This is a genomic window from Nostoc cycadae WK-1 (genome assembly GCF_002897135.1).
Lineage (GTDB): Bacteria > Cyanobacteriota > Cyanobacteriia > Cyanobacteriales > Nostocaceae > Nostoc_B.
This window is the reverse complement of sequence record NZ_DF978432.1, coordinates 173015-230685: the sequence shown is the minus strand read 5'-3', so window position 1 is coordinate 230685 and position 57671 is coordinate 173015. Positions and strand designations below refer to the sequence as shown.

Here is a 57671-nt window from a genome sequence, read left to right as displayed (position 1 = left end):
ACTTTGGTTGTAACAGAGGTGGTATATACTTCACCTCTTTCAACACTGCCAATAGCAATAGTACCAATTGGTAGCCGGGCGTTACTTTGTTCAATATTTCCAAATGTTTCGTAATTACCCTCTTGATTCTGGATTTCAATTACACTTTTTCCATCTTCAGCTAGATTAAATTGAATACTCTGAGGTTGATTTTCCTTAAAAAAATCACTATTCCGGTCAAATCCAGTGATACTAAACTCGGTAAACTTGAGTGTATCTAACTGACTGATAATCTCTTGAGGAAAGGTAGCAAAAGCGAAATTAGAAACTTTATTTTGGCGATCGCTACTTTTATCATTACCAGTCTCACGAGTAGTTGATACCCCCCAAGTAGCAGCTGCCATTGCCAGCTTTTGGTCGTCTGGAATCGAATTATAAAAGTCCTCTGCTATCTGGTAAGCTTTTTGGTAAAGAAGTTTAATTTGACCTTCGCTTAGTTCAGGCTGGAATGATATTTTGTTAGATTTTATTTCTTGTCCAAGCGTAATTCCTATCTCTTCGAGTTTATTTTCTTGCTCCCTCGCCAGTGTTCCTAATTTTCTAAACTTGGGTTTACCATTCTCAGTTTCATCGTTAATTTGAGCATAAACTAAATATTTATGCGGACGGTTATTGTTGCGTTTATCTTCGGATATTTCTGATAGTTTTATCGTAATTGTATTAGCTTTCCAGATAAATTCATTATCATACTGTATAATATTAGTTATACTTAATTGATTACCATTAGCAAGAGTAATATTTGCGGACGACCCTTTTTCAGTTTCTTTTTGTTTAGATAGCTCACTCGCTCGGTTGAATGATTTGTCGAATTCTTTTTTGATGAGCGTAGCTCTTAATCGCTGTTCGTGAGAAAATTCAACCCCTTTAAATAAAGCTTGAAATTGAACGATCTCACGCGATTCGAGACGAGCTTTTTCAAAATACTGATTGGTTTGAGCAATTAGTAACTCAACAGGTGAATATCCCGTCGGTTGAATTATATTGTCAATATAGACATCTTTCTTCTTATCCTTAATATAGTTGACTTCACGGTGAAGAATCTGACTGTTGTTACGAATAGTTTCAATTTCAGGTTTTTTGGCACTCTTGAAAAGGTCAACTGCAATTTGATTTTGAAATGCTGCCTCGGCAATCATTTCACGATACATTTGGGTATTAATGTTCATCGCCACTAGTGTATTGGTGGGTTCTTGTCGAACAGTTTTGATGAACTCTTCCATGTAACTGCGATACTTGCTTGGAATCTCCTTCCCTTCAATACCCTTGGATTTTGCCCAGGCTTCTGTTTTGAATAAATCTTCGTAGTGTTTGGCTACCTGCTGTACGTACTCAATTGAGTCTTTTTCACTACCAAAGTTTTTTAGAATCGTAATTTCTGACTCTAACGCCTCAATTGAGGTAAGGTGATTGTTGATAACACCCACACTAATGCCATCGCTCATGTGGATGGCGATTTCCTCAAATTCTGGCTGACTGCCATCTTCTTGGTAAAAAGATTGTTTTTTAAGTTTGACAGTTGGAGCGTAGGCGTTTTCAGGCAGGTTACGCTCCTTTGCTTCGGCGGTGAGGTTGGGATATTTGGTTGCCCGCTCGAAGCCGATACAATCACCATCGTAGTCGCGTGCTTGACGCTCTTGTTCGGACTCTTGAGGAAGAATCTCTAATTCATAACCAGTTAATTTTAGTTCTAAAATATACTGGTTAAATTTGTTAGTAAACTCTATTTTATCTCTAGTTTCGAGCTTACTAATATTCTGGTCTAAGTAATTTTCAATACCTGCTAGTTGAATATTTTTTCCTTGAGCTTCTGGTAGGATAGATTTAATTTGCTCATTGAGGCGGTTGTAAATGCGATCGCTTGTTTCGTCCGAGACAGCGATCGCACCAGCGAGAGGTTGACCATCAGGCCCAAGGATATCTTCTACAATTTTGTTAGTTGAGACGCACAGACCATTTGAGTTGAGGAAAGGGGAGCGGAAGTTGAGAACTTCTTCCCCGTCTTGATAATGCGGTATGGAAATTTCCCCATTTTGCAGGTCTTTGGAGGGGATTACCATTGCTCGCTCAAACGTTAACGTCTTGCCGATGGCGATTTCTTTCCACTCGTTTTGGACGAACCGGGCGAGTTCGCGCTGTATTTTCTCAGTTTCAAGAAGTTGGCCATCTCCTTGCAGGTCAGTTTTGATGAGTTTGTAAATAAACGAGTCAGTAGCAATGCGATCGCGCAAAGTTTCTAACTCTTCTGCTACTGTTGGATCTTCTGCTGCTTGTTCTTCTAGTGTGGTTGCTTGTTCTTCGAGAAAGGCTTTCCGCTTCTCGTATTTTTCGCAGTAAAGTTGTGCAAGTTGCCGAGGATCATCCTGTGCTTCTTTAAGCTTTTTGGCTTCAAGTTCTAGCTGTTCAGTAAAGTCTTTCAGTCCGTTAGGGAATGAAGCGAGTAACTGCGATATAGCTGTCTTGCCGAGTTCAGATTGTGATTTTTCACCTAGCCAGATATTTTGTCGGTACAATCCAGGTTGAATTTGAGGCTTAGTCGGGCCATTAGGATTATCTTTATCAGTTCCCTTGAACGCAGATAAGGGAAGAATGAGGTCAATTTTAGTTGAGTTATTGGAGTCTTGATAATTGAGGATTTGCTCAAGGTTAGCAGGGCGTAGTGTACCTTTACCAAAACGGTATTTCTGATCATCTCTGTCTCGATCAGTCCAACCGAAGCGGTGCTGAATTACTCGATATTTATCACCTTTTTGATGCTTGGTTAATTCGTGATACAGTTCTTTTGATATTTGTCCGTAACAGTCTCCTGTTAGCCGATATGCTTGGTCATTACTGATAATGCCGCCATTTTCACCATTATTATCATCAACTATTAGGATGTTTAACTCTTTATTGACAGCATTTCTACATGAACCAAGAAAGATAGACCCGTAAGCACCTCTATCTTTGTTATCAGGGCATAATTGCCTAATTGTATCTAGACATTCTTCGGGGCCATATAACAACCGAGTTTTTGACGATAGTAATAATTTATGACCTTCAGGATGATTAATTAATTGTTCTACAGTAGACTTTTCGTCCATATGCCCGAACGAAAAGTTTACCCCAGGAAAGAAATATTCTAATAGGGTATTATTAAGTCCTTCCTTTAACAGCGAATCTGGATTATTTGTATTACCATCTGTATGAATCCATTGATTTAATCTAGTGTCAAAATGTTTAGCTTGAATTGTCATATATGAACAATTAAACTTATAAAATTAAATATAAATTTTCACTTTTTGGCACTAAAATACCCGTAAAATTAAATTTTACTTTCTTTTTGTCGGTAATCTATTCAACAAATTTCTAATTTATACTAACAATTTTTTAGTATTTAAAAATACTTGCTCATAGAAACTTTACTTAGTTGATTCCTAATAAAGCCTTATTGAACCTAATGCCATAATTTAAGTATGCCAAAAAATATACTGAATTATTGATTACTTCTTGCTTAACCCTGAATCAGTAGTAACATTCTTCATGTTTGCCATTGTGGTTATGTTTGCAGTTTGAGACGGAAAGCTAAATTCGTGTGGTAGCACCTTGATAATTTTATGCCTCCCAAATTTTTTACTCTCTGTATATTTAAAATAAACTCTTAAAGTTTCATCAGGTGAAAGGCTTGAAGTACCGTACTTATGGTTGGGTGTAGGAAATAATAAAGTCGTGAAGTTTGAGAGGTGGACTCTCCAAGCGATCGCAGATGGAAATAATAAAGTCTTAAACTGTCACACAGGCGAAAACCCCTATACACCGACCATTTGTGGGCTTTACCCTATTAGAGGGTAAGGTGTGAATGTGCCAGTTACTTTAGGACTTTATTTTAAATTTCAGGCGTTTATTTTAAATGTACACTCTCCTGTCGTTATTCAATTTTGAGTGTGTCCTTTGTTCTAGCTATTATTTTTATTTAAAGTAACTAGAACAAAAATAAAACTGCCTAAAAGCTTGACTTCTCAGTATATTGAGCAAAATTCAAGTAGGATTGTTATATAACATACATAATCTTGTATAGTGCTGTAGACGTTCTGCGTAATATTTAGCTTTAAATTGGTTCTCTAATTCTTCCAATTTAGATGTTTCTATAGGTTCTAAACCCAAATAATTATGATATGCCTCATTAGCTTCATTAAGAACACCATAAGATTGATATGATGCTTAATTTTTAACCATAAACTCTATCAAGCTTTCTATAGTGCTACCCTGCCAAGAGTCTGAAATATTATCTTGAAATCTTCCTCTTTTAGTCGATGTGGCATCACTCCATAAATCACCAAAAGGTATATCTTGATTTTTAAATTGTTTGAGCCATTCTCTAAAACTTATAGTCATTTTTCACTTCTCCCTAGTCAGTTTTTAGCCTGTTGGCATACCTATCAGAGCGATTTGATTGTAATCGTCACGTCGCACTGGTAGATAAAGCAGCTTTACACATAATGCTGTATTTCAGGATTTATATTTTGTGGCAGTAATGAAGTAAATTTTCCCATTTTGCTGGTTTTATTAGTCGATGGATATAATTTCATCGATGTTGAAAACTTCAACTGTAGCATTTGGACTGTTCATATCTGTGGTTTGTTCGAGTAGACGTGTTGCTTCCTCAAGCAATGCACTTGCGTTCTGGAGCAGTGTTCGCACCTGGGTTAACTTGTTTCGCCGTTCGATACCAAGTTGTGCTTCTATATACCGCGCATCATTATGATGGCTGAGGTGAATTACCCGTACTTGTTGTTCTTTCTCTGAAGGTGCAAATATTGCGTTTTCGGCAGTTAGTTTATAGTATGAGTACGTACCACTGGGGCGTTTAACATTGTAGATGTGGAGTTCGCAACTAGGTGGTGCAATGTACTGTCCGTCGAAGTTAGTAAGTCTAGTACGAATATTATCTAATGTGGTGGCGATCGCCTCGACGGCAGAGACAATACCTAATGATTCTGGTGATTGTGGGCAACCGCGCCTCATCAGCATCATAATGGCAGCAGAACGACGAGTCAGGCGAATTTGTTCTTGATACTGGCGCATTTGTTCTTCCCGGATACGAACAAGTTCGAGTTCTTCATCAGGGGTTAGTTCAACCGTACTCCCACAAGTTTTGTAATTTAAGCAGTCGCCAGGATCTATGCCTGGGTACTGCATCATACTGGCACAGTCAAATCCAAGTCCACATTTTTTCTTGGGCATGGGTTATCGTTTTTGTTCTAGTTACTTTTATAATTTTATATAGCTAGAACAAAGAGGCTTATGGGCGAGATAAACGATGTTAGAATTTTTGCGCCTGAGCAAGATATTGCGTCGTGGCAGTCGTTGTTTGAGAAGATGGAAGCGCAGGGACTGGTTGAAATTGTCCAAAAACCAGATAAATTTTATGAAGTCAGGGGAAGTGAGAAACTTAAACGAGGGTATTTCAAGATTAAGCTGTTGCGCTGTAATTTGTAAAAACATTTGAGTGTCTTAGCTAATAAATATGGTTAAACTAAAAACCCAAGAATATATAGCCAAGTACAGTGCTGAGTTTCCTGACGGAAGAATTAATCGTGAGCTTCCCTTCCCCACAGATACAATATCTGTAGTTTCTGATCCCAAAAATTGGCATTGTTATCCAGAAAACGTAGTCAGGATTTACTTGTCTAATTATGGGCAAGAGGTTTGGGTGGTGGGAGTAGGAGATTATCATCACCCAACTATTTGTAACAGAGTGTTTGAAGAATTGGACGACGCTTGCAGCTTTATTGCTAATCGTCCTGATGTTATTTCTAAACAGTGGCTTGTTGAAAGCGGATTCGATTTTTTAGAACCTCCTGTATCAAAAGCTGAACGAATTGGTTGAAGTTGGCAATCGAGCGAATAAGATGAGTAAAATTGCTCCTCTCTAAAAATAAGATTAGAAATTATGTCAGAATATATTCGTCTGAATAGTTAGAAAAAATAGGTGTATATTGAGAAATAAAACTATTAATTATACTGAGATAATTCTGTATTCTGGCTCTTGGCTCATGAGTACTGAATTCTTACCATATTAAGAGAAAATTATTGCTGGTTTGTCACCAATTTTACAACTGTATTTTTTTAGTTTAGGATTATTCTTATAAGTTTAGATTTTTCTCACCAATAGGCTCAAATAGCTATCATACAAACTTCTTGATGTCCGGCAACTGCTTGTTCCCAAGTTGAATATCTCCAGAATTTACCACTATATTCACCTCCAAAAACCATAGTTTCAAAAAGCTGTGGTTCTTGATTAGGGAAATTAGAATAATCCTTCCCTAAAAAGATGGTAGATACTCTTCCCCACGAAAAAGTATCTAAAGCTACTTGTACATTGTTCTCATTTTTCCGCCAATCAGACCATTGCTCAAGACTTTCGGGCTTAATAGGCTGTTTATTTTCATCAAGTATATAAAGCTCATCGAGTATATCCATATAATTTCTAAAATTTTGTGTCATAAGATAATTGTCGGACAAACTTATGTGTATTGTGTAGGTTTGTCACCTCAGTTTTCATGCACGACGTAAGGGTAATGTATCGCCTGGGCAACTGTCTTTATTGTGAGAGTTATGTTGTCAAAATTATATTTTAGCAGACATTATAGAACTGCAAAAATGCAAAACAATGTAAAATTGTTATATTACTTTCAACATTTATGACAAAACAAGAGTTATGTCACAAGAAAGTAAAATTCTAGAATTAGCTAACTAATTTTGAAACAAAATCTAACTTTTGATTATGTGCATAGATGAAACAATAGCATCTGATATTAAAGAAGCTGTAGCTAGGGTTTCTTGCTATTTAGATGATTTTGGCAGTCATATTAGCCACTTAGATTTTTCAATTGAAAATTTAGAAGATTTAAAAGAAGAATTTGCAGAAGGAACTGATAAAGATTCAATCGATACTTATTTGTACATTGCCCTATCCCGAATAAAATCTACTAAAAATCGACTAGAGGAAGATATTAAAATTGTTAAAAGTTACTTGAATTATTTTATTGAATCCTCTAGTAAAATACCTGAATTTACTTACGATTATGAAAAAAATAAAATCGAAAATAGACAAGAAAAATAAAATTTATGCCTAAAAAAGATGTCTGGGTAGTATTTGGTCACTTTCTTGATTTAAATTACTATTACGTATCAAATACTGAATGGGCTTTTGAAATAGAAGAAGCTTGCTTATTTAAAACCAAGGAATTAGCCGAAAGCACAGTAGGTAGGCTAAAAACTTATGAGAAAAAGAATCTAGACTTTCACGGAATCAAACCAGATAGCTTGTCTGTTGAACGCACCCGCCTTGAAGTTAGCGAATTTCTACATTTTACGGCTTAATTTACCTCTGATAAATATAAACGCAAAAACTTGTACTGTTGATGCTTAGACACCAATAGACAAAACAATTTTTTATGCCCGACAAATCCACAAATAGCCGCCCCCAAATTCACATCCAGCTAGACAAAGAACCTGGATTGCTAGACGAAATTTTTAAAACCTAAACTGTTTAGTTTGCACTTTGTGACAACTTCGCCAACAGTGTCTTCGCCAGTCCTACCCCTAATTTTGAGTAGATTAAATTCTCTCTAACAACAGATTTACTATTGCTCAATACCTGTTTGCGATCGCTGTTGATTGATTAATGCTTGTTGGGTAAAGAAACGTAAACTTTCAATCTGCTCAATTTCGTTTGTGGTTAGTCGAGTTGGTATCTCTTCGTACCAGGTTCTTTGACTGTAGCAAGTTTGCATCACAGGAGTATTATCCCCATGACGGTAAACACTCAGAGTATTGCTATCTAAGCTGGCACTCAACTCCCGTCCTTTGATACGGAAGTTATTGGTAACAAGCATATAGTCAGTGATTATAGAAGGCAAATGTTTGAGATTAGAAGGAAGAAGGTTAAGAGAAGGAGGAATAGGGGAAGATTGCTCTTCCAGGAATTGTTTAGCAGTGAGACCATTTTCTTCTGAAATATCCTGTTGTGGGTACTGTTTTTGGGGATGCGGCTGAACTTTTTTCTTAGTGTTATTTGCTTTCAATGTGGGGTTGTCTTCCAATTTGGATTGTATTACTGGAATCTCACTTGGATAATTACTGTTTAGTGTATATGTACTAACAAGTGTTTTGGAGTTACTGTCAGTGTCACCATTACTATCACTTGTACTGCTGCTAGTAGGTTTATCATTATTTAAGTAATCATTATTACTTAATACTCTGCTATTTATGCGAGCAATTGCTTTGGCTTTAGCTTTTTGAATTACTTCTTTATCTTTATCTGGGTCGTACATGATTCCATACTCAGACCGCAGTTTGTTCCAACTATAGGATTTGTATACTTGATAACCAGCAATTTTTACATCATTATGAATGTAGGTAAAGCCTAGTAGTTCTTCCCCCTGCATCTTAGACAATACTCCAATGTTATTTTCCTCCAGGCGTTGAATGAACGTAGAGACGGTGGGACTATCCTTAATGGCTTCTCCTATTGCTTGGCGAATAATTTCCTTACTTGTTGGGGTTTTGTGCTTACTGTTGACTGCTCTAATACTTTTTGATCGGTTGGGACTGATGAGTGTAATTATTCCGTACTCTTGCTCTAACCTAGAGGCGACGGCTTCATTTGTTGTCAGTGTTACCTCCAATCCTAGTTCCGCCGCGATGCGTCTAGTTGAGACTTGGGAGTTGAAATAATCATAGGAATCATTAACTAAGCTGCCATCTAACCGAATCCGGGAGGCGATTATATGCAGGTGTTCGTGGTTGCGATCGTGGTGGCGTACTGCAACGAATTGACTGGTAGCTCCTACAGATGATTTTTCCTTGGGCAAGTATCCCATATCCTTGAGATATTCTCTTGCTACATAACTGTACTGACTGTCCGATAAATGCTCGTGGTAGTCGGGGCGGTGTGCAATTGAGATGATGAGGTGAGCGCACTGCCGTTTAACTGCTTTGTTGGTGTACTTGATGGTGAGAAACTGCTGGTTAAATTCATCTGGCTTTGTTCCCATCATATTAGTATTGACAATCGCAGCATCATCTTTCCCCAAGACATACTTGAGCGTGTCGAGAAAATTGGGTTTTTTGTAGATGACGGGAATCAAATTGAGACAGTTGAAAGTGGGGGCTATAGAACTTGTAATGCCTTATTTATCTTGGCTTGAGGGTGATTTATCGGGAACGTCTAGGTTAAATGCAGCTGCGATGGTCTGATCTACAAGTGCGATCGCCTTATTAACAGTATCCAAAATTTGCTGGTTGTTTGTTTCTTTCGCTAAGTGAGATAACATCATCAGTTCGCTTTTAAGGTTTCCAGCAGTAGCGCGGATAGTTATCAAGTCGGCAGACGGTTTTGCCGTTAGTACCCGCCTTAATCCACAGGAACGTAAATACTCAGATGCAGTTACCCCTGTGGCGATCGCTTTTTCCTCAATGGTAGTTTTCTCTTCCTTAAAGAGGTATACCTTGATAGATTTAGTTCGCTTTACGGGGTCATTTACCATACATTAGTCATCAAAAAGTAAATATAAAACAGAAGTAGTATTTATTAGAACTACATGATAAACGATTGTATTAAATATATTGTCAATTAATCTAATTTATTGCAAATAATAAAAGGATAAAATGACCCCATTGAACATACCTTGTTTTAGTTCTGGATTGTGCGACAACAGCAATGGTTTATTGTGGAACGGGACTGATGTAAATTCATATGCAGTGAGGGTTGTAGAGTTTTGTTCCAAGACGATTGATGTTTGAAGTCATGCTGAAATAGTTGGGTCAATTTGCCCTCAGAATAACTCAATCATGGGAATTGTAAGAGTTTATTTATCAGTTAACAACATATTTTTATTTAAAAAATTAGACCTAATTTTCAATTGATTGGGGTAATTAGTGTGTGAATTGGGGTAGTTAGGAGTAAATACGGGGGTAAGTTCTTCTACAGTGTGGTTAAAGTAAGAGTATTGACAAATAGCTTACTGAAAAGCTTGGGTTGCAGATTATATAGAAGTAAAGGTATGGCAAGAGCGAGTAAGCCTGCTGATTCCGTTGAGTTGGCGCGAATCATGCGGAATAAGGATACTGAGGATGGGATAGTGATTAGCTATCTCCAGTCGAAGAAGCGAGGGCAAACTGAGTTAGTATGTGAGGCCCTGCGGGCTTATTACCTGCCGTTTGCACTATCGGCTGCGGGAGTATCTGGTATAGAATTGCAGTCGGCCCTCCATGATGCGATCGCGCAACTTGAAGCCCAGATAATTAAGATGAAACGGACATTTGGGATGGAGGGGTTGCCCCAGGTAGTTCTTGTTAATCCTCATAGTGGAATTTTCTCGCAAGGTGTGATTGGCTTACAACCAACAATTGGAACTAATGGTGTGGGAGTAACTCCTGTTTCAACTAATTTAGTTACCCCTTCGGTTTCTTTTTTTGATTCCACTGAGCCAAGTCCTGACTCGCTACCTGTTACCTCAGAACCAGTCGGATCAAATATTTTGGAAGAAGATTCTGAAGATGATGGGTTCTTTAATGATGACGAGGATGACCCAATTGTCAAGGCAGAAATAGAAGTTGATGCAGGATTTCGTCTGGAATGAGGAGATTATGAGGAATGGGTGTTAGGTGTTAGAGAAAAGCATATTCTCTGCTTTCGCTTGTGATACTTGTGTAATTCCTATCCTTGTCATGTCTGTTGCTGTCGGCAATGTCTCCTGGAATGCGATCGCTTAGAATAATCGCTTCATATATCTCATCTATAAAAGCTGCAATTAAAAATCTCACTGTAAAGTAAATGATGTAATTGACCCCATTTGACATACCTTGTCATTACACAACACTGCTCAATTGCGAGACTTTTTAATGAGGTAATTGTGGGGATAGTTGAGGTAATACGGGGTGTGATGATGACAATCACATTATTTTAATTACAGAGAAAAGGCTAATTAGTTTTAATAATTTAACTTTTAGTTGATACATAATTAGGGTGTGATTGGGGTAATTTAGTCATGATTTAGGAAGTGTTTGTGTCAACGAGTACAAAGAAATATTTGATACTTTAATTTACTTATAAAATATAATTTTGATTTGTATTAGTGCTATGGAAAGAGACTTCAGTTAGTCCCTCAAAGATTTGGACTTACTTGCTTATTGGTAATTTGCTGTGGACTCCTTACTCAATAGAGTTGAGTATGAAAGTTGTAGCACTATTGATGAACATAACTGTAATGGTTTTTTCTACGCACTTTGTATGTAAAAAAGCTGTTAAACCCTGTAAAGAAAGTGTTTTACACCACAGTATTTTTCCCATTTCGGTTAAATTGGGAACGATAGTAAAAGGTAATAAAAGATAAAGATATGCCCAAAACTAAGGAGAAAACAGACGTAAAAAAGGTAATAATTACGATTGACATGGGTGCAAGTAAAACCAAGGCGATCGTTCAAGAGTATCCAGAGGGAAAGCCTGTTGTTTTACTTTTCGACTCAGAAGTAGCGGATGTTGCTAAAGCCTCAATTGAGAGCGTTCAACAAGAAGGTAGTCCTGAATCTCGTACTTGGGTAGGAATAGGCGATGAGTATTGCGCCTTGGGAGAGCTTGCCCGTCGTCGATTTGGAGGTATATCGCAGCTGAAGGAGCTAAAGTACGAACTAGCAGTCCCCAAAATTTGCGGTGCATTTTGGCTGGCTAAGGAAAAGTTGAACCTGGGTAATGATATTGCAGCTTACTTGAATGTCCTGCTGCCGCCGGGTGAGGTGCAAGACAAGGAACAGTTACAGGTTCGGTTGAAGGATGCGTTTCGGGGGTTTGATACACCAGCAGGCAAGATGCGTGTGAAAATGCTTCGTTATGATGCAGCGTCTGAAGGTAGTGGGATATTTTTTCACCGTAGGCGAACGCTTGGCGATCGTGTACCTGTTTCGATGTACGTAATGCTTGGTTATCGCAACGCGAGTATTTTCACCTTTCGGAGTGGTTCGATTGGCGCAGGAATAACCAGCAATTTTGGTATGTCTTGGTTAGTAAATAATTTGATTTCCAAAACATCGGGACTAAGCCCTGATAATTCCAATATTATTGAGGTACTGATAGAAGCTGGAGCCAGTTGTGACCCCCAGGTGATGCAAAAACTCTCACGCAAGCGTAAAGTTGATGAGATTCAACTTGATGGAGAGTCGATGTCCAAAGCTTTATTACTTGCTAGAGATGAATATTGGCGTGCGATCGCTAGGTGGTTGCGCTCGAAGATGGATGAGGATATTGAAGAACTGGTATTTTGCGGAGGGACTGCGGATTACATTCGTCCTGAAATAGATGCTTACTTCCAGAAAGAGGGGATTAAAGTATCCTGGCACGCTAATATTTTTATACCTGATGAAATATCTTCTGGTATGGACAATCGGATGGCGGATGTTTGGGCTTTCCACCAGCACATGATTATTCAGTTTGATAAGTTGACTGGTTACATACGCTCTGAGGTTGTACCGCTAACTAAATCTGTTGAAGGTAATACAAATAATACAGGTGAAGAAGTCAAACGTAAGTATAACTTTACTCCTTGTGAGCGGCCTAGTACCTTTATTGCTGTAAACGAGAATGTTTGATAGGTTCAGACAAAAATCAGTTTAGTAAAAAAAAGAATCAGTTAGAATAAGGTGCTGCATAAAACAGTACTTTTTAACTGACTCTTTTAAAGTTTAGTATGGCTGTTGGTCTAGCATTTGGGAACAATCAACATGAGAATTGGTAATTTCTGGAAAGTGTTGAATTACAGAGTTAATTTGCTCCATTTCTGCATATTGTTGTTCTCGTCTTTTGCGGAGTTCCCATGATTTACGGTTATAAGCTAACAAGTCTTCCAAACTCATGTTGAATTTGTGTTTTGCGAAAGTCAACAATTGTTCTGTGGTGTAACGATAATCTTCAGGACGACCAAAACAAATTTCAAACTGAGTCTTAAAAGCCTTCCAGTCGAAATTATCAGACCCCAATTGCCGTTGTGATTCGCGTCCGTAAAGATCACGAATTGAATAGAAAATGGCGTTGTACTTACGCACATCAAATGATTCAACTTTGAATTGCTCCATTGTCGAATCATCGATTGTAGTAACTTTGAGTTTAGTGGATTTATTAGCAGCCATAGTTGTCTCCTAGATAGGTTTTTCACTCTTAGCTGCGTCAGCATTAGTAAAAAAATCCCACTTTTACAAGTGAGATGTTCTGTATAATTAAATGACTTCTAATTATTTTGCTGATAAACGTTTACGCTGTTACCAAGTACGCTTTTAGGAATTAGTTTATCAGTATTTTTCGGCGAGACTTCTCTAAAAACTTTTAGTTTTTTTAACATTTCAAATTCAAATGTGTGTATCGCCGAGGGATTTATCAAGCTCTATTTTGATGGGCTGTCTTGGTCGTTCGTCATTCCTGGCTTATGATTCATCATTGCTTGGCAACACTTACATCCCGTTTGTTCTGGCTGCTGTGGCATTCGATTTGTTGGCGTTGTTCTTTGACTCGTCAGCACTTGGATTAGTTTTGCTTCGTTTATAGCCCTGACGGATTGATTCGGAGTCACAACTTCCCTGGATGTGTTTGCAAAGGAAGCAGTAGGGGTTAACGTAAGTAACGCAAAACTAGCTACAGCTCCGCTCAATACTATCTTAACGCCTGTACTAATGTTCATTTTTTTACTCTCCGTTATTCTTATCAAGCTAGTAGTTTCTGAAACACTAAGACTATGTTAAAGTCTCTATTCGGCTATAAAGTCAAGTAATAAATTTACTAGCTTCGTAAATTGTGAACGTGCATATCAGAGCAAGCAACTTCCTCAATCAAGCTACAAAGCTCTTTATTACAGGGATTATCCAAAGGTCGGTTTTCCCAACGCTGTTGATATGCCTCTAGCTCATCCTTCAGTTGCTTCATGCGATAAATCTGCTCCTCAAGATGAGCAATTTTCTGTTTAAGTAAATCCCGAACGAGGGGACAAGCAGGGTCGCCTTGGGAACGAATGCCTAGCACTTGCTGAATTTCAGACAGGGAAAACTGTAAGGATTGGGCTTTTTTGATGAATTGCAGCCTGTTGATTGCCTCGCAGTCGTAATAACGGTAGCCACTTTCACTTCTTTCAACTGGTTTTATCAAGCCCAAGCCTTCGTAATACCGAATTGTTCCCACTGCCACATCAGTTTGCTTCGCCAGCTCACCAATTTTCAGCAGCTTTTTTGGGGATGATACTTCACAGCAAACTTGTTTCACGACAGCAATCATAGTTATTTACTACTATGTGTTGTTATAACTTTAAAGTCTATAGTCGGCTAGAGAGTCAAGTGATAATTGGAAATTTTTGTGTAAAGTTTAATTACAATACTTGTAGGCAAAAATATTAGCTTAAAACTTGACAATGCAGGCTTGCAAATTTTAGGGAATGATATGTCCAAGAAATTTTAATAAAGGTTATTTGAAAAATAATATTTACCTATGGAGTTGACTCTATAGCCGACTAGAGGATTCAGAATGAATGAGTAGAAAAAATTTTTGGTAGACATGATGACAAAACGTCAAATTGAAATTTTTACAGCTGACTGTCCTCTTTGTGATGAAACAGTGCAAATGGTGCAAGAACTGACTTGTCCTGATTGTGAAGTATCAGTTTATAACCTGCGACAAGAGCAAGAAAAAGCCCAGCAGTATGGAGTAAATGCAGTACCAGCGATCGCAATTAATGGAAAACTTGTCTTAACTGGTAAACCGAATCTAGAACAGTTGCGAGCAGCTGGTGTAGGTCAACCCTTAAATTAGAAGTAGTAATAAGCAGAGATTTACCACCCAAATGGGTGGTAAATTCACATAAGGTACTATGTAAATATAAAGTTAGAAACACAACAGTTTTGCATTTCTCGTTTTACTAATAAAACATCAGCTAAATTAAACAGCATCGATCCAAAAATCAGCCGTGATGATTTTGCCATTGCGATTAAACTGACCCCAGAGCTTATACTTTCCTGGTTGAGGAAAGCTAGTCATAAAATGAACCTGTCCAGCAGGAGCATCTTTTAGCGCGTGAGCATGAATGTAATCTTCTGCTTTCAATGAGGTTGACTGTCGCAAGATAACTAAATGTCCTTTTTCTCCTAAGTATGGCTGCAAGTCTGTAAGCGGTTGATTATTAGAAGCATCTTGTAATTTAAACATTAAACTGACTTCTTTACCCGCTTTCATAGTAGGTTGAGAAACAGCAAGATTGACTTTAATATCATTGAACGTTTTACTGCGATTTAGGTTAATTTCTGGGGCTGCAATACTGTTTCCAGGAACTTGTGTTTTCAACACTGAAATTTGTTCTGTTTGACCAGCAGGTTTGTAGTCACTAAAAAATGTGTAATTGCCTGCTTGCGGAAAACGGGCTGCAACTTCAAACTGCCCATTTTCTTTATATGTGGGATGAAGATGGCTAAAAAACTGAAGATCATCACTGACAAGGATGAGGTGCATGAGCTTTTCTTGGAAAGTGTCAAAATTTGCGATCGCTTTCCCATCCGAATCTTGAACACCAATTACTATCGGAATGTTTTTATTAGGTGTAATAATGTTTGGGACTTTGAGTTTTGCCTGGGTAAATGCTTTGTTCCTATCACCTGTGCCACTTGTTAAATGTTCTCTGTGATTAATCTCACCTATAGAATGTTCTTCATGCTGATTTGTAGCAGCAGATATTGGTTTTCCTTTGTCTCTAATTAATAAAGAGCAACTTTGAATTAGTATCAAAGTGGTAGTTATAGCAATTGTATTCAGAAATCTATTCATTGATTTTGCTCCATTTTTTAATGATTGAAGTTATTCAAAAGTCTTAATTCGTCTGGGGAGTTAATATGGCAAGCATTAGAAACACAACTTTTAGTTATTAGTTATTCAGGTGCTAATTAAACTGAGAATTAGGCAAGCAACTGTAGATAAACTTGTTAATTCTGCCATGTCGTCAGTAGGGCGTTGCATAAATGCAGGATGAATTGGCGGGTGAAACCATTGATAATTCGTTCTAAATTGGGCGAAATCATCCCATGATTCAGCAACGCCGTCAGTAGAATTCTTAAACAGATAACTAACTGCTAAACCAATCGTCAGTGGAATCAGAAAAAGTAAACTTATATAAGTCACATCTCTTCTAAAAGCAGAAGGACTTTTCTGAAATGAATATTTGACTATCAGCAGTTCATCCAATGCTAACTACTGATAGTAGAATAAACTCAAAAACCTAAGCAGATGGATAACCGATAGCAGTTATTAGTTCCTTAATCTTAGTCTCAGGTGCTTGAGTTTCTATACTGACAAGTTTTGTTTTTGGATCAGCTTGCACTGTAGCTGTAGAATCAATTGATTGAATTGCTTTGGTGATAGTATTCGCGCAAGCAGAACAAGCGAGTTTGGGAACTGTTAGTTGCAGCGTCATAGTGTTAAATTCCTTACTGAGGATAACTAATTTTCTGAAAATCGTTGAATAGATATACGCTTAATCTACTCGACTAAAATTAGTTTAATTTCTCCAGCTTACGGGAGAGTCAATAGGTAAAATAAAAAAACAACTAACTTCTTTATTAATTGATTTCTATCAATAAAAAATTAGCATATCAACTTAGTTTAATGCGTTGATATGCTGATAAAAATTAAACGAACATCTTGATTGTTTAATTTCTTTCAATAATAGGACAAATTGTTTTTTCAGGATTTTCAGGTATGGTTTCCCAACCAGAAACTAATCCTGATAATTCGTGTCTCAAAATAAGTAATTGCTGAATTTGTTCATCAATAGCTTTAATCTTATCTTCTAGTTTAATTTTTATATGCTCACAAGGTAATTCCCCTCCATCATGAACATTTAAAAATTCCTTAATTTCTGACAAGCTTAATCCTAAGCTTTGAGCGCGTTTAATAAAGTGCAGTCGCTCTAAAACATCAGAGTTAAATAATCTAAATCCACCTTCTGTTCTTGCTAATGATTTGAGTAGACCAAGTTCTTCATAGTAGCGAATAGTTTTAATAGGTACACCGCTAGACTTGGCAACATTACCAATGAGTTTTGGCTCCCAATTTGCACGAGATGATCAGAAACTATACCTTGTACATACACCACTGCCTGTAATTGCTTCAAACTCTCTGACATCTGCTAACGCCACTTCTTGAGATTGGGCGTATCTCACAACCGCTTCTGCCAATGGATGTTCAGAATTGCGTTCCACAGATGCCGTAAGTTGCACCAACCTCATCTCATTGCCATTAGCAGTACCGTTGACGGTGACAAAATCGGTGACTGTTGGTTTACCCTGAGTAATGGTTCCAGTTTTATCTAGCACGATTGTTTGGATTTTGTGCGCCAGTTCTAGGCTTTCGGCACCTTTAATCAAAATCCCATTTTCTGCACCTTTACCTGTGCCTACCATCACAGAAGTTGGTGTGGCTAAACCCAACGCACAAGGACAGGCGATAATTAGTACCCCAACTGTGGTGATCAGCGCCAAAGTCACGTTACCCGTGAAATTAAACCAAATGATGAAAGTGAGTAGAGCGATCGCAATCACCGCAGGCACAAACCATCCTGTTACTTGGTCTGCTAATCTCTGAATTGGGGCTTTAGAACCCTGTGCTTGCTGTACTAATTGGACAATCTGCGCCAGCACAGTATCACTTCCGACTCGTGTCGCCCGAAACTTGAAACTCCCAGTTTTGTTAATAGTAGCTCCAATCACTTCATCGCCTGGTTGCTTTTTGACAGGCACGCTTTCCCCTGTCACCATCCCTTCATCAATTGTGGATGCTCCCTCAATTACTTCCCCGTCAACAGGAATTTTCTCGCCAGGACGAACCAATATCACATCTCCAATAATTACTTCTTCAATTGGGACATCTACTTCTCGTCCATTGCGAATCAAACGCGCTGTTTTAGCTTGTAACCCAATTAGCTTACGGATAGCTTCTGAGGTTTGTCCTTTAGCACGATTTTCAAATAGTCTGCCTAGCAAAATCAGGGTAATGACGACAGCAGCAGTTTCATAATACACATCTGGTGTTAACCCCTGATTGATGAAAAAGCTGGGAAATAATGTGGGAAATAGCGAATAAAAATATGCTGCACTTGTACCCAAAGCAATTAGGGTATCCATTGTGGCAGCATGACGTTTTAAAGCTTTCCAACCATTGATGTAGAAGGAGTAACCACACCAGAACTGTACTGGAGTAGTGAGTATCAACTGTATCCAAGGATTGTGCAGCCATACCGGGATAAAGGGTAAGTGCAACCCTGTCATCATGGGCAGTGAACCTATAACCAATACAGTGCTAATGATGCCTCCTGCCACCACCTTTCGCATTAAATCGCGGGATTCTCTTAAGCGATGTCTTTTTTCAGCATCATCTTCTCCCGCCATCAGGTTTTGTTCTTGGAGTGGGTAGGCGGAGTAACCTGCTGCATCTACCGCCTCTTGAATGGCTTCTAAATCAGTTCTTCTAGGGTCATATTTAACTGTTGCCTGTTCTGCTCCAAAATTCACGATACATTCATTGACACCGGGGACAGAATTAATCGCGTCTTCAATGCTGCTGGCACAAGAGGCACAACTCATGCCGCGCAGTTTGAGTGTGGTATTCTCCATCTGGCTGCTCCAGTTACTAAGTGGCGTTAACTAACAACTAACTAATTTCATCTTGAATGCTCCAGTTCACTGGAGAGTCAAGAGTCCAGGCTGAAGAATTTTTTTAAGCACATATTAGATGCAGCTTTGTGAGTGCTTACACTTAGAGATGTAGATGGTGAATATGCGATCAAATTGCTATCAATACCAGCAGCGTCAGTCTGAAGTTACTGTTCGCAGTGCTAAGGTTATCTTTCTTAGAGATTTGCGGATGCGTTAGCGTTCGCGGAGCGTCTCGTAGAGAAGCTCACCGTTCGCGTAGCGTCTCGCAGAGAAGGTATCGCGTCATACCAATGAGGTAATAAATATTTCTAGCTACTGAGGTATGGGGATTTCATGCAGATTTCATGCTGATATGCACTCTTACATCTGTACGACTAGCACTAACCTTTGATTTCATCCTGATTTCATTTTTGGCTGTCAAACTATCTAGTAAGTGCAACGGTCGCTTTGTAAATAACTAGTTATCTGGGCAATTTTATTACCCAAGCCAAAGATAAATAACCGAAGGGGTTGACTCTCCAGCCAACTGGAGATTGGAAAATGAAATCAGGAAATATTTAGATGATCCCTATGCAACGTTCTACTCTGAGAAACAGCTTTTTGTCATTGACCTTGGTAGCGATCGCTTCTTTTTCCAGCAGCTTGCTCACAGCCTGTTCTACAACTGCTTCCCAAAACCAAAGCCAAGCACCAAACTCTACTACTACCAATACCACTGATAAGCAACCCATGAACCATGACAGTGGCTCAATGCATCATGGTAGCGGTATGAACCACAGCATGGCAATGGATTTAGGCCCAGCCGATGCTAACTATGATTTGCGGTTTATAGATGCGATGATTCCGCACCATCAGGGGGCAACGGTAATGGCCAAGGAAGCACAGCAGAAATCGAAACGCCCACAGATCAAAAAACTAGCAGACGAAATTATCAAAGCACAAAACCAAGAAATTACCCAGATGAAACAGTGGCGTACAGCCTGGTATCCCAAAGCAGAAGATAAACCTGTGGCTTATGATGCCAAACAGGGTAAGACAGTGGAGATGTCATCTGAGCAAATGCAGTCCATGATGATGAACATGGACTTAGGTGCAGCTGATACAGAATTTGACCTGCGCTTTATCAACGCAATGATTCCTCACCATGAATCAGCTGTAGTTATGGCGAAAGATGCCTTACAAAAGTCTCAGCGTCCTGAAATCAAAAACTTGGCTCAAGAAATTATTAAAGCGCAAGAAGCAGAGATTAACCAAATGAAACAATGGCGCAAAGCTTGGTATAACAAGTAGTCTCAAGTTTCAATGTCTACTTAGAAACGGGTACAAAGTTTGCCGATGCAATTGAGAATTCTGAATGTCAAAAAAAGCTACTTTCTCAATTCTCAATTTCATGCCAATTTCATTTTGAGATGAAAGACTGAGAATGAGGTGCAGAAAAATCTCCTAAAAAAAGCTAGCTTTTTTTACCAAATATAAATACTCGATCGCCTTCCTTTGCCCTCATACTTAAGGATTTCTGATAGCGATGCCAAACTCTTTGCGTTTCCAACCAATTGTTATCATACGTTGTGTTTCTGGTACACTTGTCAGCCTGCTGTTATTAGCAAGCCCCATAGTCGTTTTAGCCCACGGCGGACACGGAAATGAATTTCAAGGAGAAAGTGAAGCCACTCCGGCAACTAGTTCCATTCAAGTTGATACTCAAACTGCCCAACGGTTAGGAATTAAAGTTGAGCCAGTTAAACGCCAAAAACTAGCAGTTGGTATTAAAACTACCGGACAAATTGAAACTTTACCCAGCCAAAGAGTGGAAGTGACTACCCCAATTTCAGGGGCAAAAGTAGTTGAATTACTAGTAGAACCCGGTGCAAACGTCAAGAAAGGCCAACCTGTAGCTGTTGTATCCAGCCCTGACTTGGTGGAATTGCGGGTTAACTCCCAAGAAAAACTAGCACAAGGTCAGGCTGATTTACGGCAAGCACAAGCTGATTTGAGGCTAGCCCAGCAGAATTACGATCGCTATCAGCAAATAGCCGCAGCTGAAATAGCTCAAGCCCAAAGCCAAGTAGCATTTGCTCAAGAAAAGTATAACAAAGATAGACAGTTAGCTGATGCTGGTGCTTTGCCACGTCGTACAGCCCTAGAATCCCAAACCCAGTTAGCAGAAGCTAAGGCTAAACTAACCACAGCTAACAGTCGCCGCGATGTGATCGAGGCTGAGGCTAAACTCAAAACGGCTCAATCATCTGTTGAACTGGCCCAATCAAAAATCCAACTTAGTAGCACCACATATCAAACTCGCCTTTCTCAATTGGGAAACCGGGCTAATGCTCAAGGACTGGTGACAGTAAATGCTCCGATTTCCGGGAAGGTTGCTGGCAGAGAAGTTACTCTCGGTCAAACATTCCAGGACGCAGGTGGCAAGTTAATGACGATTGTGAATGACAGCCGTGTTTTTGCCACAGCGAATATTTATGAAAAAGATTTAGACAAAATTAAGACTGGTCAACGAGTCAGCTTGAAAGTGGCTTCTGTACCTAATCGCACCTTTAATGGACGAATTGCCGTAATTGAATCTGTGGTAGCAGGTGATACGCGCGTTGTGCCTGTGAAAGCCGAAATAGATAACTCCAGTGGAGTTCTCAAACCTGGAATGTTTGCTGAGTTGGAAGTGTTGACAAACCAAACTTCGTCAGATGTTTTGGCTATCAACAGTGCATCTGTGGTAGAAGCAAATGGCAAGAAACAGGTTTATGTGCAGAATGGTAACGCTTATCAACCTGTTGAAGTTACCTTGGGTCAAACTTCGCAAGACATGGTTGAGGTAAAAACTGGTTTATTCGAGGGTGATTTGATCGTTACCCAGCGCGCGCCGCAACTTTACGCTCAATCTTTGCGGGGTGATACCAAGACGACAGCAGACGAACACACCGAAATTCCTGCACAGGTAACGGAAACTAAAACGCCTAGCTTACCACTACCCTGGTGGATTGCCGCAGGAGGGGGAGCTACTCTAGCTACTGTAGCTTTTATGGCAGGTACTTTTTGGGCTGGTCGTCGCAGCAAACATCAATATCAACTAGCCACAGGAGTTAGCTATGTCACAGAAGAACATCTCAATAGTTCCACTCAAGTAGAGCTATCACCAGAATTTAATGATAACCACCGGGTGGCGAGTCAAGATTCAGAAATCAAGATTGAGAAATAACAATGCTGAGTGCGATTATTAAATGGGCGATCGCTCGCCGTTGGTTAGTCATCTTAGGTACAATTATCCTGACAATTTGGATATTTCGGACAATTATCCAAATGCCCTTGGATGTTTTTCCTAGCTTTGCACCACCCCAAGTTGAAATTCAAACTGAAGCACCAGGACTCGCCCCCGAAGAATTAGAATCCCTGGTAACTTTACCAATTGAAAGTGCGATTAATGGCACTCCAGGAGTAACAGCAGTACGCTCATCGTCAGCTGCGGGAATTTCTGTCGTCAAAGTCATTTTTAACTGGGACACTGATATTTATCAAGCTCGCCAGCTAGTAACAGAGCGATTACAACAAGCCCAAAGTAAGCTTCCCGAAGGGGTAGAAACTCCGCAAATTTCTCCCACTAGTTCTCCCATTGGCACAGTATTACAATATGCCTTCACGTCTCAAAGCACTCCTTTAATGGAAGTGCGGCGGATTGTTGATTGGCAAGTAACAAACCGCCTTTTAGCTGTGCCTGGTGTTAGTCAGGTAGTGGCGTATGGTGGCGATGTTCGCCAATATCAAGTATTAGTCGATCCAGCGAAGCTAAGAGCCTTTAATGTCACTTTGGAAGACTTAGAGCAAGCAGCCAAAGCTGCTAATGTTAACGCTCCTGGAGGCTATTTAATTACTCCTGACCGAGAAAAGTTAATTCGCGGGATTGGCAGAATTGAATCTATTGAAGAATTACAGCAATCAGTAATTACTGCCCGCAATGGTACGCCTGTCAAAATCTCAGATATCGCTGACGTGCAAATTGGTGCAGCTATTAAACGGGGCGATGGCAGTTTTAACGGTCAAAAGGCAATTGTTGTGATGATTAATAAACAGCCTCAAGCCGATACTCCCACCGTCACCCGTGCGATTGAAGCAGCGATGTCAGAGATTCAAGCAGGCTTACCCAAAGATATCAAAGTCACCCCAACATTTCGTCAAGAAAACTATATTGATTCTTCTATTGAAAATGTTAGAGAAGCTTTAATTGAAGGCAGTATTATTGTTGCTTTAATTTTAATTCCTTTTTTAATGAATTGGCGCAACTTAGCTATTTGTTTAACTGCCCTACCTTTATCTTTATTACTAGGAGTACTACTACTAAATTGGTTGGGACAAGGTTTAAATACTATGACCTTGGGAGGGTTAGCAGTCGCAATTGGTTCAGCCGTTGATGACGCGATTGTTGATGCTGAGAACGTCTATCGTAACTTGCGAGAAAATAAATATTCCCCTAACCCACGTCCAGTTTTAGATGTTGTATTTGATGGCTGTCAAGAGGTACGTGATTCAGTATTTGGAGCTACCATAATTACCATAGTTGTCTTCTCTCCAGTTTTTGCTTTAGCTGGTGTGGAAGGTAGCATTTTTATCCCAATGGGATTAGGCTATATGGCAGCAGTTATCGCCTCTAGTATTACGGCATTAACTGTGACTCCAGCTTTATGTGCAATCTTATTACCTTATGGTCGCTTGCCAGAAACAGAACCTTGGGTTGCAAGATTTTTTAAGAGGCTGTATCGTCCTCTACTAACATTTTCTCTGCGGTATTCTGGAATTGTTATAGGGGCTGCGATCGCTAGTTTGGTGGCTGCGGCTGTAATTGTCCCTTCCTTCGGCAGAATATTTTTACCAGAGTTTCAGGAGCAAACTTTGGTAAATACCCTCACTCTTTATCCGGGGGTTTCTCTAGAAGCTACTAATGCAGCTGGTGAAGCACTTCAGCACGCACTCAAGGGAGACTCTAGATTTCCCTACGTACAATTACGTTCTGGGCGTGCGCCTGGAGATGGAGACGCAGCCGGGGTAAATTTAGGACACTTGGATATCGAGTTAAGCGACGCAGGAATGAAAGATAGGGAGGGGACGATTGAGAAGTTACGCCAAGAATTTGCGAAATTACCGGGAGTAGCACCGAATATTGGGGGCTTTATCTCACACCGTATGGATGAGGTGTTGTCTGGGGTGAGGAGTGCGATCGCAGTCAAAATCTTTGGCCCCGACTTAGAACAACTCCGCACAATTGGACAGCAGGTTGATGATGTCATGAAAACCGTTAATGGGATTGTAGATTTACAACTAGAACCCCAAATACCAATTGAACAAATACAAATTAAATTCAACCGACCTGCTGCTTCACGGTATGGTTTGACAGTAGGCAAACTGTCTGAGATTATTGAAACTGCTCTGAATGGGCGAGTAGTATCTCAAGTTTTAGAAAAACAACAAACTTTCGATTTGACTGTATGGTTAAAGCCAGATGCACGGCAAAACTTGGATACGATTCGCAATTTGTTAGTTGATACTCCTAATGGTCAAAAAATTCCTTTAGCACAGGTTGCCACAATTGAAAATGGTACTGGGCCTAATACTATAAATAGAGAGAATGTATCCCGCTTGATTGTTGTGTCCGCTAACGCTAATGGTAGAGATTTGCGTTCCATTGTTAATGAAATTCGAGACAAAGTTAATCAAGAGGTACATCCACCCTCTGGTTACTATATCCAGTATGCGGGGCAATTTGAGGCGGAAGAAAGAGCAACTCAAAATATCTTAATTTCGAGTGCGATCGCCTTTGTTGCAATTACAGTAATTATGTACCTTTCTGTCAAATCTATTCCTTCCACCGCCATGATTATGATTAACTTGCCTTTGGCGTTGGTGGGGGGAGTATTTTCAGTAGCTTTGTCTGGCGGCGTTATTTCAATTGCCTCTTTAGTTGGCTTTATCACTCTATTTGGAGTTGCTACCCGCAATGGTTTGTTACTTGTGGATAATTACAACACTAAATTTGCGGAAGGTACACCAGTTAAAGAAGTTCTGATTAAAGGCTCAATGGAACGTCTGAATGCTATTTTGATGACAGCTTTTACCTCTGCTTTAGGATTAGCACCTCTAGTAGTTGAGAGTGGCCCCGGAAAAGAAATCTTACAACCACTTTCAATAGTGGTGTTAGGTGGTTTATTTACTTCTACCGCATTAACTTTAATGGTCTTACCAGCTTTATATGCTAAGTTTGGTAAGTTCTTGTTGCCTAAACGTACTATCTCAGTTGTAGGGGATGGCAAAGTACCAAAAGCAGTTTTTGAGTAATGATAAATATCATAAGAATTTTATTTTTTATAATCCTTGATGAAACGTCTAAAAATAATTGTTAGCCTTGAGTAAATTTTGAGTCATCTTGATGCTTTCAGTACAAAAGGTGTTAGTAATCAGGTTAATGAAGATTTCTATATATTCACTATGACCGAAACCAAAGTTCGCCAGCAGTATGACAAGCTAGCAGCAATATATGACCAACGCTGGAATAGTTATGTTGCAAATACGCTTTCATTTCTGAAAGACTGGGTGCAAATATCTCCATCAACAACTGTGCTGGATGTTGCCTGTGGAACAGGTGAATTTGAACGGTTATTGTTAACTGAGAACCCAACGCAACGTATAACTGGAGTAGACATTTCAGAGAAGATGCTGCTTGTAGCTCAACAAAAACTTCAAGCATATCCTCATGTCTCGTTTCATACTGCTAGCGCATCGACGTTGCCATTTGAAAATAATAGTTTCGATGTAGTTGTATCTGCCAATTCGTTCCATTATTTTGATGACCCAAATGCCGCATTAATCGAGATGAAACGTGTATTGAAACCTGACGGTAAAGTAATTATTTTGGATTGGTGCAAAGATTATTTATTGTGCCGCCTTTGCGATTTTATATTAAAGTTGGTTGATCCTGCTTATAAGCAGTGTTATTCCCAATTTGAATTTCACAATTTACTCAAATCTGCACAGTTTGATATTGAGCGAGCAACAAAATTTCATTTTGGTGTAGTGTGGGGAATGATGGTTGCTACAGCGACACCACAACCATGACTAAAAATAAAAAATACAACGTTGCATAAATGCGGAATGAATTGGTGATTGAAACTATTAAAAATGCGTTCCCAATTAGGTGAGATTATCTCATGATATGGCTAACGCCAAGCTGCGCTAACAGCAACGCTAAAAATACTACACCCCTTCTAGAAAATAGCAGAGTGGTGAAAATGGTCTTGTCAAGACTATTTTCCAGCTTTGATAAATATGCCCCCTCCCCCCATTAGTGTTAAAGTATTACTATAAAAGACTTTTATAACTATGCCCCTTGATAAATGAATACCTTGACATTTTTCCGCAGCTTGAGAAATCCGGTATTTGCAAGGCTATATACTGCTCAAACCACTAGTTTATTGGGTGATGCGCTTACTTGGGTGGGTTTAGCCCTTCTGGCTTTTAACTTAGCTGGAAAGAATGCGGCGGTTGTACTTTCAGTAGCTTTAACTCTGCGTGTTACCGCTTTTGTATTGCTGTCCCCTCTTGCAGGTGCGATCGCAGACCGCCTCGACCGTAAGAAAATCATGGTCATTACCCACATATTCAGAATGTTAATTGTGGGTCTGTTGCCTTTTGTAACGCAGATTTGGCAAGTTTACATATTGATATTTGCGCTGAACGTTTTTAATGCTTTTTTCACCCCAACTTACCAAGCCACAATTCCATTAGTCACGGGTGAGAATGACTATCCACAAGCTATTGCTCTTTCGTCCGCTACTTACCAATTGCTTGGTGTACTTGGCCCTGGTATCGCTGGAAGTGTCGCCGCCTTCATTGGTGCAAGACAAGTCTTCTTTTTGGATGCTCTCAGCTTTGCGATCGCGGCAGTCTTAATCTTTACCCTACCAGGTCAGCTCGTCGTTGCACAAAATCAACAGCCTTCCAGAACAACACGCCGAACATGGGGAGACATTAAAGACGGTACAACTCGCCTACTTACAGATGCACCTATTCGTTACGCGCTAGCGATGCAGTTAGTCGCATCAATTGCCGGAGCGCAAATCTTAGTCAATACTGTTGGCTATGTCCAAGGTACACTTAAGTTGGGAGAAGTGCAGTACGGCTGGGTGATGGCAGCTTTTGGGATTGGTGCAACCCTCTGTGCAGTTATTTATGGTACTTTCAATAGAAGTTTGCCGCGTACAACGTTTGTTTTTATTGGTGCAACTTTGATCACCTTAGCTTTGTTACCTGCCAACTACGCAAATTTAACAGTATTGATGCTTTTATGGTTGGTAGCGGGTGCGGGGCAAAATTTAGTCAACTTACCCACTCAGACATTAATTGCAGACCGTATCCCGACTGCTATACAAGGGCGAGTTTATGGCGCACACTTTGCCTGGAGTCATCTTTGGTGGGCAATCTCCTACCCTCTTGCGGGTTGGTTAGGAAGTCACTTTGCTGAACGTGAGTTTATTTACGGTAGCTTAGTGGGCTTGATGCTGCTAGTGGTAGTGCAAATTACCCTCTCGCCTCATCCACATGAACACGAACACTTTCACTATCTTAGTGTGCATGAACATAAACACATCCACGATGAACACCATCAGCATGACCACGATGAGGGGATAGTTATTATAGGCGAACCTCACAACCATGTTCACGAACACACGACGATTATCTATCACACTCACCCTCACACTAGGGACATTCACCATCGCCATAGTCATTAAACTGCTGTTGCCAATATGTTGAGTAGATATTGGTTAAAACATTCTTACAGGGTTAAGATGAAGCACTATCACCATCTTTTAGACCGAATGCTGCTTGCCACCTTTGCGGATGACGCGGCACTAAAATTCTTACATCGGGGTCTGGTAATCCAATATTCGCTTCTTTCAACGCAGCAACTATCGCCTGTCTAACTGCTGATGTCGTAGCTACAAAATCAGAACGCCGCGAATCTGTCCAAAAGCGGGTTTCAACTACAACGTCATCTTGTCCTAAATCTCGTATCCGCACAGAAACCCCCGGCTCATCAAGTACCTCTTGCGTTGCCTGGGCTGCATCTTTTAAAATAGTAACCACTTGTTGCAGGTCGCTATCGTAACCAATGAATAGTTCGACACTGCTACGACGGATAGGTGCAGCTGTGTTATTAATGATTCGAGAAGTAAACACTTCAGCATTAGGAATTAGTACCACGCGACCATCGTATGTACGAAGTTGGGTAGCACGCAATTCTATACGTTCAACGTTTCCTTCGGTTTCGCCAACAACAATTTGATCGCCCAACTCAAAAGGACGTAAGACAAGAATTAGCATACCACTAATAAAGTTGGAGATGATATCCTTGAGGGCAAATCCCAAGGCAAGGCTAGTTAATCCTAATCCAGTAGCCACAGCCTGGGGATCAAAACCAAAAGCATCAAGGGCAACTATCAAGCCGAGTGTCCAAACGGCGTAATATGCAACCTGCTTAATTAGGTTTTCAACGGTCAAATCTTCAACGATGTGGCGGAAGATAATTCGCATCAGCCAGCGTATGAATGTGGCTATTGCCCAGAAAAGACCAATTACTAAAATAGCAGCGATCGCACGCGGAATAATTGTGATGGCAGATTCTATCAGTCGCCCAAAAGCAGTCTCTACTGATGCTTGTACTTCTGCTACAAATCGCCCCCAAGGCGAAAGGCGGCGTTGACTTGCTCGTTTAAGAGCAGCATCAATTGCCTGTGACCATTGGATAGCTAGCGCGTCAACGGTTGTTAAATTGTCTTGAGCATCTGTTGTAGTTAGAGTAACAATTGGTACTCCCGCACTAGTAATAACACGCTTTTGCTTATCTTGGGAAGTTTCAATCTGAGGTGGAGAAATTGCTGTTGGATTTTCTAATAACCGATTCATGCGTCGTTCGATTTGCCTTGCTCAATCTGATGCCTTGGTGTTATCCACTGCACTTACTCGGAACAATGCACGACCATCTAGACGTACTGTTACTCGTTCATCTTGCGCCCTCACTGAATTGGGTATAGTTATTGATATCACAACCAAAATGGTGAGTAAAAATACCCAAATTGTGCGAGTCTGTGCTAGTTTGCTCAAGCGATTTGTGATTACTGTTCTGGTTCTTAGCCTCACAATTAAATTACCCTCGCAAACATCCACTTAGCCACAAATCAAAATTTTTGATTTGCCTATTGATAAGATTAATAAATTACTGTTATTGCTTAAAAATAAAGCTATGTGCGATATTTGTCTTCATGCTTGCGAAAGAAACCCTGAAGCTAAAAAGGCATAATAGCTTAACGCATTGGCATATTGTCTGTTTAGCAATTTTTTAACAGTGTGCGTAGGCATAGCCCGCCAAAGGTATCGCCTTGCTATTCGGCTGCAAGAACAAACACAACAATTAGAACAACTACAAGCACTACGCCAACCGTAAAAATTGCTCCAAATTGAGATTTCTTGGAGTCGATAGAATTTCATTCCAATTTCATCGTCAAGTGTGATGATGATAAATGCAATTAAATGTGATTTGACAATTACAGCTTTCTCTTAGCACCGAATTGCCAGTCATCAACTCAAAGGTAACAGCAGTGACAACAAAAACCTTTCAAACCATCCCCCGTAATGTCTGGGTTTTGGGATTTGTCAGCTTGTTAACTGATATTAGTTCCGAGATGATTCATTCGGTGTTGCCGTTATTTTTAATTTCGGCATTAGGAGCAAATTTGCTAACAGTTGGGTGGATTGAGGGAATTGCAGAATCAACTGCTTCTGTACTGAAAGTCTTTTCAGGAGCCTTAAGCGATTATTTAGGACAGCGTAAGAGATTAGCTGTTGTTGGTTATGGATTATCTACCTTAGTAAAACCTCTGTTCGCATTGGCAACTAGTCCTGCTTGGGTATTGATGGCTCGTTTTGGCGTTAGCGAAGCTCCTCCGTTAGGAGGCTCGCGTTGGTAAGGGAATTCGTGTAGCTCCCCGCGATGCAATCGTAGCAGATGTTACCGATAGCGTTAATCGTGGAGCTGCCTACGGTTTGCGGCAATCTTTAGACACCATCGGCGCATTCACTGGGCCACTAGTTGCATTCATCTTGATGTCTTTTTCAGGACAGAACTTTCGTCTAGTTTTCTGGTTAGCGGTGCTTCCCGGTATTTTAGCAGTAGCCCTTTTGGCAACTGGCGTGCGCGAACCTGACAATAGAAATAATCGAAGGCAGAATAATCCTCTACATTGGTCTGCTTTGCAAAGTTTGGGTAAAAGCTATTGGGTGCTAGTTGCGGTTGCACTACTATTTAATCTCGGTAACTCTAGCGATGCTTTTTTATTGCTGCAAGCACAGCAAGCTGGAGTATCCGCCTCACTAGTACCACTTACCCTAGTTGTAATGAATATAGCTTACTCTCTCAGTGCTTATCCAGTAGGATTGCTATCTGACCGCATTGGTAGATTGGGGCTGCTAGTGGGTGGATTTTGTGTGTATGCTTTAGCATATTTAGGTTTTGCATTTGTTGATGCTCCTTGGCAGGTGTGGGGACTATTTGCGCTGTATGGTCTGCATCAGGGAATGAGTCAGGGCATATTGTTAGCACTGGTAGCAGATAGAGTTCCGTCCCATCTGCGGGGTACTGCTTTTGGGTTAATTAATTTGGCTACTGGTGTAGCGCTCTTACCAGCTAGCCTGTTAGGAGGTGTTTTGTGGCAAACAATCAGTCCAAAAGCAACTTTCATCACTGGAAGTATTTTCGCTTTGAGTGCGATCATATAGGAATCATATTTGATTTCTGAAAAAAACTACGAGATAATGCGGAAAGAGCTATCGGTCTAATAACGAACAATGATAAACCAGCATCTAGAAATGGCGATCACAGAATTACAAGAATTTATAGATAGTCGCCCAGATGCGCGGGAAGTAAGAAAAGCTTTAGCGGTGAAACTGGTTTATCAAGGCTATAAGTATGAAGAAATTCAAACTATTTTAGATGTATCTGTTGGTTCAATAACAAGCTGGAAGCAAGCTTATAAGGAAAATGGAATTTTAGGATTACGCTTAAATCATAAAGGTAGAAAGAGTTATTTAAGTGATGAACAGCTACAAGAAGTATTAAGCTGGTTACAAACAAAAGATACTTGGGAGCTTGGAGAACTGGAGTACAAATTGGCTTTTGAATATGATGTCATCTACGAATCGAAACGGAGTTATTATGATTTATTTGATGCGGCGGGAATTAGTTGGAAAAAAACTACTGGCTTAAATCCAAAGGCTGACAAAGAGGCTGTAGCTGCAAAAAAAAACAGATTGAAACATTGTTGGCAAGCAACAGAGACGAGATAGAAGCTCGAAGACTGAGAGTATTACTAATAGATGAGTGCCATCTGTTATGGGGAGACATAACTGGTTATGTGTGGGGTAAAACTGACCAAGAAATAGCAATTGGCATCGTTAACGAACGAGAAAAACAGACATACTACGGGGCGGTTGATTATCTAGATGGCAAGTTACTTCTTAAAGCTTATAATGCTGGTAACTCAAACAATACGATTGATTATTTACGTTATTTATTAGACTCTTCTCCCAACCAGCGATTACTTCTTCTTTGGGATAGTGCTTCTTATCATCGTTCACATCTGGTTCAAAACTTTTTAGGCGAAGTAAATCAAGATTTACCTCAAGAGCAGTGGAAAATTCATTGCATCCGCTTTGCTCCTAATTGCCCATCACAAAATCCTATTGAAGATATTTGGTTACAAGCAAAAACCTGGGTGAGGCGTTTTTGTGCTTTAATTCCAACATTTCGCCATTTAAAGTGGATGTTTGAGTGGTTCATTAGAAACACTACCTTTGATTTTATGTCTCTTCAGATGTACGGAGTTTTTTCATAAATCAAATACTAGTCCTATATTACTGCTGGTATTTGAAGCCGGAAGACGAAAATCAGTAGGTAAAGAGTAAAAATCTTCATTGCCAGCTATCTCTTTCCAAGTTCTTGACTTTTTCTCTCTACGATGAACCTGCAAGTTCAGATAACGTGTTGGTAGTCCAGCAGCAAATAGGAGCAATAATGAACAAAGTTGCAAAAGTCACAATTTTCTTTTGGATTATGAAGATCATTGCCACGACGCTGGGCGAGACGGCAGGTGACTTCATCTCAATGTCTCTTGGGTTGGGGTATTACGTAGCCTTTGCCGTAACTTTTGCCATTCTGGCTATTCTCCTATTTTTTCAAATTCAATCCGACAGATATCGTCCAGCCCTTTACTGGTTGGCCATCATTGCGACAACCACAGCCGGAACTGAAGTTTCAGACCTGATGGATCGATCTTTGGGGCTAGGCTACGCAATGGGATCGCTGATCCTGGTAACCTGTCTCTTGAGCGTTCTTACCATCTGGTATTACCGGGATCGAGATTTGAGTGTTTATCCAATCGTGAGGAAAGACGCAGAGACAACGTATTGGCTGGCGATTGTGTTCTCCAACAGTTTGGGAACAGCCTTTGGTGATTTTCTGACAAGCAACTTAGGACTGAGCTATATCCAGGGCGCATTCGTGACAGCTAGCGTCATTGGTGTTGTCATCGCCCTTCACTACGTAACAAAGTTGAGCGATATTCTCCTATTCTGGCTCGCGTTCATCTTCACGCGACCCTTCGGAGCTACCTTCGGAGATTTTCTTACCAAACCGATAAAAGATGGCGGTTTATCACTGCCAAGGGGCTATGCTTCAGTGATCGCCTTTATCCTGCTGGCGGTTGTCCTATTCTTTTCCGTGCGAAAGGAGAAAAAAGTGCGTTACCCAATTGAGTGATACGTTTAAGCAGATAGATGACTATTTTTTGTTAAATACAAAATAAATAGTATAGAAATATGAGAATTTTAATAGTTGAAGATGATGATCGCATCGCTAAACCCTTAGCTGAAGATTTAAAACATCAACATCATGCTGTTGATATTGCTGGTGATGGAATTGAAGGTTGGGAATACGCCCAAGCAGGTAATTATGATTTAATTTTATTAGATTTAATGTTGCCGCGCTTAGATGGAATCACTCTCTGTAAACGGCTACGTGCTTCTAATTGTAATGCTTTTATTCTGATGTTGACAGCACGAGATACAACCCCAGATAAAATAATTGGACTTGATGCTGGTGCAGATGATTATTTAGTTAAACCATTTGAACTAGAAGAATTAGCAGCACGAATTCGAGCTTTATCTCGAAGGAGTCCAGAAACTCGCCAATTAATTTTAATTCATGGTGAGCTACAACTAGACCCTAGTAATTGTCATGTAACTTACGCAGGTAAGCCTCTATCATTAACACCCAAAGAATACATGATATTGGAATGTTTTTTGAAAAATCCTACTCAAATTTTGACTCGCTCGGCAATTTTAGATAAATTGTGGGAGTTTGATAAATTATCCGGAGAGGAAACCGTTAAAACTCACATTACAAATTTAAGAAAGAAACTGAGAGCGATAGGAAGTTCAGAAGATTTTATCGAAACTGTCTACGGTGTTGGTTATCGTCTGTGTCCTAAGTGAAGGCAAATTTAGCTTATGTTTGAAAAAATTCGCCGTCGTTTACTGTTGTCTTATTTAATCGTATTATCATTAATCTTAGGTGGATTTGCAATTGCTGTTCGGATTGTCTTTACCCATAGCCTCCATAAACAACAAACAGAGAAACTTGCTGCATTAGCACAAGTTGCTGCTGCTAATGCAGAGTTTGATAATGGGAGAATTAAAATTGAAAATGACTTACCTCAAGATAAATTATTTGAAAATCATCAAGGATTAAACTGGTTTGATACTAAAGGTAATCTAATCGAAAAACAGGGACAAGATATTTTAAGTTTACCTGTTCATGTAACAGAAGGAGAAAAAATTAATACAGTTGGTAAAAATCGTGTCCAGTCTGTCACTTTACCAATTATTAGTAGTGATGATAAACAATTTATCGGGTATGTAAGAGCCAGTCAATCTTTAGAAGAATTTGATGAAACTTTAAATAAATTAGATTTGGGATTAGGTGGTGGAATAGTTGTAGCTTTGATTATTAGTAGTGTTGGCGGAATTTGGCTTACTCGTCAAGCGATGCAACCAATTGAAGAAAGCTTTGAACGGTTAAAACAGTTTACTGCTGATGCTTCCCATGAACTCCGCAGTCCTTTAATGGCGATTAAAAGTAATGCAGGGGTAGCACTAAAGTATCCAGAAGGAATGCGAGAAACTGATGCAGAAAAATTTCAGGCTATTTCTAGTGCTACGAACCAAATGACTCGCCTCACTGAAGATTTACTATTTTTAGCTCGTCATGATAATATTCCTAACCGCAGTAAAGAAACTGTTAATCTCAGTTCAATTTTAAATAACTTAGTACAACTATATCAACCGCAAGCGATCGCTAAACAAATTAATCTGAAAAGCCAATTAACTGAAAAGCTTTATTTATTAGGTGATACAAATCAAATAACACGATTATTTACTAATTTAATTCAAAATGCTATAAATTACACACCGTCAGAAGGGATAGTAGAAATCACAGCTAATCGTTCTGCTTCAGACATAGTAGTTAATGTTCAAGATACAGGTGTAGGAATTGCACCAAAAGATTTAGGAAATATTTTTGAACGTTTTTGGCGAGCAGATAAATCACGTTCTTATAATTCTGGTGGTTCTGGTTTAGGGTTGGCTATTGCTCAAGCTATTGCTCAAAATCACGGTGGATTAATTACCGTCACAAGTCAATTGGGAATTGGAAGTTGTTTTACAGTGCGTTTACCAGCAAGTTCTCTTAATTAATGTTTATAAAAGTGTTTAACCAAGTACGATAGTACAGCTAGATTAACCATAAAGACTAAAAATTTGAAAATCGTTACCCCTTTAATTAACTCATAGATTTCGGGAGGTATACTAATACCAACTAATCCAATAACTAATATCTTTGCCCAAGTTTTTTCATACCATAAACCGATAGCCTCAATGGCTGTCACAACTGCATATATTGCAGTGGCAATTCCGCTAAATTTTAAAGTTTGTGGTTTGATATTAATAATTTTTTCTAGTAACCACTCAATAACTTCGCGTTTCCCTTCCAGTATGTAAGATTCGGAAAAGACCACAAGAGTATCATGTTTTTTTAAAGCTAACAGTAGAACAATAGATGTAGCTGTAAGTAGTAAAGCAACAAAGCCTTTATAAATAACAATTGCTATTAATCCTGGAGGACGTTTATCGATCATTTAATTTTCCTTACTTGTTACTTTATTGCTTGCTGAAAGCTAAATAATTTGTCAATAAAAAGGTTGACAACCTAAATCTGTGATTGATTTATGATAATTATATTCCCAGGTTGGATAATTAATTGATAATATGATAAAAATTAAGTATACTTTTTGTCAGTTTTTGTGTTGAAGCATTCATAATGTAGGTTGCTTAAATCTATATTTTTAATTTTTGTAACATCAATATATTTAATAAAAGTCAATAATTAGAAAAGATTAATTGTCAATAATATTTTGTTTAGTACCATTAGTATAGTAAAAATTAAGGGATGGGAATACAACCCATCCCTTATGTAACTAATTTTAAGCAATCGACCTCACATTTTAATCAAAATGTTCTCTGATGGCTCTGACATAAGCAGCGTCAGTATCATTGAGGTTGTTAAGCTCGTTTTCAGACTGAAAGTTTAAAGCTAATGAGTCAGATTCAGGATTAAATAGACTTGTCCGAAAACTCCAAAGCCATACTGTTCAAAGCTTTAAGCCAAAAGTTTGATATTTGCGTAAAAACGCAGTTACAAGGTTTTGAGATAGTTAGTGATAGTTTAGAGGCATAAAAATCAACTCCTAATTTCTAAATATTTATGATTATTGCTACTAGCTAACCTGGGAGAACTAAGCTACCTATTCTCAATCTAACTAACCCACATACTGTTAAAATAATTTGCTCATAAGTATCGAACTTTAAGCGGAATCTTTGTGAAGCAATCCGAAATATTTTAAGTAGTCGAATTAAATGCTCAATAAATATCCGATTACTAGACAAAGCCTTATTTTCATCTTTTTGCTGTTGACTTAATTCTCGCTTGGGTTTTCTTTTATGAGGCGTAGTGATGTTTTCGCCACCTTGAAATCCTTTATCACCTGAAAAAGGTTGATATTTATCAAATTTTGGCTGAGATTGACGAAACAATTTTATATCTGCTGTTGGCCCAGGAACCCCCACCTCTACTTCAACAATATCCTTACCTTCTGGCATCCCGAACATTAAACTTTTTAATGTATGTTGTCTCTTTTTACCAGAAAAATATTTTTGTTGCTCTTTGGAGTCAGAATCTCTATATATTGGCTGTTCTAGACTATCGACCAATAGCCTAAAATTTGTTAATATTTCTTGCACAAATAGTAAATCGCTCTCATTATTTGAGACTTGTTCTAATAAACTAGCAGGTAAAATATCTCGCAGGATTGATATCCAATAATGAAAAGTATCGTTGGCTTCTGTCTTCGATACTCCAAACAACATTCCTAATACTTGAAATGTCGGCATCTGTCTTAAATAAAACAAACATAAGCATACTTGCTCTGGTATTAGTAATATTTCTTTACGACCACCACCAGCCGCATTAATTCTTATTTTTTGGCTCTGGAGTTTGGTTTTAATTTCTTGATGGCTTTTTATAGCGCAATTTAATAATGATTGTAGTTGCTCGTAACTAATCCCTAAAATTTGTTTTGTTCGGTGTGGATATTTCTCGATATAATCAAAAACCATAACTTATTTGGAAAAATGGTAGACGCTCATTTCAACGTTTTACCATTTTTCTTTCCCTAAGTTAATATTTCGGACAAGTCTAATTTACTAGTTGCTGCTAGAACTGCCACATCTGGACTTGCTATTAATCCAAAACTAGCAACAATCAAGATGGGAATTGAACGGCTTATTGAGAGATACTTTTCCATAACTATCAAGCAAAGCTTATTGTGTATTTTCACAGTAATGAATAGTTGTGATAATACTGTGTTATCTTTGTTTCAATTCCTTATTTGTTAGTATATATATACATACAAAAAAGTACGATCATTCACCAATATAATTACTAAAGAGGTCAGTCTTCAAACTTATAACCAACACCATTGACTGTTTTAATAAAAGTGGGATTTGCTGAATCAGGTTCTATCTTTTTTCGTAACCGAGCTATAAGTGTATCGACTACTCGTTCATCTCCACGAAATTCACTACCCCATAATTTATCTATTAGTTGTGTGCGATTCCAAACTCGATTAGGATAGCTAACAAAAGTAGTTAGTAAGTTAAATTCCAAGTTTGTTAAATCTATTTTTTCTGAAAAATTAGGGTTCATTTGACGCAAAGCGGAGTGTTGCTCTATATCGAGCAGAAAATGTTGGGTACGGTAAACTTGATGTTGTTCTGGTTGACGCAAGCTACGTCGCAGAAGCGCCCGAACTCTGGCAACTAACTCTTTGGGGCTAAAAGGTTTGACTAAGTAATCATCAGCACCAGTAGACAAGCCAATAATACGATCTGTTTCCTCACTCTTAGCCGTCAACATTAAGATGTAGGGGTCTTTTGCACCAGGTTTTTGTCGAATTCTGGCACACAACTCTAAGCCATTGAGACTAGGAATCATCAAGTCGAGAATGATTAAGTTCGGTTGATGCTCTTGAATTATTTGGAATGCTTGAAGCCCGTCACCACAACTATGGCAAGAAAATCCTGCGTCTTCCAAAGAAAACTGGATTAACCGAGAAATTTCAAATTTATCCTCAACAATTAAGATTTCCATATTACAAGATATCAAAACATTTTATTCTGATATGGGCTAATTTTTGTATTATGTGAATTTAGTTGTAAATTGTAAATTTCTGGCAGTGTGAATTTTGTCAATATATTCAAGTATTATGAATTAATTTACTTAATATTAATGATTGCTAGCAAAGGGAGAAGGCGAGCAACATTCGCCTCCTCCCCTCTTTTGGTAAACTATGCTAAAAAAGCAGACTATATTATTTAAGTAATTAGTGAACTATAGCAGACCAAGTTTTTGCTCCAACAACTCCATCTGCTTTCAAATTATGAGACTTCTGAAAAGCAATAATGGCAGAACGTGTATTTCTACTGTAAACTCCATCAGTTGCTCCATTGTAGAGTTGTTTTGTTTTCAAGAATGCCTGAATCTCTCTTACTGCTTTGCCTCGGCTTCCTAATCGGAGAATTGGTGCTGTTTGAGGTGAGTAACTAATAAGTTTAGTTGATTTAGATGCTGCTGTGGTTGCTCGCATCGTTTTAGTAGCATTGACATTTTTGGGATGATATTGCGTTGAAATATGTGCGTTTGTTTTTTGTATTTTTGCGGTAGATGCTTGGGCATTAGCTGGTGCTATAGAAGAGAATAACAATGGACTTAAGGCTGCAATAGATAAAGCAAGTTTCACAAGTTTATTAGTCATAAGGGTGTATCTCCTTGTTTGGAAAATCTATTACAGCAGATTTAAAGTTAGTGAAGTATACCTTCAAGGTTTCAAAGTTAGTCACAAAGCTCATTTGTCTACTCTACCCTTCGGGAACGGCTAACACTGAACGAGAAAGCTGACGCGAACTGACTTCTGAATTCTGCTGTAATTTCAAGTTAGTTAGTAAAAGTAAAGAACTTGGAAAGATTTATCAGGATTTGAAAAAATTATTTTGTCTTTGAGAAATACTTGTGAAACCTTGCAGACACAATTTGCAAGATAAAGAGAAAAATGTGACTATTTTTTTATAATTTTGTAAAGAATTTGTCACACATGACTGATAAAGTCTAGAAAAAGCAATTTCTACAGTGCTTTGCTAGCGACAGATACAGAGCAGAGTTGCAAAATCACAATAACGGAGGTTATGAGTATGAAACCTGTTATCAATCTTATTTTGAAAGCTAGTTTGGTTGGAACTTTGAGTATAAGTCTATCAGTACAATCAGTTTACGCATCTCCATCACCGATTAGTGTCCCTGTCATCGAAGTTAGTGACAGTAATGATGATGTTAATAGTACAAAGGCATTTGCAATAGTGAGCAAAGATGAACAAGTAACAACCCTAAATCAAATCGGTGAGTATAGCAAGACTATCTATAACCTGATTAAAACCAACAATTGGACAGAAGCAAAAAACCATTTATCGCTACTTAAAGCTCTATCAGATCACCTTAAAACAGAAAAGGGAAAAACCGATGTCAACTTAGCCAAGCTTGACTCAAGTATCACTGTTTTGCAAAGTACGGTTGCAGCAAAGAACCATCAAGCAATGTGCGATGCTAACCAAGTTAGTGCGATCGCCGATCAACTAGCAATGCAGTTAGAACCTAAAATGCCTTTGGAGGTTGCCATGCTAGACTACTATGGTCGTGAACTAGAAATTTGGGCAGCCGATGGGAATACGGCTAGATTAAAAAATGTTGCTGGTAAAATTCGAGAGACTTGGGAAGCTTTACGTCCTTCAATCCAATCTCACGGCGGTTCACCTCAATTACAGAAGTTCGACGATACTCTAATTGCTTTAGTTGAGACAGCTAGTTCTCCTACTGAATATAGTCTGCTTGCCGCACCTGTACAAGGTGAAGTCAATAATCTCCGAAAAGTATTTCAACAGTAGATTTTTTTTAAAAGGCTCATTCATCTCACTGTCAATTTTGCAGGTATGGTAGGAGATGAATGGGTAGTTTAAAAACTGTCTGTGAATCAAACTGAATCTTCAGTGTACTTAGTGGAATTCAACTATATCTAAAGTGCGTTATGTTGCCGGAAGCATCGCTTATAGCAAGGCGTAGCCCATTATTGCCCAGGTAAAGCCAGTCTAAACCTAGTAAATCTTAAAAACTCCGCCCTGTGAGATTTGCAATAGCTGCAATTAACTCAGCTTGTTCTACAGGTTTAGCTAAACTTTTTTGAAAACCTGCCGACTGCGCCTGTTTTTTATCTAATTCACGGGCATAACCACTTAAAGCGATCGCCGGAATCTGGCTATATTGTCTCACTTCACTCGCTCTAATTTCCTGCATCAGCATATAACCATTTACATTTGGCATACCAATATCGCTGATGAGTAAATCTTGCTCTGAATTTGCCAGAACTTGTAATGCTTGTTCAGCCGATGCAGCTGTAGAGACGTGCATCCCGTGTTGTTCTAAGATAAAAACAAGCAACTCCCGAATATCAGGTTCATCATCTACTACTAAAACTTTTAAGCCTGCTAAAAGTGATGAGGCACAAGTCAAATGTGAAAGGGTAAGGATTCAGGTGGCAGAGTATTGACAAAGGGGATACTTGAGTAGGAGTATCACAAATATGAACCAAAATCTGCCTCAAGAATTAGACCGAGAAAGCTTGAACCAGTTATCAAAAGAACAACTGGTAGAGATAATTCTTGAACAGAATAAGGTAATACGTGAATTACAGAAAACCATCTTACAACTACAGCAAGAAGTAGAACGTTTAAAGGTCAGCCGAGATTTAGATAGCTCGAATTCGTCGAAACCACCATCACAAGACATCCATAAAAAGAGCGAAAACAAAAAAGCTCCCCCACAAGAGGAATCAAATCAGCCAAAAAAGAAGCCAGGCGGTCAGCTAGGACATCAGGGAAAAACCCGTAAAGGCTTTGGCAGCGTAGACCGTTATGAAATCTTACGCCCTCTAAATTGTGATTACTGTGGTCAAAAAGCATTTGCGACCGTAGCCGTAAAGGTGGAAAAGCACTCAGTAGCGCAATTAGTAGAACGTCCCATAGAAATAGTGGAATATCAACGTCACACCTGCATCTGTGAGTGTTGTGGCAATTTACAAGCAGCGCAGTGGCCACAACACATTATTCCCGGACAAGATTTAGGGGTGAAATTACAGGCATTTTTAGGGTGGGCAAATAATTATGCACATATGCCCTATGAAAAACAACAAGAAATGCTTTGGGAATTGGGGCAAATTGATATAGGGCTGGGGACGTTAGTTGCAACCAATGAACGAATAACTGGGGCAATTAAACCGAGCGTCATTGAGTTAAGTAGTTGGGTAAAACAGACACAACCTAACATTCATGTAGATGAAACACCTTGGTCTGTCAAGGGAGTGAAAGAATGGTTGTGGGTAGTTGCCAATTCTGATTTCTGCCTGTTTACTGCGGCTGATACTCGTTCTAGAGCCGAACTAGAAACAATTTTAGGGGCTAAATATACAGGGGTACTCAGCAGTGATGATTTTAGCGTTTACAATGGCTATCAAGCTGTAGCCCAGCAGAAATGTTTAGCACATCTACGCCGTCACTTCAAAAAATTAATTCAGCTTCCAGGTCTTCACAACCAAGCCATTGGCGAAACGTTTGTTAATTTAATTGATGAAGCTTTTAGACATTACGCCCTATGGTTTGAGACTCTTGACTGTGCTAGTTACAATGATTGGGTCAATCAATTCAAATCCAAATTGCAACAAACACTCGATTGTTGGATTGACTTAGCAGGGGCTACAGCAGGCAAGCTTTTACGTTCTTTGCGTGATAAAGCACATCAATGGTGGTATTTTCTTGACTACCCTGAAGTTCCCCCTGATAACAATCAGGCTGAACGTTCGCTACGTTTGGCTGTCACGAAACGCAAAGTTAGTGGTGGTTCCCGTTCAATGGAGCGATTTAAAAACACTGCTAATTTGTTGACGGTGGTGCAGACTTGTCGCCGTCAAGGTAGGTCTGTTATTGATTTTTTTGCACAAGCTCTAATTGCTGACTCCAATAATACTCAGTCTCGCCCTTCTTTACTTCCGCAATATTAGACCTGAATCCTTACGTGAAAGGGCTTTTGAATGATGATTTTTCTCTATCTCCTCCCTATCTTGTAGAAGTGGTAGTCTGACAATGAAAGTTGCTCCTTGTCCTTCTCCCATGCTTTGAGCTTCCACAGTCCCACTGTGAAGTTCTACTAAGTGGCGAACAATTGCTAGTCCCAATCCTAGCCCACCAAAATTCCTTGTTGTAGCGTTATCTGCTTGGCGAAAAGATTCAAAAACATGGGGTATAAACTCAGGCTTGATACCTATACCTGTATCTTTTACCTGAATTTGAGCAAATTTTTGTGTTGAGTCTGTTAATTCATACTTTTCTAAAAGACTAATTATAGATAACTCAATATCTACACGACCTCCTTGTAGTGTAAATTTGATCGCATTAGACAGCAAATTACACAGGATTTGATGTAAACGTTTGGAGTCACCTAAAACGTAATATTTTTTAGAGGAAGTTTTGAAATTATTTAATGATAAACAAGTATGAGAACTGAGTAATTCATTTCTCTTTTCTAAATCTATAACTGAAAATGATACAAATATTGCTTTTTCTTCAGCTATTAATCGCACCATTTCTACTGCTGACTCAATAGTAGATGCTAAATTGATTGGATATAAATCTAGAGTTATTTTATCTTGAATAATCCGAGAGACATCCAGTAGGTCTTCAATTAATTTAGTTTGCAATTTGGCGTTACGTTCAATAGTTTGAAGAGCGTAATTAGTAGTCTCTCGATCTAATTTTTTGCTTTGCAGTATCTCTGCCCAACCTAGAATCGGGTTGAGGGGCGATCGCAATTCATGAGAAAGGATTGCGAGAAATTCATCTTTACTGCGATTTGCGGCTTCCGCTTCTGCTCGTGCAGATTGCTCTCGCTCTAGTAACTGGTTTCTTTCTGCTTCTGCTAGCTTACGCTCGGTAATATCAGATAACATTAGTAGTACGCCGTTAAAATCACCCCAATCGGTAAAAATTGGCGTGGTAGAAACAATAACCCACAAATTAGAGCCGTCTTGAGTGCTAAAACGACAATCAAATCGTTGTCTTCTGCCTTGCTGCCATTGTGCCAAGATTGCTTCAACTTCATTCTCAACCGTTTCAGTCATCAACTCATTAAAAGAGCGATCGCTTATGTCCTCCATACCATAACCCAACATTTCAACTAATCGCTGGTTAACGTATTCAGTTCGCAACTGTGCATTCAATAACCAGATACCTTCATAAGCCGTATCGACAATATGACGATACCGCTCTTCACTGAGTTGAAGTTTGGCTAAATTTGCTTCGGCTCGTTGTCGAGCAACTCGAAGTGCAGCATTGAGCGAACTAATGAGCAACGCAACTATACTAAATAAGACCAAATGTAGAAGATTCGCACCGTGCCGAAGTACTAAATTGTCAGCTACAGGTGTTAAGAAAAAGTTGCTAGCTAAAACTGACAAAATAGTTGCAAGCAATCCTGCTCCTAAGCCACCATACCAAGCACTAAAAGTTACAGCAGCAAAAAATAGAGAGAAAACTGTTGATTTTACCAAAGACTGTAGCAGCAGTGTCAGCAGTAGTGCGACTACAACTGATATAACTGCAACAATATAGCGAGTTAAGCGATCGCGACTCAGGTGATAAAGTTGTCTAATCGGCCAGAGATTGATCAAATAAGCCATGCTCAATCCTAATTCTTTACTAATGCTATCTGCGTCATCCGTTCATATACTTTTTAAAGCTACAGTTTTTTAATCTACCTTCTCCTATGTCCTTCTAAACTGTGTATATTAAAAACTTAGTATGACAATTATTTGTCAATCTTGTGACGTTATAAACTTAGTCTTGAAATTAGGTTCTTAGTTTCAATACCTTAGCCAAAATAAGAGGGTGAAGAGAGAGGGCTGATGTAGTAGAGTTATTGTCTTCCCAAACGACAACTCAAAAGCCACAATCAACCCATGCCCGACATCTTATCACTCCTGCAATGCCTCCTGCCGCAGATAAACGCTACGACGATGCGTCATTTGAACCAGATAATCATTGCTATGTTAGGAATGAGCGGGCGAGTCACGATGTTGGGAATTGCCCGTTGGACAGGTGATGGCGGTAGCTACCGGACAATGGGGAGATTTTTTTCTACAGTCATACCTTGGGCAACATTGTTTTGGCTGTTTTTTCGTAAACATTTGTGGCGAAATCAGGATGTGTACTTGCTTGCAGGAGATGAAGTTGTAGTCACTAAAGCGGGTAAACAAACGTACGGGGTAGATAGATTTTTTTGTAGCTTGGCTAGTAAACCAATTAATGGTTTATCTTTCTTCGTATTGTCATTAATAAGTGTAGAAAGGAAACAGTCATTTCCTATTGGGATAGAACAGGTAATTAAAAGTGATACTCAAATAAATCCTACACTACCAATCAACAAAGTAAAACCTAAACAAAAACGTGGACGAGGACGACCAAAAGGAAGTAAGAACAAAAACAAAACCGAAGTGATATTAACATCGGAATTATTACTAATCCAGAAAATGATTAATTCATTATTCGAGTTAATAGCTCACTTTATTCCCCTAACATACTTGATTTTAGATGGTCATTTTGGTAACAACAATGCTCTACAGATGGCACGACAAGTTAACTTGCACATAATTTCTAAGTTACGCCATGATTCGGCATTATACATCCCTTATGAACATCCTGACTCAAGTAAACACTCTCGTCGTAAATACGGAGACAAACTAGATTATCGTAATCTACCTGACAAATACTTATGTAAAATCACAATTGATAAAAACATTCAAACTGATGTTTATCAAGCCACTCTGCTTCACAAGGAATTTGCACAGGCTCTTAATGTAGTCATTTTGGTCAAAATCAATCTTGATACTCATGCCCGTAGCCATGTGATTTTATTTTCTAGCGACCTAGATTTGAAGGCTGATAAAATCATTGACTATTATAAACTACGTTTTCAAATCGAGTTTAATTTTCGGGATGCTAAACAATTCTGGGGCTTGGAAGATTTTATGAATCTGAGTCAAACTGCTGTGACGAATGCCGCTAATCTTGCATTCTTTATGGTCAATTTATCCCATCATCTTCTCGCTGATTTCCGTCAACATAATCCTAACTCTGGCATTATTGACCTGAAAGCTTATTACCGTGGTTTTCGATATGTCCGTGAAATGTTAAAAATACTTCCTCAAAAGCCTGAGCCTATTTTATTAGCCCAAATTTTTGCCAAGCTCACTTCTTTGGGACGTATTCATCCCCTTTCCACAGGCGTTGAACCCTCGTAATTTGGCTAAGGTATTGTAGTTTGGTTATTATTTTTTTCAATGAGGTATTCCCTTCATTGAAAACTTGAGCTTGCAAGCAAAGATAAACTCAAATAAAATAATCAGCAGTCAGTGTAAACAATACATTTTTACTGACTGCTGAAAACCTAAAACCTTTCGCCAATCCCAAAATTGATGCGATTGTCACCATCGCCATTGATGCCGTAGTCAATGCGAATTGGCCCTAGTGGCGATTGTACGCGCACACCAAGACCATAACCGTAGCCACTACCATTTTTGTTCAGTACCTCAGCTGGCTTGGTATTACTTCCGAAATCACTACCAATATCAAAAAATAGTGCGCCACTGACGACTGAGAAAATGGGGAAGCGATACTCAGCCGAGGCTTGTATGTAAGTACGTCCACTACCTAATCCTCCTTCTTGATAACCCCGAACGGAGTTACTACCACCAAGGGTAAAGGCTTCGTAAGGAGGCAAGTCACCAAGAATAGTTCCACCCTGCAAGTTAAATGCTAAAGTTTGTGGCCCTTTGGTAAGACTAATAAAGTTGACAGGAAAATACTGGCTATAGTTACCTCGCAACCTGCTGAGAAAAATATTGCCTAGTCCTACTGGTACTGACTGATCAACTCCGAGGCGGAGATAAGAACCGCTAGTGGGTTGTAAGGGATTATTACGGCGATCGCGTTGTACCCCTAGTTGCAACAACAGTAAATCGTCTTCACCTTGTCCAGACTTGCTAAGTGGAACTAGTTCAGTAACTACTCCATTCTTGAACACGGTTCCTTCTTTTCTGATGTTGCCATTGGCATCACGGGTGGAAACTCGTTGATATTGCAAACCTGCTGAAGCCGTCCATTCAGAATTTTTGTCAAGATTATTGCTCAGGGGACGGGTAAAGGTGATACCGCCGCCTAGACGGAGGACACGGGGGCGATCGCCATTCGTTTTCCCTGCTTCAAAGGTCTTAATATCATTGTTTTTGCCATCAAAAATCAACGAAATGGAGCTACGGCGAAAAAGATTAGTGGTGTAAGAAGTCCGATCAGGATCTCCCGCAATCCAGGGATCTGTAAATCGTAGGTCAAACAGCAAATCCCTCTGTCCCACCTGTACTTCCGCACCTAATTTTTGGTTTCTTCCGTTTAGGTTCTGCTGCTGATAACTAACAGTGCCGTACAGTCCACTAGCAGAACTAATGCCACCTCCAACAGCGATTGAACCGCCACTGCGTTCGGCCACATTCACCACTACATCTACTTTGCTGGGGTCAGCACTAGGGTCAAGGGAGACATTTACATCTTCAAATAGTCCCAGTCCATACACTCGTTGCAAGTCTTTTTGCACAGTATTACGGTTGAATACCTGTCCCGGCTTCAACTCCAATTCGCGCTGAATGATATACTCCTGTGTCCGACCTCGTATTAGTTGTCCCTTTTCGTTTGTCTCTTGACCTTCTTTATTGCGGAACCGGACTCTAATATTCTCCACTACCCCTTCTGCTACTTGCAGGGTGACAACTCCGTTTTCAGAAACTTGCGGTGTTCCAATTATGTTGGCTAGCACGTAACCCTGGTCTTGATACCGCTTAGTTAATTGCTTGATACTCTCCTGGAAGTCGCGCAAATTTAAGATTCTGCCATACTGCTTACCAAAGACTTCATCCACAGCATTAGTAGGTAATACAGAGGGAACACCTGTGCCAGGATTAGCTTGCACTTCTACCTTAGTCAGAACAGGGTTAGGTTGCACTACAAAGCTTACTTTTACTCCCTTGGGAGTATCTTCTGGCATTGCTTGAACATTGGAGAAAAAGCCAGTACCAAATATAGCGTTAATATCTTCTTGCAGTTGGGAGCGAGTTGTAGTTCGTCCTGGTTGGGTACGAATGACTTTGTAAACTTGGTTTTCTAGTTCTGGTGTTAGTTGTCCTGCTTGAAGTCTGATAACTACTTCCGACACCAGCACGCGGGGTTCAGTTACTTCTGGGGCTTTGTTGGTTTGAGTATTTCCTGGACTTGTGGGAAATACGGGTATTGTCGCAGGCGGGTTAGCATTCTTTTGATCGAGAGTGGTGTCAGAGTCTTTTTCCGGTTGCTGATTAATTGTTGGTGTAAAAACCTTTGTTGTCTGTTTTAAACTGTCAGCAGTTTGTGCATTTGCATTCTTGCATTCGCTTAAAGGAACTGCAATTGACACTACTGCTACCAATACGGGGAATAGACGCATTTTACTTTACATTCCTCATAGTTACCACACGCAGTACTCCATAAGAGTCATTTAGCGATCGCTTCCGGCGGGGCGTAGCCTATCGTAAAGTAATCATGCTCTTATGCAAGCAACTGACCACGAAAGCCCAAAATGCTGATGAAAGCTATAGCTATAGCTAGATTAATTGAAATATTCATGGTGCAAATTTATCTGAAATATAGGTTTGTGATTATAAGCAGTAAAGGTCAAGAACTTGGAAAGATTCAGATGAATGACTTAATTTTTTTATTACATTGTTGTTGAGGCGATCGCAGGATATTTTTTTAAATTAAACCAAATCTTTCCGAGTTCTTGACTTTTGTTCTGCATAATTCAATCCGACAACCTAACTTATACAGGTTGTTGAACTCTAATTAAAGGAGTGGATACAATGAGAAATTCCGCAAAAGTGATAGTAGCAGCAGCTACTATCAGTGTGTTGGGATTAGGATTAACAAAGTCGGTCTTTGCAACCCAAATACCGTCTAATGTTTCTGTCAAATCTGAGTATTCCAAACACACCCAATTCTCTCAAGTCAATGCTGAAGAGTCTGATCCATCCGATCCTGCTGGAGACCCACCTGGCGGCCCTGATGGTGGCCCTGATGGTAATGGAGAGGGTGGCCCAGAAGGTTAAGTGCAACTTTTGCACTTTATCTTGTTGCCCCTCTAGTTTTAAATTACCGTTAATTTAATACCAATTTGCTTTCTCAAATGTCATTCTGTAACCTAAAGCTTTTTCTGCTGGTTACATAGCGAAATGAAGTGTTGGCAAAGTGTTCCCCAATGATATAATTTCGCGAGATTCTTTGTTAGACTCGGTTTGCTCCGATATGATCAATTTACCTTTTTGATTGCAAATTGGTATTACGAAACTAACTACGTAGAGTTTTATTTTAACTGTTGAAGATAGGATCTTATCTTCAACAGTTTTATACAAAATTTTTATTTTTAAGATTTATGAGTAATCGCAAGATAAAATATGATTCAACTGATATACCTGCTGAATCAAACATGAATGTAATCATTCGCGTACAAATAAACAAGGTTGTTGAAAATAGCTGATTCAACAACCTTGTATTTAGCTATTTACAGCTACACATCACTTGTGACTAGTAAGAAATAATCCTACTTACTGCCTTCATTTGTTTCCCGTTCGTTATTGTTCTCCGTAACTTGAATGCTACTCTTTGGACGAGAAGCTTCATTTTCATCGCTTTCCTGGTTAGCATTCTCAGTGTAGAGAACCTTACCATTACCAGCGTCAACTTTCACCTCTTTTTGACCAATTTCTACAGCATAAACTAAGTTACCATCTTCATTTTCGAGTTTTACACTACTAGCTTTAGCACCGACAGAAGTTTCAGCAGCTAGTTTAGCTTGTTCTGCTGTAATTTTAGCTAAAGCTTGTAGTTTTTTATCCTCTTGCTGTTCTTCTTGATCATCATTAGTTTCACCGTCACCATCACTTGCTTGAGCTATTTTAGTGTGATGAACACCATTTTTCATGATTTCAGGAGCTTCTGTAAAATCATTGGCTTCGCCATCTCCGTCACTAGCCTGAGCTACTTGTACACTGTTTTGAGAAGAAGAGGCACTTACGGTTTTGACCACTGCACCAACGCCTAAAATACTCATTAAAGCAGCTGCTAAAGCAATTTTTATTGAAGTCTTCATGTGTATATATCCTGGAAGTTTTTGTTTGTTGAGCAATCCAAAGTAGTTATCCTTACTGTGCTTTTCACACCTGTATTTGAGTTGCTATAACATCACTTTAAATATAAAAAGTCAAGAACTTGGAAAGATTGTTTAAGATTATAAAAAATAAATTCACTAACTATATCTAAGTTATGAACAAAAAAATTTGAAAACTTTTTTGCACTCCATCAAATCTTTCCAACTTCTTAACAAATGCTATCTATAGTAAAACTACAAACACGGATTGAGGTATGTAGGATTTATGAATAGCTCAACAAAAATCATTGTTATCGGTTCTTTGCTTGGTACTTTAGGTATCGCTGGTTTGCCAAAAGCTATCTCTATAAATCAACCCCAGTTACCTGTTGCAATTATGCCACAGCATTACAGCAGCACTCAGATGATGATTAATCAGGATAAAAATGTGGAAGTCAATGAAGAGAGAGAAAAGCTAGATACAGCTAATGATGCTGATACTGAAGTAAATGATGATAAAGTACCAACTTTCCTCAGCCAAGTAGGTGAATACGGTGAAAGTGCCTACGATATGGCTAAAGCCAATGATTGGACAAAAGCCACAGCTAATCTTTCCTTGCTTGAAAATGCAACAAAAAGTCTACATACCGAAATCAAGGGTGATAATAAAACACAACTAGCACAGTTGGATTCCAAAATAGCAGCACTCGATAAAGTTGTCACCGCTAAAAATCGCATATCTGCAATGCGCGACGCTAACCAAGTGACGTTAATCGCTGCCAATATTACCAAGGAATTTGAACCAAAAGTACCAATTGAGGTAACGCTACTTGATTACTATGGACGCGAGTTGGAAATTTGGTCAGCAACAGGAAATACAAGCCAGCTGAAAAAAACTGCATCGGAGATGCGCCGCACCTGGAATGAGGTTAGACCATCTATCTTAGCGCGTGGAGGAACTGCACAAGTACAGAAATTTGATGGACTTGTTGCTAGTGTTGAGGCGGCTAAATCATCTAAAGATTATGATCGTCTTGCTACCCCTGTACTAGATGAAGTGGATAATCTAGAGAAGGTCTTTAAATAGTAATACTTAGACTTTCTGATACTTGAGTATGCTCAATGCTTGAGGTATTGGTACTCACAAAAACAAGCTCTAGATACACAAATTAGTTGACTATTACATTAGCAACTAATCATAGATAACATTGGACTACTTTTGGAGTTGGATAGATGACCCCACCTAGTTACCCAAAAAATCACACCACAGCCTCAAGCAAGAAAAGTAATTATTTGAGGTCTTGGAAACAAAAATATCATGACTACAGTGGAAAAAGGCTGAATTGGTTTCAAGTAATTTTCTTGCTTCAAGGTTCAATTACCGTAAATATTATTCCTTGGATAGCTTTTTTTAGTTTATATAGTTCGATGATTTCATTACTTGAGTATCATGAAAACCATATATCTTTACCAAAGATAACTGGTGGTCTTCCAAATATTGTTTTGAGTTTCAATCTTGTCTTGAGTTTGTTATTAATTTTTCGGACTAATGCAGCTAACGAGCGACATTGGGAAGGTCGAAAGTTATGGGGAGTTTTAGTTAATACATCTCGTAACTTAGGTCGAGGAATATCAATAATAATTGAAGAGCGCTCAATTAACGATAGGTTGGAAAAAGAAACAATAATCCAGTTAGTGACTGCTTTTGCACTAGCAATGAAGTTGCATTTGCGCCGTGAACCTATAAATGCAGAGTTAATAGAATTGATGTCTTCTCTTCATTATTGTAAACTTAAAAATACGAATCATCCACCACTACAAATTGTGTTTTGGATTGGAAAATACTTGCAAGATGTATATCATCGTAATCTTGTAAATGTCTATCAACTGAATAGTTTGCAAAGTTTGGTAAATAACTTGGTGGATATTTTAGGCGGTTGCGAACGCATTTTAAAAACACCAACTCCTTTGGTGTATTCTATTTTTTTGAAGCAATTATTAATAATATATTGCTTAATTTTGCCTATTGAGCTAGTTGGCATTTTTAAATGGTGGACTGTTCCAGTAATGATTGTCATAAGTTTAACATTGTTTGGGATTGAAGAAATTGGGTCTGAATTAGAAAATCCCTTTGGACATGACCCCAATGATTTACCTTTGGATATGATCTGTGACACAATTTCTGGTAACATCAAAGATTTAATTACATCTGCTTCTCAAGGTAATGAAGACGTTTAAACATTTTTAGCTGAAACTCCAGTTATACTTTAAATAATAGTGAATTACATGATTTGTCCAAATAAAAATCAAGCTAACGATAGAACTGCTCGGCTTATGATTCACCTGTAGAATTCATTTATCTGATTTACTCAGATAGTTTATAAAAACTGCTCTTTTGAACCGAAACTTAGTTTAAAATTTGTTAAAAGGTAGAATTTCGTAGATGTCAAATACAAACGAAAATAAACCCTTACTTCAGCATCTTGCTTTAAAAGCGCCATCCTGCTTAGAAGAAGCATTGGGATATACTGGAAAGTCACGCTGGTTGGGACTGTACTGGGAGCCTGAGTTAAACCAAGTTTGCTACACTGATGGTCAGTCATTAGGAATGGGTAACGAAAAAGCATGGCAAATACTTTGCACCCATCCTAAAGTCAAGCCATTACTTCAACCTTACCACTTTGGCGATCGCAGTCAATCTACTGAGTATTGTTATCTCCTACTAGACAGAGAAACCCGCAAGCTTTATCTGGGAGAAGGCGAGGTAGTTGAAAGTTGCCTAACAGAGCCACAAACATTAGCATTGCTAGCGGCTTTGGACTCCCCTCTAGCTGTCCCTATGACAAATAACGATCAGAAACGATGGCTTAATTGGTCAAATTTACAGACTCGTCCAATAATAATTGGTAGTGCTTTATTAGTATTACTTGGTCTACCCACAATTGGATTTGGTGCTGCTGTAATTTTAGACGAGAAAGATTGGGTAGAAGTGGAACTGCCTGAATGGATGGATTGATCAACTTGGTATTTCTAAGCTTGTAAGTTAATTCCAGGTTTGGTATGTGAATATTGTGTCGGATTTTACCAATTGGATTTTTATTTTGCGTACAAGTGGGGTTTAGTTTAAACCAGTTACATCACAATACCTATTTTGAAGTGTATGCAATCTCTCAAATACTTGTACAAGTGTGACAGTACTAGTTGCTATTAATAGTAAGGACAAAAGTGAACTGGAAATTTAATGCTTAGTTCCAGAAACGGACTAATATATTTTGGTAAACCAACGACCAAAAACTCTAACCAACGTGCAAAAAAAACCTTTACGCACCCGCGTTAGTACAGAAGAGTATCGACTATTACAGCGTCTACGCGAACGCAAACCTGCACAGAATCCACCTAAGCCTCCGGCGACTCTAGGCGACAGGTTTTCCGATATAGTAGCTGATACCGTCGGCTCTTGGCGATTTATTCTCATTCAAAGTGCTTTACTCATACTGTGGATTATTCTTAACGTCACAGCCTACATCAAGCATTGGGACCCATATCCATTTATCTTACTTAACCTAATGTTGTCCTTTCAGGCAGCTTATACTGCACCCATCATTATGATGAGTCAGAATCGTCAAGCTACCATTGATCGCCAAGATGCGAAATATGACTATGAAGTAAATAAAAAAGCAGAATTAGAAATTGAATTGCTACACGATAAGATGAATCTGTTACGGGAAGATGAAATTGTTGAGATTATGCGACTTCTGAAAGTCCATCAGGAACAGTTACAACTTATAGAAGGTAAGTTATCAGAAATATTTGCCCGTCTAATTGATAATTGATTTCATTTAATAGATATCTCAGATAAATTAAGTTTAAAAAATATAAATTTTTTGGAAAATCAACAAACTCAAAAACTGTATTTTAAATCATCACTTCAAGAGCAAATTTCATCGTAATTTCATTTATGTATGAAAAACTAAAGAAAAGAAGCTATATTCAATCTCAGTATATTTTTTAGAGAGGTATTATGAAACGCTTAATCTACACCATACCCCTGACTGCAATTAGCTTATTGACATTTGTAGGATGCAATAGCTCTCAACAATCTACTACCCAGACCCCTGCTACTACTGAAACCACTGGAGGGACAACAGTATCTAAAACTCCTGGTGCTACACAGGGAGGTTTTGATGCTTTAGTCAGTGTTGTTTCAAATACAAAAACTGCTGTGGAAGCAGGGAATTTTGATAAAGCCCAACAAGAGTTTGACAAGTTTGAAAATGCTTGGGTTAAGGTTGAGGATGGTGTCAAAACTAAATCTTCCAAAACCTATAATGCGATTGAAGACACTGCAACTCAGGTGAAGGGTGCGCTGAAAGCAAAAGATAAAGCAAAAGCTCTTGAGGGGTTACAGACACTTAACTCAAATATCGCTAGTGTTTCCAAGGGGTGAGAAATCACTAAGATAATTTCCACTGGAGATTTTTGATCATGCGTTCATTTCGCAAGTACCACCGCACTCTGGCGATTATTCTAGCTTTACCGCTTTTTGTAACATTGTTAACTGGTATCGCAGCTACACTGGTGGGTGAGTGGTCAGCTAATATTGGAGTTCCGCGTAGTCTTTTGCTTTCGATTCATCGCGGTGAAATCTTTGGTTTACAAGGAATTTACCCAATTTTGAACGGACTGGGACTCTTGGGGTTGTTGGTGACTGGATTAAGTATGACTAGTTTGTTTGGTAGGAAAAAGCCAAAATCCAAGCAGGATTAGAAAAGGTATAGGTTTACTCAAGAGCGATCGCAGTAGTATAGTATGGTATGTCTTTGTGATATCTAATTGCAGTAGATAGCTTATTGACCAATGTAATATGGCATCTTTGACGTTTGAGCAAGCTTTGGATTTAGCTCAGAAAGACAAGGCTTGCTTAATGATATTTCACTACTTTACATAGCTAATGTTACGAACCTTTGATTAAGTCTGTAACAGCATTATATTTTTAATGTGTAATTTTTTTTAGTTGCATCATACACCCTACAAAAGTTTCCAATTTCTTGACATTTGTTGTTTAGAGTCAAACAAGGCCAAATCACTACGATGAAGGCTTCATCACTACTCTAAAAAATTAAGTAGGACAAATATCATGAAAAAAGTTTTAAACAGGGTTCCAGAGGTTACAGGTTCTTTCTGGATTATTAAAGTTCTGGCAACCACAGTAGGTGAAACTGCGGCTGATTATTTGTCAGTAACTCTGAACCTTGGTTTAGGCATTACATCCTATATTATGAGTGGCGTGTTACTGATTGCACTTTGGAATCAGTTTAGGCTGAAACGGTATGTCCCAATGAGTTACTGGCTTGTAGTTGTTTTTACAAGCATTACTGGCACACTGATTACTGATAGATTGGTAGATGAGCTTGGAGTTAGTTTGATGACAACTACTATAGTTTTTAGTGTTGTCTTGCTAGTAGTTTTTGCGCTTTGGTATTTAAAAGAAAAGACATTAGCCATGCACTCCATCAACACAGCTAAAAGAGAGCTTTTCTACTGGGTGGCTATTTTATTTACGTTTGCTTTAGGTACGGCAACAGGAGACTTACTAGCAGAGGCTTTGAAGCTAGGTTACGCCCAATCAGCACTAATATTTGGTGTTTTAATTGCGATAGTAGCTGGTGCTTATTATTACTTTAGAATTAATGCAGTCTTGGCATTTTGGATAGCATATATTTTGACTCGTCCGCTTGGCGCATCTGTAGGTGATTTACTATCTCAACCTGCTAAAAATGGTGGCTTTGGTTTAGGTACGGTCGAAACTAGTATGCTTTTTCTTTCTATAATCGTAAGTCTGGTTATTTACTTAAGCCTTAAGCAGAAGCAACCAGCGCCGATTGACCAACAAGATTGATTAATGATGGCGACGATTTGCCATATTGCTCAACAGTGGGATGCTGGTTTAATTATCTTAGGTTGGCATGACCACTGTGTGATGAGCTACACCCCGCCGGAGGCGATCGCGTAATTTTCATAGGCAGCGTTAACAACTATATGCTTTACTATGCAAATTGTTCGGTATTAATTGTTAGCGAGGGATGACATTAGCTATGCCCGTGACACCACCCACTGAAAAACACTTTACGGCATCGGAAACTATTCGTGATATCGTCATTGGTATGTCTGATGGTCTGACTGTTCCTTTCGCACTAGCAGCAGGTTTATCAGGTACTTTGTCATCTACCAATGTGGTTGTTACAGCCGGAATGGCAGAAATTGCAGCAGGATCAATTGCGATGGGTTTAGGTGGATACCTTGCTGCTAAAACTGACTTTGAACACTATCTGACAGAAAGAAAGCGGGAGTTACGCGAAATTAGAGAAACCCCAATACAGGAATCGGAGGAAGTTGCACAAGTTTTTCGTCGATATGGGTTAAATGATGAACTTATTGCTCCCCTTGTCGCAGCCATTCGTGCTGAACCTACACAATGGACAGATTTTATGATGCGCTTTGAGTTGGGACTTGAACCACCCAATCCTATTCGTGCGCGACAAAGTGCTTTTACCATAGCAGCTTCCTACATTGCTGGCGGATTAATACCGCTTTCACCCTACATATTCATCAGTGACCTGACAATAGCACTCAAAGTATCAACGATAACAACACTAGTTGCATTATTTGCTTTTGGTTATGTAAAAGGACACTTTACTGGAGTAAATTCATTGCATAGCGGACAGCAAACAGTTTTAGTGGGAGGGCTAGCAGCAGCAGTTGCTTTTGGTATTGCTCGGATGATTGGATAGTATTAAATATACATCTATAAAGATAAGTTAGAAATAATATCTAGTTAGATGAGGGGAGACTTGGCCTCACTTATCCGCCTCTTGAGTAATGTCAAGCTGGTGTAAGCAACAAGTATACTCAGCAACTCTAAATTAATAGATGCAATAAATGTAGCGCCTCTAAAACTGTTAAATATATCCCACAAAGCATGGAGTAATATAGCTGTTAAAAAAGCTCCTAATACTTGCCAATTTAATACCGCACGTCCTGCTTTCTCTCGTTCTCTCCATAGTACGGCGCAGACCAGCCCAGTCCAAGCTGCGTGTCCAGCAGGAGATAACAGTCCGCGAGCAAATAAGACCCCATCAAGGACAAGTAGGTTCCCCTGCGATCGCAAAAGTGTAACGAAGGCATAACCCATTGTTTCCAGTGCAGCAAAACCCATTGCAGAAGCAGTTCCTAAAAGTATTCCCGTTGCCTCAGAACGCAGGCGACCTTTGAGATAAAATCCTAAAGGAAAAATTAACTTAGCACTTTCCTCAATTAGTCCCACGCCAAGCATTGGTAAAAACCCCAGTGTTTCTAGAACATTGTACTCAAGGGTTCCTGCTACAAGTGTTCCTACTGCTCCCCCCCAGAGAAAACAAGTAGCCATTGCCGGAAAAGACACTTCCCAGTTTGGTAGAGTCTCATAGAGGTAAGTTACGAAAGTAATAGGTATTAAAAAAGACCCAAGCAAAATGACGCTAGGGACAAAGTTGAGGTTATTGGTTGCTATGAGCGTTTTTTCCATTGCATAGAGGAGGAAAAGCCCAATCATGAATATTTGAAACCACTTGCGTTTGATAAAACCCATATTGAAATGATGAGATGAGAATCAGTATTAATTTAGGCAACCTAATCCATGCTAATTAAACCAGATATGTTGATTGAGGGCTATATCCACATAATTTTATTTACTTAATGACACTAGCAATCTCTGTGTAACCAAAGTAAAGTGCTAGGACAATTAAAAAAGTGCTGTACAAGCGACTCAACATCAGACCTGGCAAATGCAGGGCAAGTTTACTTCCCAAATAGGTAGATGGAAAAACTCCCACAGCTAGCCAACCAGTCAACTCCCAGTCAATATGTCCAAGAAAGCATGAATGATTGTTGAAGGGATTACCATGAGTGTAACGGTTGCCAAAGAGGTTGCTAGAGCTGCTCGTAACCCCAACCCAATACCCAATTGATAAAGAGGGACTAACAAAAGTCCGCCACCATTGGCAAGCAAGCCATTGATTAATCCCAAGAGGGGCGACCAATAGGGAATGATTCTTTCATGCAACTGTGCTTTCGTTTCAGGTAAGCTGCGATTTCGGAGTCCACTTAAACCGTAAACTCCTACGGACAGGATAAACCCTGCTGTTAAAAGCATCAGGATTGTCCCTGGAAGAAATTCAGTAATCCAGGCTCCGAGTAAGACACCAGGGAAGCCCCAAAGACTAGTTAATAAGGCAATACGCCAGTAAATGAGGTGTTCCTTTCGATAGGCGATCGCACCTCCGATTGCGCTTGGTAATGTAAGTGGAAGCGGACTAGCCAGAGCGATTAAGGCTGGTAGCCCTAACAGCCGTAGAATGGGCGTACCAATTGAACTCCCGCCTAAACCAAACAGCCCAGAACAAAAACCCATGCCAACTCCAACCAAAATTTCTAAAAACCAAGGTAAGGAAGTCATGTTAAATAGAACCTGATATTTTTCATAAAGATTGAGTACGCTTACTGAATGCGTGATTGCAGTTATTTAATTTCGATAGACATCACTTTTTCAAGTCTTTGACAAAATCCTGCAACATCAAGCTCTTAACTTAAAAAATATCAGTTTTGGCTGAATTAAGCATATCTGCTCACCATCAGAGAAATCTTTCCGAGTTCTTAACTTTTACCCCTTAATGTGAAATTGCAAGTCGAGATTACAGTAATTAAAAGCTATGAATACTTTAGACTGCAATTCTTAAAATTTTACTTCCAAAGACTTAATTTATGGCTAAAGCTAACACTAACA

52 protein-coding genes and 3 pseudogenes (1 of these 55 cut by a window edge) are annotated in these 57671 nt (G+C 39.2%); 29 read left to right on the top strand and 26 right to left on the bottom strand.

Annotated features, from left to right (window positions below; translation table 11 throughout):
- From NCWK1_RS18745 to NCWK1_RS18740, 3 genes are all read right to left on the bottom strand, one after another.
- On the bottom strand, positions 1–3272 hold the 5' portion of the coding sequence (locus tag NCWK1_RS18745) for a hypothetical protein (protein ID WP_103125769.1). Its footprint begins 4474 nt before the window's first position; 3272 of the gene's 7746 nt are visible here — the first part of the coding sequence; the start codon lies at positions 3270–3272; its stop codon lies beyond the left edge, outside the window.
- Positions 3273–4236: 964 nt separating this feature from the next.
- Positions 4237–4410: a hypothetical protein gene (locus tag NCWK1_RS29650; protein WP_017307621.1), complete on the bottom strand. Its 174-nt coding sequence runs from the start codon at positions 4408–4410 to the stop codon at positions 4237–4239.
- Between the two features lie 171 nt (positions 4411–4581).
- Positions 4582–5217 (bottom strand): hypothetical protein, encoded by a 636-nt coding sequence (locus tag NCWK1_RS18740; RefSeq protein ID WP_245894942.1) that lies wholly within the window; start codon positions 5215–5217, stop codon positions 4582–4584.
- A gap of 325 nt (positions 5218–5542) precedes the next feature.
- On the opposite strand from NCWK1_RS18740, the gene NCWK1_RS18730 reads away from it, so the two are divergent.
- Positions 5543–5905 carry a hypothetical protein gene (locus NCWK1_RS18730; RefSeq protein ID WP_103125766.1) on the top strand — a complete coding sequence of 121 codons (363 nt, stop codon included), beginning with the start codon at positions 5543–5545 and terminating at the stop codon, positions 5903–5905.
- Between the two features lie 287 nt (positions 5906–6192).
- Here the strand turns inward: NCWK1_RS18730 and NCWK1_RS18725 are convergent, their stop codons facing one another.
- Entirely contained in the window at positions 6193–6522 is a 330-nt protein-coding gene (locus NCWK1_RS18725) for a hypothetical protein (RefSeq protein WP_146034009.1), read from the bottom strand.
- Positions 6523–6802: 280 nt separating this feature from the next.
- On the opposite strand from NCWK1_RS18725, the gene NCWK1_RS18720 reads away from it, so the two are divergent.
- Both NCWK1_RS18720 and NCWK1_RS18715 read left to right on the top strand, forming a co-directional pair.
- Positions 6803–7141, top strand: coding sequence for a hypothetical protein (locus NCWK1_RS18720; protein WP_103125764.1), 339 nt, complete (start codon positions 6803–6805; stop codon positions 7139–7141).
- Positions 7142–7146: 5 nt separating this feature from the next.
- Positions 7147–7401 (top strand): hypothetical protein, encoded by a 255-nt coding sequence (locus NCWK1_RS18715; protein WP_103125763.1) that lies wholly within the window; start codon positions 7147–7149, stop codon positions 7399–7401.
- Between the two features lie 263 nt (positions 7402–7664).
- On the opposite strand, the gene NCWK1_RS18710 is transcribed toward NCWK1_RS18715, so the two are convergent.
- Entirely contained in the window at positions 7665–9170 is a 1506-nt protein-coding gene (locus NCWK1_RS18710; protein ID WP_245894941.1) for a relaxase/mobilization nuclease domain-containing protein, read from the bottom strand.
- Between the two features lie 42 nt (positions 9171–9212).
- A complete protein-coding gene (locus tag NCWK1_RS18705; RefSeq protein ID WP_103125762.1) occupies positions 9213–9569 on the bottom strand; it encodes a plasmid mobilization protein in 357 nt (118 codons plus the stop codon).
- Positions 9570–10085: 516 nt separating this feature from the next.
- On the opposite strand from NCWK1_RS18705, the gene NCWK1_RS18700 reads away from it, so the two are divergent.
- The gene (locus tag NCWK1_RS18700) at positions 10086–10664 is read left to right on the top strand and encodes a hypothetical protein (RefSeq protein WP_103125761.1); all 579 of its coding nucleotides are present in this window, start codon (positions 10086–10088) and stop codon (positions 10662–10664) included.
- Positions 10665–10692: 28 nt separating this feature from the next.
- On the opposite strand, the gene NCWK1_RS29935 is transcribed toward NCWK1_RS18700, so the two are convergent.
- Positions 10693–10884: a hypothetical protein gene (locus tag NCWK1_RS29935; RefSeq protein ID WP_222838799.1), complete on the bottom strand. Its 192-nt coding sequence runs from the start codon at positions 10882–10884 to the stop codon at positions 10693–10695.
- A gap of 537 nt (positions 10885–11421) precedes the next feature.
- On the opposite strand from NCWK1_RS29935, the gene NCWK1_RS18695 reads away from it, so the two are divergent.
- A complete protein-coding gene (locus NCWK1_RS18695) occupies positions 11422–12666 on the top strand; it encodes a ParM/StbA family protein (protein ID WP_103125760.1) in 1245 nt (414 codons plus the stop codon).
- A gap of 93 nt (positions 12667–12759) precedes the next feature.
- On the opposite strand, the gene NCWK1_RS18690 is transcribed toward NCWK1_RS18695, so the two are convergent.
- The 3 genes from NCWK1_RS18690 to NCWK1_RS18680 form a co-directional block, all read right to left on the bottom strand.
- Positions 12760–13203 carry a type 1 periplasmic-binding domain-containing protein gene (locus tag NCWK1_RS18690; protein WP_017307614.1) on the bottom strand — a complete coding sequence of 148 codons (444 nt, stop codon included), beginning with the start codon at positions 13201–13203 and terminating at the stop codon, positions 12760–12762.
- Positions 13204–13454: 251 nt separating this feature from the next.
- Entirely contained in the window at positions 13455–13640 is a 186-nt protein-coding gene (locus NCWK1_RS30205) for a hypothetical protein (RefSeq protein WP_245894940.1), read from the bottom strand.
- A 206-nt stretch (positions 13641–13846) separates the two neighbouring features.
- Positions 13847–14335 (bottom strand): heavy metal-responsive transcriptional regulator, encoded by a 489-nt coding sequence (locus NCWK1_RS18680; protein WP_103125758.1) that lies wholly within the window; start codon positions 14333–14335, stop codon positions 13847–13849.
- A gap of 279 nt (positions 14336–14614) precedes the next feature.
- Between NCWK1_RS18680 and NCWK1_RS18675 the strand changes: the two genes are divergently transcribed.
- Complete coding sequence (locus tag NCWK1_RS18675) at positions 14615–14866, top strand: thioredoxin family protein (RefSeq protein ID WP_045873755.1); 252 nt, start codon at positions 14615–14617, stop codon at positions 14864–14866.
- A 126-nt stretch (positions 14867–14992) separates the two neighbouring features.
- On the opposite strand, the gene NCWK1_RS18670 is transcribed toward NCWK1_RS18675, so the two are convergent.
- The 5 genes and pseudogenes from NCWK1_RS18670 to NCWK1_RS18650 all read right to left on the bottom strand — a co-directional run.
- Positions 14993–15871, bottom strand: a complete 879-nt coding sequence (locus tag NCWK1_RS18670; RefSeq protein WP_103125757.1) for a hypothetical protein — start codon at positions 15869–15871, stop codon at positions 14993–14995.
- A 105-nt stretch (positions 15872–15976) separates the two neighbouring features.
- Positions 15977–16222: a hypothetical protein gene (locus NCWK1_RS18665; protein ID WP_146034008.1), complete on the bottom strand. Its 246-nt coding sequence runs from the start codon at positions 16220–16222 to the stop codon at positions 15977–15979.
- 97 nt (positions 16223–16319) lie between these two features.
- The gene (locus NCWK1_RS18660; protein ID WP_103125755.1) at positions 16320–16514 is read right to left on the bottom strand and encodes a heavy-metal-associated domain-containing protein; all 195 of its coding nucleotides are present in this window, start codon (positions 16512–16514) and stop codon (positions 16320–16322) included.
- A 235-nt stretch (positions 16515–16749) separates the two neighbouring features.
- Positions 16750–17136: a heavy metal-responsive transcriptional regulator gene (locus tag NCWK1_RS18655; RefSeq protein ID WP_103125754.1), complete on the bottom strand. Its 387-nt coding sequence runs from the start codon at positions 17134–17136 to the stop codon at positions 16750–16752.
- 5 nt (positions 17137–17141) lie between these two features.
- Positions 17142–18711: pseudogene (locus tag NCWK1_RS18650) on the bottom strand (heavy metal translocating P-type ATPase); the annotation flags it as partial.
- 603 nt (positions 18712–19314) lie between these two features.
- On the opposite strand from NCWK1_RS18650, the gene NCWK1_RS18645 reads away from it, so the two are divergent.
- The 5 genes from NCWK1_RS18645 to NCWK1_RS18625 all read left to right on the top strand — a co-directional run bounded on the left by NCWK1_RS18645 (position 19315) and on the right by NCWK1_RS18625 (position 27536).
- Positions 19315–20043, top strand: a complete 729-nt coding sequence (locus NCWK1_RS18645) for a DUF305 domain-containing protein (protein ID WP_103125753.1) — start codon at positions 19315–19317, stop codon at positions 20041–20043.
- Positions 20044–20278: 235 nt separating this feature from the next.
- A complete protein-coding gene (locus NCWK1_RS18640) occupies positions 20279–21961 on the top strand; it encodes an efflux RND transporter periplasmic adaptor subunit (protein WP_103125752.1) in 1683 nt (560 codons plus the stop codon).
- 2 nt (positions 21962–21963) lie between these two features.
- Positions 21964–25086 (top strand): efflux RND transporter permease subunit, encoded by a 3123-nt coding sequence (locus tag NCWK1_RS18635; protein ID WP_103125751.1) that lies wholly within the window; start codon positions 21964–21966, stop codon positions 25084–25086.
- A 150-nt stretch (positions 25087–25236) separates the two neighbouring features.
- Positions 25237–25863 carry a class I SAM-dependent methyltransferase gene (locus NCWK1_RS18630; protein ID WP_103125750.1) on the top strand — a complete coding sequence of 209 codons (627 nt, stop codon included), beginning with the start codon at positions 25237–25239 and terminating at the stop codon, positions 25861–25863.
- 278 nt (positions 25864–26141) lie between these two features.
- Positions 26142–27536 carry an MFS transporter gene (locus tag NCWK1_RS18625; RefSeq protein ID WP_103125749.1) on the top strand — a complete coding sequence of 465 codons (1395 nt, stop codon included), beginning with the start codon at positions 26142–26144 and terminating at the stop codon, positions 27534–27536.
- A gap of 52 nt (positions 27537–27588) precedes the next feature.
- Here the strand turns inward: NCWK1_RS18625 and NCWK1_RS18620 are convergent, their stop codons facing one another.
- Entirely contained in the window at positions 27589–28710 is a 1122-nt protein-coding gene (locus NCWK1_RS18620; RefSeq protein WP_245894939.1) for a mechanosensitive ion channel family protein, read from the bottom strand.
- Between NCWK1_RS18620 and NCWK1_RS30200 the strand changes: the two genes are divergently transcribed.
- From NCWK1_RS30200 to NCWK1_RS18585, 6 genes and pseudogenes are all read left to right on the top strand, one after another.
- Positions 28709–28975 (top strand): hypothetical protein, encoded by a 267-nt coding sequence (locus NCWK1_RS30200; RefSeq protein ID WP_245894938.1) that lies wholly within the window; start codon positions 28709–28711, stop codon positions 28973–28975. The two genes, NCWK1_RS18620 and NCWK1_RS30200, sit on opposite strands and share 2 nt — an antisense overlap.
- Positions 28976–29402: 427 nt before the next feature.
- Positions 29403–30579, top strand: a pseudogene (locus tag NCWK1_RS18610) (MFS transporter).
- A 93-nt stretch (positions 30580–30672) separates the two neighbouring features.
- Positions 30673–31694 (top strand): annotated as a pseudogene (locus NCWK1_RS18605) (IS630 family transposase); the annotation flags it as partial.
- Between the two features lie 179 nt (positions 31695–31873).
- Positions 31874–32617, top strand: a complete 744-nt coding sequence (locus tag NCWK1_RS18595) for a COG4705 family protein (RefSeq protein WP_103125746.1) — start codon at positions 31874–31876, stop codon at positions 32615–32617.
- A gap of 59 nt (positions 32618–32676) precedes the next feature.
- A complete protein-coding gene (locus NCWK1_RS18590) occupies positions 32677–33351 on the top strand; it encodes a response regulator transcription factor (RefSeq protein WP_103125745.1) in 675 nt (224 codons plus the stop codon).
- 15 nt (positions 33352–33366) lie between these two features.
- On the top strand, positions 33367–34611 hold the full coding sequence (locus NCWK1_RS18585; RefSeq protein WP_103125744.1) for a sensor histidine kinase: 1245 nt from the start codon (positions 33367–33369) through the stop codon (positions 34609–34611).
- Here NCWK1_RS18585 and NCWK1_RS18580 read toward each other — a convergent pair.
- The 4 genes from NCWK1_RS18580 to NCWK1_RS18565 form a co-directional block, all read right to left on the bottom strand.
- Positions 34608–35051: a DUF2127 domain-containing protein gene (locus NCWK1_RS18580; protein ID WP_073597718.1), complete on the bottom strand. Its 444-nt coding sequence runs from the start codon at positions 35049–35051 to the stop codon at positions 34608–34610. The genes NCWK1_RS18585 and NCWK1_RS18580 overlap by 4 nt on opposite strands.
- A 643-nt stretch (positions 35052–35694) precedes the next feature.
- Positions 35695–36588, bottom strand: coding sequence for a transposase family protein (locus NCWK1_RS18575; protein WP_103125743.1), 894 nt, complete (start codon positions 36586–36588; stop codon positions 35695–35697).
- Positions 36589–36922: 334 nt separating this feature from the next.
- Positions 36923–37621, bottom strand: a complete 699-nt coding sequence (locus NCWK1_RS18570; protein ID WP_103125742.1) for a response regulator transcription factor — start codon at positions 37619–37621, stop codon at positions 36923–36925.
- A gap of 232 nt (positions 37622–37853) precedes the next feature.
- Positions 37854–38285 carry a peptidoglycan-binding domain-containing protein gene (locus tag NCWK1_RS18565; protein WP_103125741.1) on the bottom strand — a complete coding sequence of 144 codons (432 nt, stop codon included), beginning with the start codon at positions 38283–38285 and terminating at the stop codon, positions 37854–37856.
- Between the two features lie 433 nt (positions 38286–38718).
- Between NCWK1_RS18565 and NCWK1_RS18560 the strand changes: the two genes are divergently transcribed.
- The gene (locus tag NCWK1_RS18560) at positions 38719–39465 is read left to right on the top strand and encodes a hypothetical protein (RefSeq protein WP_103125740.1); all 747 of its coding nucleotides are present in this window, start codon (positions 38719–38721) and stop codon (positions 39463–39465) included.
- 217 nt (positions 39466–39682) lie between these two features.
- Here the strand turns inward: NCWK1_RS18560 and NCWK1_RS18555 are convergent, their stop codons facing one another.
- Positions 39683–40087, bottom strand: a complete 405-nt coding sequence (locus tag NCWK1_RS18555) for a response regulator (protein ID WP_245894936.1) — start codon at positions 40085–40087, stop codon at positions 39683–39685.
- Between the two features lie 70 nt (positions 40088–40157).
- On the opposite strand from NCWK1_RS18555, the gene tnpC reads away from it, so the two are divergent.
- A complete protein-coding gene (tnpC, locus tag NCWK1_RS18550) occupies positions 40158–41630 on the top strand; it encodes an IS66 family transposase (protein WP_103125739.1) in 1473 nt (490 codons plus the stop codon).
- Here the strand turns inward: tnpC and NCWK1_RS18545 are convergent.
- Positions 41613–43304 carry an ATP-binding protein gene (locus NCWK1_RS18545; RefSeq protein WP_245894935.1) on the bottom strand — a complete coding sequence of 564 codons (1692 nt, stop codon included), beginning with the start codon at positions 43302–43304 and terminating at the stop codon, positions 41613–41615. The two genes, tnpC and NCWK1_RS18545, sit on opposite strands and share 18 nt — an antisense overlap.
- 279 nt (positions 43305–43583) lie before the next feature.
- Here NCWK1_RS18545 and NCWK1_RS18540 point away from each other — a divergent pair, with 279 nt between their 5' ends.
- The gene (locus tag NCWK1_RS18540; RefSeq protein ID WP_103125738.1) at positions 43584–44924 is read left to right on the top strand and encodes a transposase; all 1341 of its coding nucleotides are present in this window, start codon (positions 43584–43586) and stop codon (positions 44922–44924) included.
- A gap of 146 nt (positions 44925–45070) precedes the next feature.
- Here NCWK1_RS18540 and NCWK1_RS18535 read toward each other — a convergent pair whose 3' ends face one another.
- Positions 45071–47155 carry a BamA/TamA family outer membrane protein gene (locus NCWK1_RS18535; protein WP_103125737.1) on the bottom strand — a complete coding sequence of 695 codons (2085 nt, stop codon included), beginning with the start codon at positions 47153–47155 and terminating at the stop codon, positions 45071–45073.
- A gap of 412 nt (positions 47156–47567) precedes the next feature.
- Here NCWK1_RS18535 and NCWK1_RS18530 point away from each other — a divergent pair, with 412 nt between their 5' ends.
- On the top strand, positions 47568–47813 hold the full coding sequence (locus NCWK1_RS18530; RefSeq protein WP_103125736.1) for a hypothetical protein: 246 nt from the start codon (positions 47568–47570) through the stop codon (positions 47811–47813).
- 491 nt (positions 47814–48304) lie between these two features.
- Here the strand turns inward: NCWK1_RS18530 and NCWK1_RS18525 are convergent, their stop codons facing one another.
- A complete protein-coding gene (locus NCWK1_RS18525; RefSeq protein WP_103125735.1) occupies positions 48305–48853 on the bottom strand; it encodes a PepSY domain-containing protein in 549 nt (182 codons plus the stop codon).
- 283 nt (positions 48854–49136) lie between these two features.
- Between NCWK1_RS18525 and NCWK1_RS18520 the strand changes: the two genes are divergently transcribed.
- The 8 genes from NCWK1_RS18520 to NCWK1_RS18485 all read left to right on the top strand — a co-directional run bounded on the left by NCWK1_RS18520 (position 49137) and on the right by NCWK1_RS18485 (position 55641).
- Positions 49137–49937: a hypothetical protein gene (locus NCWK1_RS18520; protein WP_103125734.1), complete on the top strand. Its 801-nt coding sequence runs from the start codon at positions 49137–49139 to the stop codon at positions 49935–49937.
- 146 nt (positions 49938–50083) lie between these two features.
- Positions 50084–51088: a bestrophin family protein gene (locus tag NCWK1_RS18515; protein WP_103125733.1), complete on the top strand. Its 1005-nt coding sequence runs from the start codon at positions 50084–50086 to the stop codon at positions 51086–51088.
- 205 nt (positions 51089–51293) lie between these two features.
- Positions 51294–51866 carry a hypothetical protein gene (locus tag NCWK1_RS18510; protein ID WP_103125732.1) on the top strand — a complete coding sequence of 191 codons (573 nt, stop codon included), beginning with the start codon at positions 51294–51296 and terminating at the stop codon, positions 51864–51866.
- A gap of 256 nt (positions 51867–52122) precedes the next feature.
- Complete coding sequence (locus NCWK1_RS18505) at positions 52123–52683, top strand: DUF1003 domain-containing protein (protein WP_245894934.1); 561 nt, start codon at positions 52123–52125, stop codon at positions 52681–52683.
- A 188-nt stretch (positions 52684–52871) separates the two neighbouring features.
- A complete protein-coding gene (locus NCWK1_RS18500) occupies positions 52872–53297 on the top strand; it encodes a DUF4363 family protein (RefSeq protein ID WP_103125730.1) in 426 nt (141 codons plus the stop codon).
- 38 nt (positions 53298–53335) lie between these two features.
- Positions 53336–53617, top strand: a complete 282-nt coding sequence (locus tag NCWK1_RS18495; RefSeq protein ID WP_103125729.1) for a peptidase — start codon at positions 53336–53338, stop codon at positions 53615–53617.
- Positions 53618–53987: 370 nt separating this feature from the next.
- Positions 53988–54749 carry a COG4705 family protein gene (locus NCWK1_RS18490; protein ID WP_103125728.1) on the top strand — a complete coding sequence of 254 codons (762 nt, stop codon included), beginning with the start codon at positions 53988–53990 and terminating at the stop codon, positions 54747–54749.
- 184 nt (positions 54750–54933) lie between these two features.
- Complete coding sequence (locus tag NCWK1_RS18485; protein ID WP_222838798.1) at positions 54934–55641, top strand: VIT1/CCC1 transporter family protein; 708 nt, start codon at positions 54934–54936, stop codon at positions 55639–55641.
- 44 nt (positions 55642–55685) lie between these two features.
- Here NCWK1_RS18485 and NCWK1_RS18480 read toward each other — a convergent pair whose 3' ends face one another.
- Together NCWK1_RS18480 and NCWK1_RS18475 are read right to left on the bottom strand one after the other, a co-directional pair.
- Entirely contained in the window at positions 55686–56477 is a 792-nt protein-coding gene (locus NCWK1_RS18480) for a PrsW family intramembrane metalloprotease (RefSeq protein WP_103125727.1), read from the bottom strand.
- Positions 56478–56735: 258 nt separating this feature from the next.
- Positions 56736–57344, bottom strand: coding sequence for a sulfite exporter TauE/SafE family protein (locus NCWK1_RS18475; protein WP_245894933.1), 609 nt, complete (start codon positions 57342–57344; stop codon positions 56736–56738).
- Between the last annotated feature and the right edge of the window lie 327 nt (positions 57345–57671).

Coding starts and splice junctions, on each gene's coding strand:
- NCWK1_RS18620 (WP_245894939.1), bottom strand. CDS start 28,710: ATGAATCGGTTATTAGAAAATCCAACAGCAATTTCTCCACCTCAGATT.
- NCWK1_RS18570 (WP_103125742.1), bottom strand. CDS start 37,621: ATGGAAATCTTAATTGTTGAGGATAAATTTGAAATTTCTCGGTTAATC.
- NCWK1_RS18500 (WP_103125730.1), top strand. CDS start 52,872: ATGAAACGCTTAATCTACACCATACCCCTGACTGCAATTAGCTTATTG.
- tnpC (WP_103125739.1), top strand. CDS start 40,158: ATGAACCAAAATCTGCCTCAAGAATTAGACCGAGAAAGCTTGAACCAG.
- NCWK1_RS18730 (WP_103125766.1), top strand. CDS start 5,543: ATGGTTAAACTAAAAACCCAAGAATATATAGCCAAGTACAGTGCTGAG.
- NCWK1_RS18480 (WP_103125727.1), bottom strand. CDS start 56,477: ATGGGTTTTATCAAACGCAAGTGGTTTCAAATATTCATGATTGGGCTT.
- NCWK1_RS18625 (WP_103125749.1), top strand. CDS start 26,142: ATGAATACCTTGACATTTTTCCGCAGCTTGAGAAATCCGGTATTTGCA.
- NCWK1_RS18630 (WP_103125750.1), top strand. CDS start 25,237: ATGACCGAAACCAAAGTTCGCCAGCAGTATGACAAGCTAGCAGCAATA.
- NCWK1_RS18590 (WP_103125745.1), top strand. CDS start 32,677: ATGAGAATTTTAATAGTTGAAGATGATGATCGCATCGCTAAACCCTTA.
- NCWK1_RS18515 (WP_103125733.1), top strand. CDS start 50,084: ATGACCCCACCTAGTTACCCAAAAAATCACACCACAGCCTCAAGCAAG.
- NCWK1_RS18670 (WP_103125757.1), bottom strand. CDS start 15,871: ATGAATAGATTTCTGAATACAATTGCTATAACTACCACTTTGATACTA.
- NCWK1_RS18535 (WP_103125737.1), bottom strand. CDS start 47,155: ATGCGTCTATTCCCCGTATTGGTAGCAGTAGTGTCAATTGCAGTTCCT.
- NCWK1_RS18715 (WP_103125763.1), top strand. CDS start 7,147: ATGCCTAAAAAAGATGTCTGGGTAGTATTTGGTCACTTTCTTGATTTA.
- NCWK1_RS18525 (WP_103125735.1), bottom strand. CDS start 48,853: ATGAAGACTTCAATAAAAATTGCTTTAGCAGCTGCTTTAATGAGTATT.
- NCWK1_RS18680 (WP_103125758.1), bottom strand. CDS start 14,335: ATGATTGCTGTCGTGAAACAAGTTTGCTGTGAAGTATCATCCCCAAAA.
- NCWK1_RS18725 (WP_146034009.1), bottom strand. CDS start 6,522: ATGACACAAAATTTTAGAAATTATATGGATATACTCGATGAGCTTTAT.
- NCWK1_RS18690 (WP_017307614.1), bottom strand. CDS start 13,203: ATGGCTGCTAATAAATCCACTAAACTCAAAGTTACTACAATCGATGAT.
- NCWK1_RS18740 (WP_245894942.1), bottom strand. CDS start 5,217: ATGATGCAGTACCCAGGCATAGATCCTGGCGACTGCTTAAATTACAAA.
- NCWK1_RS29650 (WP_017307621.1), bottom strand. CDS start 4,410: ATGACTATAAGTTTTAGAGAATGGCTCAAACAATTTAAAAATCAAGAT.
- NCWK1_RS18700 (WP_103125761.1), top strand. CDS start 10,086: ATGGCAAGAGCGAGTAAGCCTGCTGATTCCGTTGAGTTGGCGCGAATC.
- NCWK1_RS18595 (WP_103125746.1), top strand. CDS start 31,874: ATGAACAAAGTTGCAAAAGTCACAATTTTCTTTTGGATTATGAAGATC.
- NCWK1_RS18585 (WP_103125744.1), top strand. CDS start 33,367: ATGTTTGAAAAAATTCGCCGTCGTTTACTGTTGTCTTATTTAATCGTA.
- NCWK1_RS18485 (WP_222838798.1), top strand. CDS start 54,934: ATGACATTAGCTATGCCCGTGACACCACCCACTGAAAAACACTTTACG.
- NCWK1_RS18530 (WP_103125736.1), top strand. CDS start 47,568: ATGAGAAATTCCGCAAAAGTGATAGTAGCAGCAGCTACTATCAGTGTG.
- NCWK1_RS18675 (WP_045873755.1), top strand. CDS start 14,615: ATGACAAAACGTCAAATTGAAATTTTTACAGCTGACTGTCCTCTTTGT.
- NCWK1_RS18720 (WP_103125764.1), top strand. CDS start 6,803: ATGTGCATAGATGAAACAATAGCATCTGATATTAAAGAAGCTGTAGCT.
- NCWK1_RS18635 (WP_103125751.1), top strand. CDS start 21,964: ATGCTGAGTGCGATTATTAAATGGGCGATCGCTCGCCGTTGGTTAGTC.
- NCWK1_RS18575 (WP_103125743.1), bottom strand. CDS start 36,588: ATGGTTTTTGATTATATCGAGAAATATCCACACCGAACAAAACAAATT.
- NCWK1_RS30200 (WP_245894938.1), top strand. CDS start 28,709: ATGCGTCGTTCGATTTGCCTTGCTCAATCTGATGCCTTGGTGTTATCC.
- NCWK1_RS18540 (WP_103125738.1), top strand. CDS start 43,584: ATGCCCGACATCTTATCACTCCTGCAATGCCTCCTGCCGCAGATAAAC.
- NCWK1_RS18495 (WP_103125729.1), top strand. CDS start 53,336: ATGCGTTCATTTCGCAAGTACCACCGCACTCTGGCGATTATTCTAGCT.
- NCWK1_RS18580 (WP_073597718.1), bottom strand. CDS start 35,051: ATGATCGATAAACGTCCTCCAGGATTAATAGCAATTGTTATTTATAAA.
- NCWK1_RS18510 (WP_103125732.1), top strand. CDS start 51,294: ATGTCAAATACAAACGAAAATAAACCCTTACTTCAGCATCTTGCTTTA.
- NCWK1_RS18565 (WP_103125741.1), bottom strand. CDS start 38,285: ATGACTAATAAACTTGTGAAACTTGCTTTATCTATTGCAGCCTTAAGT.
- NCWK1_RS18660 (WP_103125755.1), bottom strand. CDS start 16,514: ATGACGCTGCAACTAACAGTTCCCAAACTCGCTTGTTCTGCTTGCGCG.
- NCWK1_RS18705 (WP_103125762.1), bottom strand. CDS start 9,569: ATGGTAAATGACCCCGTAAAGCGAACTAAATCTATCAAGGTATACCTC.
- NCWK1_RS18695 (WP_103125760.1), top strand. CDS start 11,422: ATGCCCAAAACTAAGGAGAAAACAGACGTAAAAAAGGTAATAATTACG.
- NCWK1_RS18475 (WP_245894933.1), bottom strand. CDS start 57,344: ATGACTTCCTTACCTTGGTTTTTAGAAATTTTGGTTGGAGTTGGCATG.
- NCWK1_RS18520 (WP_103125734.1), top strand. CDS start 49,137: ATGAATAGCTCAACAAAAATCATTGTTATCGGTTCTTTGCTTGGTACT.
- NCWK1_RS18640 (WP_103125752.1), top strand. CDS start 20,279: ATGCCAAACTCTTTGCGTTTCCAACCAATTGTTATCATACGTTGTGTT.
- NCWK1_RS18490 (WP_103125728.1), top strand. CDS start 53,988: ATGAAAAAAGTTTTAAACAGGGTTCCAGAGGTTACAGGTTCTTTCTGG.
- NCWK1_RS29935 (WP_222838799.1), bottom strand. CDS start 10,884: ATGTCAAATGGGGTCAATTACATCATTTACTTTACAGTGAGATTTTTA.
- NCWK1_RS18560 (WP_103125740.1), top strand. CDS start 38,719: ATGAAACCTGTTATCAATCTTATTTTGAAAGCTAGTTTGGTTGGAACT.
- NCWK1_RS18645 (WP_103125753.1), top strand. CDS start 19,315: ATGATCCCTATGCAACGTTCTACTCTGAGAAACAGCTTTTTGTCATTG.
- NCWK1_RS18545 (WP_245894935.1), bottom strand. CDS start 43,304: ATGGCTTATTTGATCAATCTCTGGCCGATTAGACAACTTTATCACCTG.